This window comes from Microcoleus harperi Pol14_C6 (assembly GCF_036701295.1).
Lineage (GTDB): Bacteria > Cyanobacteriota > Cyanobacteriia > Cyanobacteriales > Microcoleaceae > Microcoleus.
Genome location: NZ_JAUBQN010000019.1, coordinates 1 through 57,671, shown reverse-complemented (window position 1 = coordinate 57,671; position 57,671 = coordinate 1). Strand labels below are relative to the sequence as shown.

At 45.4% G+C, this 57,671-nt stretch carries 41 protein-coding genes, 2 pseudogenes and 1 CRISPR repeat array (1 of these 44 running past the window's edge); of the genes and pseudogenes, 27 read left to right on the top strand and 16 right to left on the bottom strand.

The features are described 5' to 3' along the window. Both QUA27_RS14845 and QUA27_RS14840 read left to right on the top strand, forming a co-directional pair. A protein-coding gene (locus tag QUA27_RS14845) for an nSTAND1 domain-containing NTPase (RefSeq protein WP_333068793.1) crosses the window boundary here: on the top strand, positions 1 to 3,723 show its 3' portion. Its footprint begins 1,461 nt before the window's first position; the window shows 3,723 of its 5,184 coding nt (coding positions 1,462-5,184); the start codon falls outside the window, past its left edge; its stop codon occupies positions 3,721 to 3,723. A 215-nt stretch (positions 3,724 to 3,938) separates the two neighbouring features. Further along, positions 3,939 to 6,215 (top strand): FdhF/YdeP family oxidoreductase, encoded by a 2,277-nt coding sequence (locus QUA27_RS14840; RefSeq protein ID WP_333068792.1) that lies wholly within the window; start codon positions 3,939 to 3,941, stop codon positions 6,213 to 6,215. Between the two features lie 161 nt (positions 6,216 to 6,376). Here QUA27_RS14840 and QUA27_RS14835 read toward each other — a convergent pair whose 3' ends face one another. From QUA27_RS14835 to QUA27_RS14825, 3 genes and pseudogenes are all read right to left on the bottom strand, one after another. Further along, positions 6,377 to 6,541, bottom strand: a complete 165-nt coding sequence (locus QUA27_RS14835; RefSeq protein ID WP_333068791.1) for a hypothetical protein — start codon at positions 6,539 to 6,541, stop codon at positions 6,377 to 6,379. A 29-nt stretch (positions 6,542 to 6,570) separates the two neighbouring features. Further along, entirely contained in the window at positions 6,571 to 7,041 is a 471-nt protein-coding gene (locus QUA27_RS14830) for a glycosyltransferase family 2 protein (RefSeq protein WP_333068790.1), read from the bottom strand. A 67-nt stretch (positions 7,042 to 7,108) separates the two neighbouring features. After that, a pseudogene (locus tag QUA27_RS14825) lies at positions 7,109 to 7,396 on the bottom strand (glycosyltransferase family 2 protein). 535 nt (positions 7,397 to 7,931) lie between these two features. Between QUA27_RS14825 and QUA27_RS14820 the strand changes: the two are divergent. Together QUA27_RS14820 and QUA27_RS14815 are read left to right on the top strand one after the other, a co-directional pair. Next, positions 7,932 to 8,339 carry a hypothetical protein gene (locus QUA27_RS14820; RefSeq protein WP_333068789.1) on the top strand — a complete coding sequence of 136 codons (408 nt, stop codon included), beginning with the start codon at positions 7,932 to 7,934 and terminating at the stop codon, positions 8,337 to 8,339. Then, positions 8,333 to 10,876 (top strand): protein kinase domain-containing protein, encoded by a 2,544-nt coding sequence (locus tag QUA27_RS14815; protein ID WP_333068788.1) that lies wholly within the window; start codon positions 8,333 to 8,335, stop codon positions 10,874 to 10,876. The genes QUA27_RS14820 and QUA27_RS14815 overlap by 7 nt, the downstream gene beginning before the upstream one ends. Before the next feature lie 109 nt (positions 10,877 to 10,985). Here the strand turns inward: QUA27_RS14815 and QUA27_RS14810 are convergent, their stop codons facing one another. After that, the gene (locus tag QUA27_RS14810; RefSeq protein WP_333068786.1) at positions 10,986 to 12,398 is read right to left on the bottom strand and encodes a hypothetical protein; all 1,413 of its coding nucleotides are present in this window, start codon (positions 12,396 to 12,398) and stop codon (positions 10,986 to 10,988) included. A 77-nt stretch (positions 12,399 to 12,475) separates the two neighbouring features. Between QUA27_RS14810 and QUA27_RS14805 the strand changes: the two genes are divergently transcribed. Further along, positions 12,476 to 13,504: a hypothetical protein gene (locus QUA27_RS14805; protein WP_333068785.1), complete on the top strand. Its 1,029-nt coding sequence runs from the start codon at positions 12,476 to 12,478 to the stop codon at positions 13,502 to 13,504. A gap of 538 nt (positions 13,505 to 14,042) precedes the next feature. Here the strand turns inward: QUA27_RS14805 and QUA27_RS14800 are convergent. After that, on the bottom strand, positions 14,043 to 14,366 hold the full coding sequence (locus QUA27_RS14800) for a TMEM14 family protein (protein WP_333068784.1): 324 nt from the start codon (positions 14,364 to 14,366) through the stop codon (positions 14,043 to 14,045). Between the two features lie 126 nt (positions 14,367 to 14,492). Here QUA27_RS14800 and QUA27_RS14795 point away from each other — a divergent pair, with 126 nt between their 5' ends. The 4 genes from QUA27_RS14795 (at position 14,493) to QUA27_RS14780 (ending at position 18,108) form a co-directional block, all read left to right on the top strand. Then, a complete protein-coding gene (locus QUA27_RS14795; RefSeq protein ID WP_333068783.1) occupies positions 14,493 to 15,797 on the top strand; it encodes an ATP-binding protein in 1,305 nt (434 codons plus the stop codon). Between the two features lie 236 nt (positions 15,798 to 16,033). Then, positions 16,034 to 16,480, top strand: a complete 447-nt coding sequence (locus QUA27_RS14790; protein ID WP_172188498.1) for a tellurite resistance TerB family protein — start codon at positions 16,034 to 16,036, stop codon at positions 16,478 to 16,480. 154 nt (positions 16,481 to 16,634) lie between these two features. After that, a complete protein-coding gene (locus QUA27_RS14785) occupies positions 16,635 to 17,060 on the top strand; it encodes an acyl-CoA thioesterase (protein WP_333068782.1) in 426 nt (141 codons plus the stop codon). A gap of 76 nt (positions 17,061 to 17,136) precedes the next feature. After that, a complete protein-coding gene (locus QUA27_RS14780; RefSeq protein ID WP_333068781.1) occupies positions 17,137 to 18,108 on the top strand; it encodes a putative 2-dehydropantoate 2-reductase in 972 nt (323 codons plus the stop codon). A 37-nt stretch (positions 18,109 to 18,145) separates the two neighbouring features. Here QUA27_RS14780 and QUA27_RS14775 read toward each other — a convergent pair whose 3' ends face one another. From QUA27_RS14775 to menA, 4 genes are all read right to left on the bottom strand, one after another. Further along, positions 18,146 to 19,570 (bottom strand): 2-succinylbenzoate--CoA ligase, encoded by a 1,425-nt coding sequence (locus tag QUA27_RS14775; protein ID WP_333068780.1) that lies wholly within the window; start codon positions 19,568 to 19,570, stop codon positions 18,146 to 18,148. A gap of 69 nt (positions 19,571 to 19,639) precedes the next feature. Further along, on the bottom strand, positions 19,640 to 20,677 hold the full coding sequence (locus tag QUA27_RS14770; protein ID WP_333068779.1) for an o-succinylbenzoate synthase: 1,038 nt from the start codon (positions 20,675 to 20,677) through the stop codon (positions 19,640 to 19,642). Between the two features lie 12 nt (positions 20,678 to 20,689). Continuing rightward, positions 20,690 to 21,490 carry a 2-succinyl-6-hydroxy-2,4-cyclohexadiene-1-carboxylate synthase gene (menH, locus tag QUA27_RS14765; RefSeq protein WP_333068778.1) on the bottom strand — a complete coding sequence of 267 codons (801 nt, stop codon included), beginning with the start codon at positions 21,488 to 21,490 and terminating at the stop codon, positions 20,690 to 20,692. 142 nt (positions 21,491 to 21,632) lie between these two features. Continuing rightward, complete coding sequence (menA, locus tag QUA27_RS14760; RefSeq protein WP_333068777.1) at positions 21,633 to 22,529, bottom strand: 2-carboxy-1,4-naphthoquinone phytyltransferase; 897 nt, start codon at positions 22,527 to 22,529, stop codon at positions 21,633 to 21,635. 384 nt (positions 22,530 to 22,913) lie between these two features. Between menA and QUA27_RS14755 the strand changes: the two genes are divergently transcribed. Beyond that, positions 22,914 to 24,353, top strand: a complete 1,440-nt coding sequence (locus QUA27_RS14755; RefSeq protein WP_333068776.1) for an isochorismate synthase — start codon at positions 22,914 to 22,916, stop codon at positions 24,351 to 24,353. A gap of 52 nt (positions 24,354 to 24,405) precedes the next feature. Here QUA27_RS14755 and QUA27_RS14750 read toward each other — a convergent pair whose 3' ends face one another. Continuing rightward, complete coding sequence (locus QUA27_RS14750) at positions 24,406 to 24,705, bottom strand: antibiotic biosynthesis monooxygenase family protein (protein ID WP_333068775.1); 300 nt, start codon at positions 24,703 to 24,705, stop codon at positions 24,406 to 24,408. A 73-nt stretch (positions 24,706 to 24,778) separates the two neighbouring features. Here QUA27_RS14750 and menD point away from each other — a divergent pair, with 73 nt between their 5' ends. Next, positions 24,779 to 26,593 (top strand): 2-succinyl-5-enolpyruvyl-6-hydroxy-3-cyclohexene-1-carboxylic-acid synthase, encoded by a 1,815-nt coding sequence (gene menD, locus QUA27_RS14745; protein WP_333068774.1) that lies wholly within the window; start codon positions 24,779 to 24,781, stop codon positions 26,591 to 26,593. A gap of 44 nt (positions 26,594 to 26,637) precedes the next feature. Here the strand turns inward: menD and grxC are convergent, their stop codons facing one another. Next, positions 26,638 to 26,952 (bottom strand): glutaredoxin 3, encoded by a 315-nt coding sequence (gene grxC, locus QUA27_RS14740; protein WP_333068773.1) that lies wholly within the window; start codon positions 26,950 to 26,952, stop codon positions 26,638 to 26,640. Between the two features lie 264 nt (positions 26,953 to 27,216). Here grxC and QUA27_RS14735 point away from each other — a divergent pair, with 264 nt between their 5' ends. Then, the gene (locus QUA27_RS14735; RefSeq protein ID WP_333068772.1) at positions 27,217 to 27,432 is read left to right on the top strand and encodes a hypothetical protein; all 216 of its coding nucleotides are present in this window, start codon (positions 27,217 to 27,219) and stop codon (positions 27,430 to 27,432) included. A gap of 174 nt (positions 27,433 to 27,606) precedes the next feature. Here QUA27_RS14735 and QUA27_RS14730 read toward each other — a convergent pair whose 3' ends face one another. After that, complete coding sequence (locus QUA27_RS14730; protein ID WP_333068771.1) at positions 27,607 to 28,473, bottom strand: WYL domain-containing protein; 867 nt, start codon at positions 28,471 to 28,473, stop codon at positions 27,607 to 27,609. Positions 28,474 to 28,570: 97 nt separating this feature from the next. Here QUA27_RS14730 and cas3 point away from each other — a divergent pair, with 97 nt between their 5' ends. The 13 genes from cas3 (at position 28,571) to QUA27_RS14665 (ending at position 52,491) form a co-directional block, all read left to right on the top strand. Then, positions 28,571 to 30,751: a type I-D CRISPR-associated helicase Cas3' gene (gene cas3 / locus QUA27_RS14725; RefSeq protein ID WP_333068770.1), complete on the top strand. Its 2,181-nt coding sequence runs from the start codon at positions 28,571 to 28,573 to the stop codon at positions 30,749 to 30,751. A gap of 404 nt (positions 30,752 to 31,155) precedes the next feature. Next, complete coding sequence (locus QUA27_RS14720; protein WP_333068769.1) at positions 31,156 to 31,407, top strand: hypothetical protein; 252 nt, start codon at positions 31,156 to 31,158, stop codon at positions 31,405 to 31,407. Positions 31,408 to 31,536: 129 nt separating this feature from the next. Beyond that, positions 31,537 to 34,905 (top strand): type I-D CRISPR-associated protein Cas10d/Csc3, encoded by a 3,369-nt coding sequence (cas10d, locus tag QUA27_RS14715; protein WP_333068768.1) that lies wholly within the window; start codon positions 31,537 to 31,539, stop codon positions 34,903 to 34,905. A 69-nt stretch (positions 34,906 to 34,974) separates the two neighbouring features. Next, entirely contained in the window at positions 34,975 to 35,988 is a 1,014-nt protein-coding gene (cas7d, locus tag QUA27_RS14710) for a type I-D CRISPR-associated protein Cas7/Csc2 (protein WP_333068767.1), read from the top strand. Between the two features lie 5 nt (positions 35,989 to 35,993). After that, on the top strand, positions 35,994 to 36,701 hold the full coding sequence (gene cas5d / locus QUA27_RS14705) for a type I-D CRISPR-associated protein Cas5/Csc1 (RefSeq protein WP_333068766.1): 708 nt from the start codon (positions 35,994 to 35,996) through the stop codon (positions 36,699 to 36,701). 127 nt (positions 36,702 to 36,828) lie between these two features. Continuing rightward, complete coding sequence (gene cas6, locus QUA27_RS14700; RefSeq protein ID WP_333068765.1) at positions 36,829 to 37,662, top strand: CRISPR-associated endoribonuclease Cas6; 834 nt, start codon at positions 36,829 to 36,831, stop codon at positions 37,660 to 37,662. Between the two features lie 140 nt (positions 37,663 to 37,802). Beyond that, complete coding sequence (gene cas4 / locus QUA27_RS14695; RefSeq protein ID WP_333068764.1) at positions 37,803 to 38,396, top strand: CRISPR-associated protein Cas4; 594 nt, start codon at positions 37,803 to 37,805, stop codon at positions 38,394 to 38,396. A gap of 22 nt (positions 38,397 to 38,418) precedes the next feature. Further along, a complete protein-coding gene (gene cas1d, locus QUA27_RS14690) occupies positions 38,419 to 39,423 on the top strand; it encodes a type I-D CRISPR-associated endonuclease Cas1d (RefSeq protein ID WP_333068763.1) in 1,005 nt (334 codons plus the stop codon). A gap of 16 nt (positions 39,424 to 39,439) precedes the next feature. Further along, entirely contained in the window at positions 39,440 to 39,712 is a 273-nt protein-coding gene (gene cas2 / locus QUA27_RS14685; protein ID WP_333068762.1) for a CRISPR-associated endonuclease Cas2, read from the top strand. 254 nt (positions 39,713 to 39,966) lie between these two features. Further along, positions 39,967 to 46,904: a CRISPR direct-repeat array (repeat unit 37 nt; unit sequence GCCGGAAACAACCTAAAACCCTATCAGGGATTGAAAC). Positions 46,905 to 47,019: 115 nt separating this feature from the next. Continuing rightward, the gene (locus QUA27_RS14680) at positions 47,020 to 47,172 is read left to right on the top strand and encodes a transposase (protein WP_445251511.1); all 153 of its coding nucleotides are present in this window, start codon (positions 47,020 to 47,022) and stop codon (positions 47,170 to 47,172) included. Between the two features lie 124 nt (positions 47,173 to 47,296). Then, entirely contained in the window at positions 47,297 to 48,415 is a 1,119-nt protein-coding gene (locus QUA27_RS14675) for an alkene reductase (protein ID WP_333068760.1), read from the top strand. 370 nt (positions 48,416 to 48,785) lie between these two features. Beyond that, complete coding sequence (locus QUA27_RS14670; protein WP_333068759.1) at positions 48,786 to 49,793, top strand: protochlorophyllide reductase; 1,008 nt, start codon at positions 48,786 to 48,788, stop codon at positions 49,791 to 49,793. Positions 49,794 to 50,427: 634 nt separating this feature from the next. Further along, entirely contained in the window at positions 50,428 to 52,491 is a 2,064-nt protein-coding gene (locus tag QUA27_RS14665; RefSeq protein ID WP_333068758.1) for a ShlB/FhaC/HecB family hemolysin secretion/activation protein, read from the top strand. 289 nt (positions 52,492 to 52,780) lie between these two features. Here QUA27_RS14665 and QUA27_RS14660 read toward each other — a convergent pair whose 3' ends face one another. From QUA27_RS14660 to QUA27_RS14645, 4 genes and pseudogenes are all read right to left on the bottom strand, one after another. Next, complete coding sequence (locus QUA27_RS14660; RefSeq protein WP_333068757.1) at positions 52,781 to 53,224, bottom strand: hypothetical protein; 444 nt, start codon at positions 53,222 to 53,224, stop codon at positions 52,781 to 52,783. 46 nt (positions 53,225 to 53,270) lie between these two features. Continuing rightward, positions 53,271 to 53,502, bottom strand: a pseudogene (locus tag QUA27_RS14655) (DUF433 domain-containing protein). A gap of 107 nt (positions 53,503 to 53,609) precedes the next feature. Then, positions 53,610 to 54,026 (bottom strand): type II toxin-antitoxin system VapC family toxin, encoded by a 417-nt coding sequence (locus QUA27_RS14650; protein WP_333068756.1) that lies wholly within the window; start codon positions 54,024 to 54,026, stop codon positions 53,610 to 53,612. After that, entirely contained in the window at positions 54,026 to 54,253 is a 228-nt protein-coding gene (locus tag QUA27_RS14645) for a hypothetical protein (RefSeq protein WP_333068754.1), read from the bottom strand. The genes QUA27_RS14650 and QUA27_RS14645 overlap by 1 nt, the downstream gene beginning before the upstream one ends. 255 nt (positions 54,254 to 54,508) lie before the next feature. On the opposite strand from QUA27_RS14645, the gene QUA27_RS14640 reads away from it, so the two are divergent. Together QUA27_RS14640 and QUA27_RS14635 are read left to right on the top strand one after the other, a co-directional pair. After that, complete coding sequence (locus QUA27_RS14640) at positions 54,509 to 57,412, top strand: two-partner secretion domain-containing protein (RefSeq protein ID WP_333068753.1); 2,904 nt, start codon at positions 54,509 to 54,511, stop codon at positions 57,410 to 57,412. Between the two features lie 65 nt (positions 57,413 to 57,477). Beyond that, positions 57,478 to 57,671: hypothetical protein (locus QUA27_RS14635; protein ID WP_333068752.1), on the top strand; the 194-nt coding region annotated here is incomplete at its 3' end.

Below are 57,671 nucleotides of genomic sequence, written 5' to 3'. Positions count from 1 at the left end.
GCTTTTATTGGAGCCGGAAAATTGCAGCCGCACAGAGAAGCGGTTAATTCCGTCGCCGAAACTATTGCCGGCGCTGCTACTATTGCTGACGAAATTACAGCTTCCGGCAGAGAGCAAGACCTCAACCGCTTGATATATAGGATGAACAATACCCCCGACAAACTGACAGTAATTTACGGTCAGTCTGGAGTTGGCAAAAGTTCAATAGTCACGGGAGGATTAGTACCAGCTCTCAAACAAAAAAAAATAGAAATGCGGACTGTTTTGCCCGTAGTGTTGCAAGTTTACAACAACTGGCCGCGGGAATTGACCAGACAGCTATCTGCTGGGAAAGCTGAAATATTCGATCCGGAAATTTCCCAAGCAGTACCCGAAACTGCTCCGGTAGATTTGACCGTAGAAGCAGGTGCAGTCAAGGGAAATCTTATTTCGGGATTTCAGGGTGGTTCGACTGGGAATAATGAGGATCAAAGAGAGCAGTCACAGCCAGTAGAATTAATCATACAACAACAGGCGAGCGAATACGAAAATATTCTCAACGAGCTGCAAATAAATTCCGAGCATTTAGTGACTGTTCTGATATTTGACCAATTTGAAGAATTTTTTTTCGTGTGGAAAGAGCCAGCGGAAAGACAAATATTTTTTGATTTTTTGCGGGAATGCTTGAAAATAAAATATTTAAAAGTCGTCCTGTGTTTGCGTGAAGATTACCTGCACTATTTGCTGGAATTTTCCCGACCCAAAAACCAGACAGGATTCGTTAACAATGATATTTTGGAGGACATTCTCAGCAAAAACATTCTGTTTTATTTGGGAAATTTTTCCCTGGTCGATGCGCGATCGGTAATTCGCACTTTAACTGAACGAGCGCAGTTTTACTTAGAACCGGATCTGATCGAAGAGTTAGTCAAAGATCTAGCTGGAGAATTGGGAGAAGTCCGCCCGATCGAACTACAACTTGTCGGCGCTCAACTGCAACAAGAGGACATTAGAACTTTAACTCAATATCAGGAACTAGGCAACAATCCGCAACAAAAATTAGTCGAAAGGTTTCTTGAAGAGGTTATCAAAGATTGCGGTCCGGAAAATGAAGTGGCAGCGCGCCGAGTTTTGTATTTTCTAACAGATGAAGAGGAGATACGTCCACTAAAAACCCGCGCAGAATTAGCCTCCAATTTGGCGACTTTTGCCGAAGCTGATAAATTAGATTTAGTCTTAGAGCTGTTAGTAAGCTCTGGTTTAGTTTTCCGATGGACGGAACTGCCTGCTGAGCTTTATCAGCTCGTTCACGATTATTTAGTTAGCTTCATTCGCCAGCAGCAAGAATTAGATCAAAAGGCAGAATTTGAGGAACTGCGAAAGCAAAATCAAATTAACCGAGATGAAATTGAACAAATTCGCAAAGACAGAGAGCAAGATGCTTTGCTGTCGGAAGCTAGAGACAAACAGTACCGAGCGGAAGCTCAACTTTACCAAACTCGGAGATGGCAATTGCGGGTGGCGGTTCTAGGAGTGCTTGTACTCGGAGGTGTTTCGGCGATGGCATTCGAGCAAGCGAAACTAGCAGAAAGCGCGCGGCAAGAAGCCGAAAAAAGTCGGACTGATGCCCTAAATTCGGCGTCGGAAGCTTTAGTGCTTTCTAATGAAAAAAATCAATTAGGAGTGTTGGGAAATAGTATCAAAATCGGCCGTGATTCTCAGAAAAGTACAGCGCTGCCTGTGGACACTAAAAATCAAATTGCTGAAAGACTTAGACAAACAGTTTCCGGGGTGCAAGAACGCAACCGTTTCGAGCAGCACAGCAAATTTGTTTTGGATGTGAGTGTCAGCCCCGACGGCAATTCAGTAGCTTCGGCAAGTGCTGACAAAACTGTTAAATTGTGGACCAAAGAAGGTAAGTTATTAAAAACTTTCAATCACCCAGATAGCGTGACGAGTGTTAGTTTTAGTCCCGATGGGAAAACGATCGCTACTGGTTGTGCCGATCGCACAATTAGAATTTGGCAAGTAGATAACGACAAAAGTGCTAGTGGTATTTTATCCGGCCACCGCGATATCGTCACCAGCGTCAGTTTCAGTCCTGACGGCAAAACCCTAGCTTCTGCCAGTCACGACAACACCGTCAAAATCTGGAACCTGGCGAACAAAAAATTGCTGCAAACCTTAACCGGACACAAAGACTGGGTGCTGGGCGTCAGTTTCAGCCCCGACGGCCAAACAATTGCCTCAGCAAGTGTAGACAAAACTGTCAAACTTTGGAACCGAGAAACTAAAACCCAGAAATTTACAATTAACCCCAAAACATTAACCAAACATTCTGACATTGTTTACAGCGTTAAGTTCAGTCCAAACAGCCGAGAACTCGTCTCAGCAAGTGCCGACACCACAGCTAAAATTTGGAACCGAAACGGTGAGGAAATCAGAACTCTCAAAGGACATAACGATGAAGTTGTCAGCGCGAGTTTCAGTCGCGACGGCAAAAAAATTGTCACCGGCAGTGCAGACGATACGGTGAAAGTTTGGAGTCGCAGCGGCACTTTGCTCAATACTTTTCGAGGACATCAAGACGACGTAAGGGCCGTAACTTTCAGCGGGGACGGCACTATTGCTTCCGCAAGTAAAGACAAAATAGTGAAAATTTGGAAACCGGACAGCACTCCGCTGAATAAGATTTTATCGGGACACGGAGACTGGGTTTACAAAGTCAGTTTTAGCGCTGATAGCAAAATAATTGCTTCTGCTAGCGGGGACAAAACCGTGAGACTTTGGCGGGATGACGGCAGTTTATTCAAAATCTTAGAAGGTCACAAGGATTCTGTTACCTGGGTGAGCATTTCGCCTGATGATAAAACTGTGGCTTCGGCCAGCGATGACAAAACAGTGAAAGTCTGGAGTTTAAACGGCAAACTGTTAGATACTCTCAGCCACAGCGGTATTGTTAGAAGCGTGAGTTTTAGTCCAGACGGAAAGATAATTGCCGCCGCCAATGCCGATCGCAAATTGTACCTCTGGCGCTGGAACGGTTCTAAAGCAACTTTGTTTGCAAAACTCGATCACACCAATCCAGTAATTAGCGTTAGCTTCAGTCCCGACGGCAAAACTATTGCTACTGCTACCGCTGCTGAGGACAAGGCAAGCGGGAAGAAAAAGGCTTTTGAAATTACCGGAGAAAAGAGAGTTTACCTGTGGCAATTTAACGGTTCATCTGCGAAAATCATGCAAACTCTCGACCACCAGGACAGCGTTAAAAATGTTAGTTTCAGTCCCGACGGTAAGACTATTGCTGCTGCTTGCGCTGACAAAAAAGTTTACTTGTGGGGGTTTGACGGCAAGGCAGTTAATTTAACTGAAAAACTCGACCACAGCGATACTGTAGAAAGCGTGAGTTTTAGTCCAGACGGCAAATTGATTGCGGCGGCGAGTGGGGGAAATACTGTTAAGCTGTGGGATTTTGACGGCAAGAAGGCGCTGCTATCTAAGACGTTAGAATCGAGCGATCGGGTGTTGAGCGTTACTTTTAGTTCGGACAGCAAAACTCTGGCTTTTGCTAGTAGGGATAGGACTGTAATTCTGTTGCCTGTAGAGAATTTGGAACTAAATAATATCATTGCTCGCAGTTGCGAGTGGTTGGGAGATTATTTGCAGAATGACCCGAATGTTGCTGAGGGCGATCGGCTGCTGTGTCTGGGGTTTGGGAAGCAGGCGTTAAATAAGAGGAAGTAAACCTTGTTTGTAGTGAGGAATTCATTTCTCTCTCTGCCGATGAAGAAGGAATTCTCTTCATGACTGCTAACCTAGAGTTTAATTTAGATTAAAGTATCTATCTGTTGACTGGTGTTTTTGGCTTTAACTTTGCGCTAAAATTTCCGTAATAAACTTAACTCCTTTGGCGGTTCGCCCGCCGCATTAATCCGCAATTCCAACAAAAGGTAAACCGCATGGATGTCAACTCCCAAAATATCCAACCAATCCCGCCATTCAACGAGACAAACGAGGAAACACCAGAGATAGGTGGCGGTTTGCCCGTAATAGAATATTGGGCAGAACATACATTGTCCCCGGAAGGCCCGAAACTTTGGAAAACTTTGCTGCACAAAAGTGCTTGTTTGTCATGTTCTTGGGGCACTGGCGGGCAGAAAGGAGGTTTTACAAATGAAGAGGGCGAAAAACTTCAGCGCTGCATGAAAAGCGTCGAAGCAATCTCCGCTGAAATCAAGCCCGCTATCTCTACTGAATTTTTTGAAAAGAAGAGTATTGCACAACTTCAGCAATTAACTTCAATGGAAGCCGACAGGTTGGGAAGGCTGAGTTTTCCGATGATTTTGCGGGCTGGTTCATCTCATTACGATCGCATTTCTTGGGAAGAAGTTTATCAAATTGCCGAAGCAGCTTTTCGCAAAACCCCAGAACGAGTGGCATCTTACAGTTCCGGTCGCTCTTCCAACGAAGCGGCTTTTCTGTTGCAATTGATGATGCGGGCGATGGGTTCCAATAACTTAGCAGATTGTTCAGATCTCTGCCACGCTCCCTCGACAACTGGCTTAAGCGAAATGTTTGCCACACGCACCTCGGTAGTGAGTCTAGAAAACTTGAAGCAAGCAGATTGCGTCGTGCTCGCGGGTGCGAATTCTGCCTACAACCATCCCCGCTTCATGAACGAATTAATTAAAATTCGCGACAAAGGCGGTAAAATCATTGTAATCAATCCGGTGATGGAAATCGGGTTAGTCAAGTTTGGTTCTCCAGCATTTCCCGTCAAGTCGCTCATCCCCGGTTCCGATATTTCCTCCTTATACTTGCAACCAATTCCGGGCAGCGATACGGCGCTATTTGTCGGCATTCAAAAGTCTATAATCGAACAAGGATTGCTGGACGAAAAATACTTGCAAGCCTATACAGAAGGCTGGGAAGCAGTAGTCCAGCACGCCCGCGAAACGTCTTGGGAAACTATTACTAAAATCTGCGGAGTTTCCCGCGCCGAAATAGAGGCGGCCGCCAAAATTATCGGCACGTCTCAGCGGGTTGTATTCGGTTGGGCGATGGGAATTACCCAACACGATAACGGTGTAGATAACGTTTTCAGCATCGCCAATACGGCATTGATGACGGGAAATGTCGGCAAAGAAGGGGCGGGATTAATGCCAGTCAGAGGACACTCAAACGTCCAAGGGTTCGGCTCTATGGGCGTCACTGTCAAGCTGAAAAAAGAAATTCAACAAGCTTTAGAAAAACTGTTAGATCGTCCCCTCAGTTCTGTTAAGGGTTACGAAACTCGATCGCTCATTGAAGCAGCAGATGCAGGCAAAGTCGATACGCTGATTTGTCTGGGCGGTAATTTGTATGGGGCGAATCCAGATTCAACGCAGGTAAAACGCGCTTTAAGCAATGTTGAAACTGTTATTTACCTCGCAACCAAACCGAATATAGGGCATTTTCACGGATTGGCAAACCACAATACAATTGTGATTCCTGTACTGAATCGATTTGAAAATCCCCACAAAACAACGGTGGAATCGGGGAATAACTTTGTGCGTTTCAATGATGAGGGCGAAACTCATCTCAAGGATTCAGATTTGATTCCTGAAGTGTATTTTTTGACGGAATTAGCCAGCAGAATTCACGGCGATTTTCCTGTTGATTGGCGCAGACTTCAAGATACAAAATACGTTCGGCAATTGATTGCTAAAACCATTCCTGGTTATGAAAAGATGGCAACAATTGATGAAACAAAAGAGGAATTCACGATCGGCGGTCGCATTTTTACAGAACCTAAATTTCCTACAGAGTCTGGGAAAGCGAAGATGTTTGTCGCGCCTTTACCTAAGCTGAAATTACCGGAAGCGAAAGAGTTTGGAGGATCGGAATCAACACAGGGTATTGTTGTGGCATTGATGACGGGACGCAGCTATTCTCAGCACAATACTGTGGTTTACAAAATTGATGACAAGTACCGGGGAATGCCGCACCGCAACTGCATTTTGATGAATCGTGCGGATGCAGAAAGCACGGGTTTTCAAGAACATCAGCGGGTTACGGTGCAGGGAAATGTGGGGAAAATGGAAAATGTCGAGGTGATTTATGGGGCGGTTCGTGAGGGTGCTGCTTTGATGTTTTATCCTGAAGTGAATGTGATTTTTCACCCGGAGATTGAAAAGCGATCGGGCACGCCTGCTTACAAGCGCGTACCTGCTTTTGTATACGCGGAAGTTCGGTAACGGATTCTGTAACGGATGTAACGGATGTGATGATTAGCTCTGCCTTCTGTCTTCTATAACTCACATTTTAGATAATTTTTAAGAACAGGCAAGATGCCTGTTCCACAAGGAGTTAATTTTTGGTAGGGTGGGCATCTTGCCTGCCCATATCTAAGTCTTAATTAACTCTTAATTTGCAAAGTTCTACCGCGCCAAGTCCATCCCCAACCAGTTTCAGTTTTAATCGCAGAACCGATCGCCATCGCCGCCACTAACGCACCTCCGAAACCTCCCAACCACCAGTATTTCGTCGGACATTCAGAAATCTCGGCACCCAAGCGGCGCAAATTGTAATGCTGCCAAATTACGATTATTACTAAGAAGGAAGAAGGAAGAAGGAAGAAGGAAGAGAGAAGACGGAAGAAGAAAGAGGGAAGACGGCAATTAGTTGTTTCAGAATAATGAATAATCCTATCCACGGCATAGGATAAATAAAGAACATAATTGCAGCCATGTAAACCATCAACCCCCAACTGCGGTTAGCACCGAGATACAAATTCTTTGTCCAGCCTTCCCACAATGCCTTCCAAGACCGATACATCCGCACGGATGCCAAATTTGAGCCGGAATAAAGTCCCAGCTTTAAACCCGCACGTTTGATGCGTCTAGCTAGTTCCACATCTTCCACAATTTCGCCGGCAACTGCTTCGTGACCGCCAATTTTTTCGTAGCCCGATCGCCTAAATAACATGAACTGCCCGCCCGCAAAAGCACTGTCAGTTGTCGGATCGTTGACGGCGGTGAAGTTGTAGCAAACTGCTAGGTGATTGAATATTATCGGCTGCACTAACCACTCGGCAAAACACTCACTTTCCCAGCGCTGGCATACAGGTGAATAAGTCTATTTTCTCGGTTTATGCTGTTGCAATAGCGGTTTCGATCGCCCCTGGTTTGAGTCGCACGTCGGCATCGATAAATAATAAGAAGTCTCCGGTTGTTATTTGAATAGCTTGGGCGCAGGCCTAGTTTTGACCCGCCCAATATTGGTTGCTTGGTCGCGGCTGACCTGCTAATATTTTAAGCTGGGGGTCGTTGAGATGCTGTTGCAGGGTTTGCCGGATCGCCTTGGTGTCGTCTGTCGATCGATCGTCTACAATTAAAACTTCTAAGTTGTCCACAGACAGCGGTGTACTCTCCCTCACGGCGATCGCGCAATCCCGAATATTCTCTGCCTCGTTGTATGCTGGTACGATTACCGAAACTTTAGGGAACTGCACGGCCGGTTCCGGTGAGGGCCTGGCGGAACTTCTGTCGGTTCGAGGCGCATTTTTGACAGATCGGCGCAAATTCTTAGTGTAAGCTCTACTTACAATGAGAGAAAAAATTAGCAGGGTTAACAATATCAAAGCGAACAGACTTCAAGTTTTCGGTACACGATTTGTCTCTCTAAATATTAAAAAATATTAAAACAAAAAGCTAGTCGATCGCCCAAAAAGTTATTTTGACCGCCTCTTTTGCTATAATTTGTGAGCATCTTTCGGCTCGCCCGCATCGAGGGGTAAGACCCCTCACCCAGACAGCGACCGAAAAGCCGAGGATAGATATCAGTTGTCAGAGGAGATTGCAATGGGCGAATTTTTTACAGTCGATGTGTTTGCGAACACGATAGCGGTACTCGGCGCTTTGGGTTTTTTCTTTTTGGGATATCAAGCTTTGCAGATGTTGAAAAGATAAAGTATGTCAGAACTGAGATATTGCACAATTGTCAAGAACGGGCAAGATGCCCGTTCCACAAAGAATGAGTTTTATTGTGGAACAGGCATCTTGCCTGTTCCTAAACAAGTAATTGAGAATCGTGCAATATCTCAGTTAGAAGTCAGAAGTCAGAAGTCAGAAGGAAAGAAGTCAGAGGGAAGAAGTCCGATGGAAGTCGGAAGAAGGAAAGAAAGAAGAACAAAAGAAACAAGAACGAAAGAAACAACTATTCCCAATACCCAATGCCTTGTTAGGCTAATGCCCAATGCCCTGTTTGGTCAATGCCCAGGAACACCTAATTTACCGGAAAAAGGCTATACAACTGACTCAACAGTGCAACTGTTTCTTGCGAAAATCAACCAAAAAAAGGCTGCGTTATTATCATGGTGAGCCAACTTTTAGATGGACGCTATCAAATCATTGAAGTCATAGAAACAGGAGAATTTGGACAAACATATCTTGCCAAAGATATTCGCCGCCCGGGAGAACCGCAGTGCTTTGTCAAGCACCTGCGTCCCGGTACCACCGAACCGAAATTAATTAATACTACGCGCCGTCTTTTTCAAAAAGAAGCAGAAGTTCTAGAAAAGCTCGGTCAACACGACCAAATTCCTCAGCTATTCGCTTATTTTGAAGAAAATGAAGAATTTTTCTTAGTTGAATCTTTTGTTGCCGGTCACTCGCTATCAACTGAGATTGTACCGGGCAAACCTCTAAGCGAAGAAAAAATGATTGCTTTGCTGAAGGAACTGTTAGAAATTTTAGTGTTTGTACACGGACAGGGAGTAATTCACCGAGATATTAAACCTGCAAATTTAATCCGCCGCTATTCAGATAACAAGTTAGTTTTAATCGACTTTGGCTCGGTGAAAGAAATTCACATCGCTCAAAGACAAGCGCCGGTAACTGTGCGGATTGGCACTCTGGAATATATGCCGATCGAACAATTTCAATACAACCCGCAACTCAACAGCGATATCTACGCTTTGGGAATGATTGGCATCCAAGCAATGACGGGTTTGCCGGCTTACGATTTGCCGAAACTGCGGGATTTGAAAAATTCCAATAAAGGTGAAATTGTTTGGCGGCATTTAGCCACCTGCTCCCAAGCGCTGGCAGATGTTTTGGACAATATGGTGCGCTACGATTTTCGGGAGAGATACCAGTCGGCGGCGGAAGCTTTAGCAGATTTGAGGAAAATTGGCGATCGCTCGCGGGCGCGGATTCCCAAGCTAACAATATATCGCGAAGAAGTCGATCGGCGCAGCAGCAGCCGGGGTGACATTACAGTCGTCGGTCGTAGAATATTAGATGAACTGCGCGTCAGTTTGGAATTACTGCCAGAAGAAGCAGAGGCGATTGAAGATGAGGTATTGAACCCTTACCGCAAATACAGGCAAAAAGGCGAACGCTACGAACAATCACTGCAAGAAGCAATGCAGCAAGAATATCCCTTTTCTCAGGAAACTCGCGACGAATTAAAACGCTTGCAGCAAGTTTTAGGGCTTACCGACGAAGATGCCGCGAAAATCGAAGAATTAGTCGTTCCTAAATCTTTATTCGCTAAATTGTACAAGGCGATCTCCACAGTTTTGGAGGGACACCGCAACCCCAGTGGGCCACCAGCCAGCAGCGCCCCTCAACTCGAATTGCAGGCAAGTCCGGCGGTATCCTCCCAGGTAAATCTGAACGGAAAAACCGATTTCTCGTTAGCGCAGCCCGCCCCTACGGGGGCTACGCCAACTGAGAGGATCGCCAGCCCAGCAGCACTTGTCCCCAAAGAAACTCGCAAATTCAATCCTTATCTTGCCGGGGCAACAATTGCGGCTATCTTAGCTGCGATCGGCGGAATTTACGGATATCTCAAGTGGCAAGAATGGCAGCAGCGAGTCCAGCAAGAATCCCAACAGCTCAATCAAATTGAAAGTCTTTATAAAGCCAGCAATTATGAAGAGTGTATCAGCCAAATACCGACAATTGCCAGCACTTCCACCAGCTATGCGTCTGCTAAAAACTTACAGGAACAGTGCCAAGCAGGTCTGCGGTGGAAGAACGCCAAAGTCAAAAATTTCGCTCAGCATTCCGATGCCGTTGGGTCTGTTGCTTTCAGTCCAGACGGCTTAATGTTAGCCAGCGGTTCTAAAGACAAAACCATCCAAATTTGGGATTTAGCTACAGGCAAGTCGATCCGCACTTTTCCAGGAGATTCCTCCACTATTTGGTCGGTTGCTTTCGATTCAAACGGTACGAGACTCGCGACTGGAACAGGTTTTTGGCGAGTCATGCTGTGGGATTTAAAAACAGGGCAAGTGATTCGCAGTCTCGACCACACTGCTTCTGTTTGGTCTGTCGCTCTGAGCCCCGACGGACAGCTTGTAGCTAGCGGCAGCGGAGACAAAACCACGAAGATTTCGGATGCAGCAACTGGCAGTTTGATTCAGAATTTTCCAGACCATACAGATTTTGTTTATTCTGTTGCTTTCACTCCCGATGGAAAAAGTTTGGTTAGCGCTTCTAAGGATAAAAAAATTACAGTTGTGGATGTCGCAACAGGGGCGTTACTCAAAACTATTGAGGGACACGGCGACGCGGTGAGGTCGGTTGCGGTTAGCCCGGACGGCAAGACAATTGTTAGCGGTTCCTACGATGAAACTATAAAGATATGGAATATCGAAACAGGAGATTTAATTCGCTCTATTAAGGGACATTCTGACGATATAGTCTCGGTTGCTATCAGCCCGGACGGGAAGTTTATTGCGAGCGGGAGCAAGGATAAAACTATTAAAATTTGGGATTTTGCTACCGGAGAGTTGCTGAATACTTTGACAGGACATTCCGATGAGGTTTATGTGGTGACTTTTAGTCCCGATGGCAAAACTATTGCTAGCGGTTCTAAAGACAATACTATTAAGTTGTGGCTGAGGTGATACGATTTTAGATTTGAGATTTTAGATGGAATGACTTACTGCATAATGGTTGGGGACTTCCCTCCAGTTGCATCCTTTTCAGGAACTGGTATAATTAGCCATGGGTCATTTAATTGGTATAATTCAGCTCGTTTTTTAAGCTTGGGGGAAAGTACCAATAAGGCGTTTCTAATTCGTCCTCAATGGGATAATTTTCAGTTGAGCCCTCTCGGATTTGAAAAAAGTAGTAGAGGTTAGCCACAGTTAAATCGGATATTTCTTGCCAATTTGAGGCAGCTAAAGCTGGATAGCCAGTAGCGATCGCCTGCTGGCTGATATAAACTTCGTATCCCCGGCGGATTTCCGGCGACACAGCGAAGGTTAGCTGGTCGCGCAAAGAGAGAAAGTGAGACTTTTGCTTTAAAGTTTCATAAAGGGAAGCTTCCGCAGCTAATACCGCGAATGTAGTGTACACGCTGCTTTTTAAACTATCGCCGGTAAGTTTATCTAAACTAGCTAACTGGTGCTGCTCTTTTGCAGACAAAGTTTGCATCCAATCAACCTCATTTTGCCAAAATTCTATTACACTTAAATCATGACCGAGAATCCTAGTAACTTCAGGAAATAAAAAATCTAGTTCTGGTTCGGATTGACATCCTTTAACAACAGTTAGAAGATTTTGACGAATTTTTGATTGGAGTTCCAGCAGGCGATCGCTCACCATATCGTAGGCGCGCTGCAAGTGAAACGTAACGCCGATCGCCTGCTCTATCGCCCACACACATTCCATTTGCCTGAGCTGTCCGGCAGAAGACAGCCCCTCCAACAAACTATGATTATCATAAATTTTTAAAGCCTCAAACAGCATATCCCGCCCGCTATTAATTTCGTAATTCCGAAGTTTAATATCTGGCACTGTTAGGGCTGACTGACAGCGTTTAATAGCTTTAGAAAAAATCTCGTAACCGTTAACCAGTTTCTGGCGGTGCATTTCAAAACTAGAGTCGTGAGCCACCTTGAAAATCTGCTGGATCACCTCTACTCCCCTATCTTTGAGTATGTGCCTGAGATCGATAAACCCGTCTTTAATTTTTAGCTTCTGGTGCTTTGCCTCTTCTCGGATTTTTAATACTTGGTTGAGGTTTACTGCGGACAAAACTGTGTTCGATACAGTGCCAATACCCATGACAGCAGCAGTCGCTTGCATAACTGCCAAATTAATTTTCAGACAGTTAAGCATTCTGTATATTTTTTGAAACCCCTGGTGAGTGTGAGCCACCTGCAACGGCGCCAGTGTCACGTACACGGGAGCTACCAGCGGCTGTATGGGGCCACCTCCGGCTAACTGTGCGAGCAATCCTATAACTCCGCGATCGGATAGAGTTCCACTTGTTGATTGATAAAAAATTTTTGCGATCTCCACAAACTCCCCTGTCACCGGATCTCTAGCAGCAGGGAGCAATTTTCCTGTTTTGACAGCAGGCTGTACGAGGTTGCCACTATTGAGTCGAGCCTGAGTTGCAGGGGTAAATAGATAATCCATGTTGTGACTCAGTGTGCATTCAAAAAGGCAGATGTTCTGTATTGTATGCTGTTTAGGGAAACGAGGGATGAAAGGAAATGAATGAGTATCTCAAGGTATTCCAGGCTATTACCCAGTTTAGCGATCGATTGTTGGCAAACGAATATCAATCCGTGGAGATTAAACAGTCAGCTACCCAACTCAGCTTAGATGTGGAACCTTGTATTGAGGAAATTAAGCAATCTGCCCTCAGACTCAAGAGCTTACTTCAGGTATGTTTCAAAGATGTATCTCAGGCTGAGGATGTCTGGAATAGTAAGCCGAGAATTGCTGGAGCATCTGCTGTTGATGTCTGGGAGCAAATGGGCGAACTAAGCGGATGCGATGTGAGAATTCGCAGTTTAGGAAAACAAGGCAAATATGATGCTGTTGCTAAAGTTCGCAAATCTTGGAGCGACAAGGCGACCAAGTTAAAAAATCAGTGGTTTTTGTGGGATAAAAGCCCTCAAGTATTTCAAAGAGATACTATTGGTTTTTTTGAAAAAGATAATTTGCATAAAGAGTTGCGGAATGAGGTTGATTCCCAGATCGAGCGAGTGAGTTTAATTATGGAGCATGAACTAAGTTTAATTTTTAAAGAATTACAATCTATTGATATAGAAAAAATTGAAGTTTGTATTCAATGCTTCGACCTAAAAAGTCAGTTGAAATTTAGAGATCGTCTCCAATCAATAGGCGGGGAGATTCTATCGAAGTTTACGGAGCCACTGAAATACTTGCCGGGTTCTTATATGAAGAGTTTTAGAGAAATACTGAAAGATACTGTAGATACTTTGGTTCATAAAAGCAAGATGGAAATCAGTTTGGTAGATTTTGAAGAGTCTTGTAAAGTGCTTGGATCGATCATGGATAAGTTGATCTTAGAGATTTTTGAAGAGCGTATAAAACTGGCTATTGAAACAGTAGAAAAAGCGATAAAGTTCTACAATAATCTTTTAGAGAAGCAGGCGCGTTATCAGCAAGAGACAGCCCAACAGCGAGCGGCGGAAAAAGATTGGATCGAATGCCAGCGGCACCAACTCAGGGAAGTCCAGCAGTATATTGATGCAGTTATTAGTCATCAGTGATTAGTGATTCGTCATCAGTCATCAGTAGAGTTCTTGCAAAAGTCAAATTCACCCCCCGCAAGTCCCCCCTTCCCCTGATTAAGAAGGGAAACAAGAATAATCTTGCCCCCTCCCCTTAAATTAGGGGAGGGTTGGGGTGGGGTGCTTTGTATTTTTGCAAGAGTTCTAGTCGTTAGTCATTGGTAGTTGGTAATTGGTAATACAGGCTGATACCAAATCCAGGTTGAGCTTTAATACTTTTTTTATTCTTTAGTCTGCCTAGGAGGTTCCGACTTCGGCGATCGCTCAGTTGAGCAGTCGCTTCGCAGACGAAAGTTTGACTCTTGAGCGATTTCAACCGCCGAATCTTATAATTCTATCAATTATTAAAAGCCACATATCCCCGCACCGGACACGGCATTGCCGTGTCCCTACTGACTTTTCAGAATTGGTATAAGTCATGGAAATAAAAAAATTAGACTTTAGTTCAACCCCCACTCAAGGCTGGAGAGTCAATCTAAAATCTAACATCTAACATCTAACATTTAAAATCGAAGAACTATTGATATTGACCGCTGAGTTCGTAAACGATCGCGCCCAAAGACGCTAAGCTAGCTAAAATTAGCATTCCTGCCGGCATGAATTTTTGAGTTTTAACCAGGCGCACAATAAAGACTATTACTAAAACAGCGGAGATGGCTGCTGCTAATGTTAAACCCCAACTTTGTCCCATGAGTTGTGCGGTGCCAGCAAAAATTAGCAGCGAACCGCTAATCAGGCCGGAAATGAGCGAGGCTTGGCTTTTGGCCTTGATATAACCCATGATGCCGCCAACCAGTGTTAAAATGCCGTAGCCGATCGCCGCTGCTGTACCTAAATTCATTTTTAATCCTCCTGCATTGACTCTTTGCATCTAAATTTATACAGCGCGGCCTGCAATTAGTGTCACGAATTGTTAGAAAATTTATTAAACCCAGTCAGGATATCTAACTGTTATACAATTGCCATTATGTCAGCCCTAACTTCTGGTGCGATCGCCCAAATCCGTTACCTCCAGCGCCAAGCAGCATCCCTGCTGCTGTATCAGTCAGTTCTCAAAAGCCCCGCAGGTCAAGCTTTTCTGGATTTGCTGCAAGCCCTCCACCACAGCGAAGTCAGCGGTTTGGAATGTCAGGTAGCTTACGGGAACTGGTTCAAAGTTCAGGCTGCTAAAAATCTAAGCTGGAAAGATTCTCTGATTTCCGAAATTCTCAAAGACGAAAACCCCTTTTCACGACGAGCACAGCAAACAGATTTTGCAAGTTTGCCCCCCGCTTTGGTGGAGGCCGCCAGACATGATTTACAAGTGCTGCAAAATATTTACGAATGCAGCAGCGAACAGTTGAGCAAGTGGGTGCGGGTAGCGGGTCAACTTGACGCAGTGCCTCCGATTTGGCATTCAGAAACTGTAGCAGAACAGGGAGATTTGCCGCTGCACGGGAAACTAGAAAAATGGTCGAGCGCGGCGGAATCTTTGGCAGTTTATTACCGACAGTTTGGTACGGGTTTGTTTGCTGAATATCGCGCTTTTGCGTGGCGGCGAGGGCAGTTTGCGAGTATTTCGCATCCCGATCGCATAACTTTAAAAGAGTTGGTTTGCTGCGATTGGCAGCGGGATGCTCTGGTGAAAAATACGGAGTTTTTGTTGGCAGGTTATCCGGCTTTGCACGTCTTGCTGTACGGGAGCCGCGGTTCGGGCAAGTCTTCTTTGGTGAAGTCGCTGTTAAATGAATTTGGCTCTCGCAATCTGCGCTTGATTGAAGTATCTAAATCAGATTTGCAAGATTTACCGCTAATTGTCGAGCAGTTGCGAGGAGTTCCTCAAAAGTTTATTATTTTTGTAGACGACCTCTCCTTTGAAGAAGATGATGATGCTTTTAAAGCTCTGAAAGTTGTTTTGGAAGGAAATGTCACTGCTCGCTCTCAAAATGTGGTAGTTTACGCAACATCTAACCGCAGGCATTTAATTCGAGAGTTTTTTGACGACCGGCCTCGCCCCCGCGATGGAGACGAAGTTCACGCTTGGGATACGGTGCAGGAAAAACTTTCCTTTAGCGATCGATTTGGCTTAACTTTAACTTTTGAACCTGCAGATCAAAACACTTATTTAACAATTGTCCGACATCTGGCAGAACTTGCTGGCATCAAACTCGCTACTGAGGATTTGGATAACCGTGCTAAAGAATGGGCAACTCGTCGCAACGGGCGATCGGGGAGGACGGCGCGGCAGTTTGTTGATTTCCTGAAAGCAGATTTAGCCCTTTTGGACAAATAGATAGTCTGCGATATAGGGCGGGTTTTAGCCGATATATGGGAAGGCAATTCAGGATAGGAATTAACCCGCCCTTACAGCACACAAGGGCGAAATAAAAATCTTAAGTTTTTCATAACTTTATTGATAACAACTAACTAACAAGATTTGATATAATTGTCGAAATCTCCCAAGAAACTTCCCGAGCCAGAGCAAATCCTGACTCCATGAATCGACTACTAAATAATGAGGAAAATATCATGGGTTTATTTGATAAAGTATCGCAGACTCGTCAAGAAACGGACGTAAGGTTAGGGCCGGCCGAAGCATTTGCGGCGATCGCGCTAATTGCCGTAGCAGCCGACGGTTACATCAATGACAGCGAAAGTAAAGCGATTAGCATGACACTATCTCGGATGCAACTGTTCCGCAGTTATCCCGATGACGTGATGAGAAAAATGCTCGATCGCCTGCTGATGATTCTGCAACGGCAAGGAGTTGAGGTACTGTTTAATGCGGCTTTAGCAACGCTTCCCGACGAACTTAAAGAAACTGTTTTTGCTGTGACAACTGATATCGCTTTAGCCGATGGCGAGGTTTCAGAAGAAGAAGAACAACTTTTGAACGATCTTTACAGTGCGTTGGGGCTTTCCGAAGATATTGCCCTCAAGATTATAGACGTGATGTTGATTAAGAACAAAGGTTAAGAAAGAAGGAGAAGGAGTTAGGAGGGCGAATTTTACAATATATAAAAATTAGCGCCTACTTACTTAGCTGACAACTTCTCCCAAAGTGCGGGTTTACCGATATGATGGTTGGTAAAATTGCGATAGAAGTTGCGATCGCCCGTTACTACCTCAAATGCCTTTCACTTACACCCGCACTGTTCACTTTCAAGATACCGATGCTGCTGGAGTCGTTTACTTTGCTAACGTTTTGGCAATGTGCCACGAAGCTTACGAGGCATCTCTAGCAGCATCGGGAATCAATCTCAAAGCATTTTTCAGCAATCCCGATGTTGCCTTTCCCATAATTCATGCTAGTGTAGATTTTTATCGCCCAATGTTTGCGGGCGATGGGCTGACGATTCAATTGACCCCCAAACAAGTTGCGGGCGATGAATTTGAAATTGTCTATCAAGTATTTTCGGGCGAAGTTGCAGGAAGAAGCGCAGCAAAAGCTCTTACTAAGCACGTCTGCATCAATGTAGTTAGCCGAACTCGAAAACAGCTATCTGAAGACTTAATGCAGTGGATGAAGAAATTTGAGCTTGAGATTTCCGATTAGTTCTATCTTTAAATAATAGCAGGGTATGACAGTCAAATTTCTGTTTAGTTGATATTATTTCTGACTTTTTGATATTATGTCAAATCGCAATTATGCCATTGTGGGCACGGGAGCTTTAGGCGGATTCTACGGTGCTAGACTGCAACAAGCAGGTTTAGAAGTCAATTTTTTGCTGCGCAGCGATTACGATCGGGTCAAAAAACACGGTTTGATTGTCGATTCTCCCGAAGGCGACTTCACCCTACCCCACGTCCGCGCCTACCACGACGCGCACAAAATGCCTCAGTGCGACGTAGTAATTGTAGCGCTGAAAACAACTCAAAATCACTTGTTGCCAAAAATACTGCCTCCTTTATTAAAGGATAACGGCGCGGTTTTAGTATTGCAAAACGGATTGAATGCCGAACCGGAAGTAGCTAAAATTGTCGGTGCAGACCGAGTGCTTGGCGGGCTGTGTTTTCTCTGCTCTTATAAAGTTGGGCCAGGTCATATCTGCCACCTAGATTACGGCACTATCACACTCGGAGAATATGCCCAGGACTACAAAGCAATCGGTATTACTGATAGATTGCACAAAATTGCTGCGGACTTTAAACGTGCTCATATACCTATTAAAATGAGCGAAGATTTGCTATTATCCAGGTGGAAAAAGCTAGTTTGGAATATTCCTTATAACGGGCTGTCTGTAGTTTTGGATGCCAGAACAGATGAACTGATGGCTAATCCCGATACTCTGATTTTAGTCAAGGAAATGATGGGAGAAGTGGTAGCGGGAGCCAAAAGTTGCGATCGCATTATTCCCGATGACTTTATCCCACATATGCTCGAATACACTGAGAAAATGAAGCCTTACCGCACCAGCATGAAAATCGATTATGATGAATCGCGGCCCCTGGAAGTTGAGGCGATTTTTGGTAATCCGATACGGGTGGCGCAGCAAGCAGGTATTAAGTTGCCCCAAATAGAGGTACTTTACCGAATGTTGAAGTTTGTGGATTTTCAAAGACAAGAAGCAGAGAGGACGAGAAGGCTGTTAGGTTTGTCGTAATTTAGGTCAAATAGCGGTAAGGTGCGCAATGCGCACCCTACATAAATTGATATTCGATCGCAATTTCTTGCAATTGTTCTCGATTGACTTTGCCTTGAGAATTGCGGGGCAATTGTTCGACGATAACCCAATATTTCGGTCGCTTAAACTTGCTCAACTTATCTTCTATCGCCGCTTGCAGATTTTTCACAGTAACTTCGGACTTAGCGGGAACGTAGATAGCCGTAACCACTTGACCCCAATCTTTGTCTGGCAAGCCAATTACAGCAATATCCGCAACTAAATTAGTCGATCGCACAATGGCTTCAACTTCCGCCGGAAATACATTTTCTCCGCCTGTGATAATTTTGTCGCTGCTGCGTCCGACGATATTTAAGTAGTTATTTTTATCAAAAAATCCCAAATCGTCTAATTGGAAATATTCGCGATCGCCAAATTGTTCAGGATAATAACCCAACGCCAAAGATTTAGCATTAACCACAATATTTCCGATTTTATTATCGCACAAAATCTCGCCCTTGGCACTGCGAATAGTTATTTTAGCGTGCGGTAAAGTTTGACCGGAACTGTTATTGCCCGCGAGAAAATCTTCGGGTTTTAGTGTAGCAATTTGCGAGGCAGTTTCGGTCATGCCATAACTTGGCGCTAATTTGATTTGATAGTTTCTAGCTGTTTCTAAAAGTTCCGGCCAAGCGGGAGCACCGCCCAAAAGTACGGCCCGAAACCGTCCCAGCCAATTAGCTGTATCTGGGTTTTGCAGCATCCGTTGCAGTTGAGTAGGAACTAAAGAAATGAAAAATTCTTCTGGTTGGATGTCGCATATTTTACCATTTTCTAATTCTTTAAATGGCTGAATTGCCAGTTTCCCTCCGGTAGTAAAGGAACGCATAAACTGCATTAAACCGCTGACGTGGTATAATGGCAAAACGCAGAACGAGTTGATTTTGCCAACTTGAAAATATTGTTGGAAACCTTGTACTGATGCCGTTAGTGTTTCCCAAGTGTGGATAGCAAAACGGATTTTTCCTGAAGAACCGCCGGTGGGAATCATGATCGTATCAAAATCGTTTTTAGTCGGCGAATGGAATTCGTGGCTGTACAAACGAAGTTCGCCTTCGCGGACTGGGATAGGGGGATTTTTGGGAAGCGGGTATTGTCCTAAAAATATGTCTGGTTGGACTAAATCAAAGACTTGTTGCCATTCTTGTTTTACCCAGTTGGGATTGCAGAGAAAAATGGGGCATTTGGTGGCGCGGGCGGCGGTGAAACTGGCAAGAAATCGCACGGGTTCTGGTTCGGCGAGGCAAATTTTTGGGGGTGTTTTTTGTGCGGGATTTTGGGTAATTTCTTGAAATACTCGATCGACAATTCGGGCAAATTCGCGACTGTCACAACCGATAAGCCAATTATCCGGCAAGCCAGACGCGATATCGAGGATATTTACTGTTAGATTTGTTGCCATAGATGCTTTCACCAAGTTTCTCGATTCAAAACAATTACCTAAGCCGCGGGATTTAGTCGTGATACTAATCTAAAATCTAAAATCTAAAATCGAATGGTTGTCATCAAACCAGCAATCAGTGCCGAAGCCGAGTGCTCTCTTATTTAAAGACAATTGTGTTGCTAAATTTAATGCTGCTTGTCTGCCGATTTCGGTTTCAAATACTGATGAGAAAACAGCGTCTATATTGTGAGTTTGACAAAATTTTCGCAGTTGGGATGGGGAACCAGCAATCGCAGGTTTAATGACGAAAATGCCCCGCCAGCCTTGGCTGTAGCACTCTTGGATGCGATCGAGGTTGGCAGCAGATTCATCAAGGGCGATCGCAGTTGCATAAATAGCATTCAATTCTACCATTTCCTGAAACTGTGTTACGGGCAGCGGCTGTTCCAAAAATTCAATCTCTGGGGAAAAATCGGGAGTTGCTTTTACGTGGTCGCAAGCTTGCAGCCATGTTTTAGCCTGCGAGTAATTGAGTCCCCCATTGGCATCTAATCGCAAAAATGCCGATTGTCGATCGCACAAATTGTGCATTGCTTGGATTAGCTGCTGAAAAATCTTTAATTCTTCCTCAATTGCAGCAACGCCAATTTTCCATTTAAACGTGCGATATCCCTCTAACCAAAGCACTTGCAAAGCCTGCAAAGCTGTTTCACCTGCTGGCAATAAACCGCTTAACCGATTTTGCATTTTCTCCCCCTTTTGGGAAAGGTAAGTTAAATTTTCGCTTTTCTCCCCCCCTTGGCAAGGGGGGGCTGGGGGGGGTAAATTTTGCTCGTTTGATAGTGCTGACTCAAAGCCAAATTGACAAGCCGGCAATTCAGCGGAAATAGCAAAAATCATCTCTGATGAAATATTACCTGGCAACTGGTGACAAAAATTTAAAGCTTGCTCAAAACTTTCGGAGCCAAACCCACTCAAAGGAGCAATTTCTCCCCAACCAATTCGACCATTTTCGCCAACAATTCGTAGGATAATTCCTTCGCGAATATCCCAAATGCCGTGACTTGTTTGCAGTGGACGCTTAAACTTTCGCTGATAAGTGCGAAACTCGAATTGATGAAGCATTAGTTTCTTTAGTTAATCATAAAATTGTCTCACAACTGTGACAAAGTGATCGATATTCTCAAAATGGATATTGTGGCCAGCTTTTGGTACAATTTCCAGACGGGCGGCTGGACACAAGCTGGCAATTTCGGTATTTATAGTGCTAAATTTATCATCATATTCTCCCGCTAGCAAGAGGATGGGGATTTGATTTTGTGCGAGTTTTTCCCAGAGAGAGGGCTGGTTGCCGGTTCCCATGTTGCGGAGTGATTTGGCTAATTCTAAGGGATTATTTCCTAAGCGGGTTTCTATGAGTTTGTCGAAGTTGGGAGAGTTTTTTAAAGATTTGAATAAAGGGCGATCGTACCAGTTTAATAAAAAATCTTTAATGTTGCTATTTTCTAAGTTTTGTGCTATGTGTAAATCGGCTTGGATGCGGTGCGATCGCTCTTTTTCTGTCTTCAATCCTGGAGAAGCTGACTCTAACACTACTTTCTCGAATCTGTGAGGAAAATGTAATGTCATGTACAGTGCCAATCGCCCGCCCATCGAATAGCCCAACAACAAACATTTGTCTATTTGTAAATCATCTAATAACTCGATTAATGCTTGGGCAGTATTTGACATAGTGTAGCAACTTTCGTCGCCGTTGACTTGGGTTTTTCCGTGACCGGGAAGGTCAACTGCTAAGCAGCAATAACTGTTAGAAAGTAAGGAAATCACCCTGCTAAAGTCTTGACTGCTGCCAGTGAATCCATGCAAAAATAAAAGTGTCGGCTGATTCTTGTTGCCAGTTAAGGAATAGTGAAAGTTATAATTATTAAATGTGTCCATATACAATTATACGATTCAATATAAGGTACGGATTGCTGAATTAAAGAAGATTTTGAGAAGTCGCCCAACTCTGCCAACTCCACGAACTCCCTCAACTTAGCAAACCATACCTCCAATTTACCGGAATTCTCGATCGCCAGCTCTACAAAACAAACCCCAACGCCAGCAGCAATCCGCTCGAAAAATGCAGCGTAACTGCGATAAACTTAGAGTTGCTGACCTTTGCTGGTTGGTCGTGATAGTCTGTGACATGGTGGCAAAGGTCGATCGCAAATGGCAAACTCCCAAAAATTAACAGCGTCCAAATTGGAAACATTCCCAAAGCCACCAATAGCACAGTCAAAGCATAAACGCTGCCGCACAACCACTGCAACAACTGAGCACCTTTTTTCGTACCGAGTCGAACAATTGGGGATTTTTTACCCGCCGCCAAATCGTCCTCAACTTGGTGAAAATGGGAACAAAATAAAATGATACTCGTTGTAATTCCCACGATTGCCGAAGCCGCTAAATTAGTTGCAGACCAAGTTTGAGTTTGACTGTAATAAGCAGCGGCCAAGGCTAGCGGCCCGAAGGTGAAAAAGCAAATAATTTCTCCCAAACCCTGATAGCCAAGACGAAACGGAGGCCCTTGATAAGTGTAGCCGAGAGCACAGCACAAAACTACTAGCAAAATTACTGTTGGGTCTTTTTGCCACCAGCTTATGGCGCAAATTCCCGACACTCCAACTGCTAAAAACAGATTGGCTAGCCCGAAAATTAAAGTTTTATTTCCGGTTAAGTTAACTAGAGAATGTGCTTTGTTTTTATCGATGCCTGTTTCTGAGTCAAATACATCATTGCTGAGATTCAGCCATGCTATAATCAAAATGGCTGACATTAAAAATGTCGAAAAAATTGACGAATTAATCATTTGAGTTTCGGCAAAAGCAATTGCAGTTCCTACTGAAATAGGAATCACCGCAACGCTGTACATGGGCGGCTTGATTGCCGCCAGCCACAATTTACTATTTGAACGTTCAATTAATTTTGTTGTCATCACACAAACTTGATTCAATTGATAGCAGCGTAGTAATTTTACAATTTTATTGGTGAAGAAAGTCTACTCTGTATCGGGTTGAGTGCGCGGGGGGCATCCGTTGAGACGCTTTGCGGGCGATCGCACGCCCGGTAATGCCCGTCTGCAAACCTCTGCAGGGTCGATCGCATGAGAGTCGAGATTTAGGTGCTCAATCTTAAAGTTTTATGTATAAATGTTTCGCTCGATCGCGCGATAGTCTGTTTTCGCCCCCAAGCGAGCCCAAACTTTCCGGGAAACTCGAAAGGTCATGTTTTGCGATCGCCCTCCCGTGCTTAGATCGAAATAGGGGTTCTAGCGGGACAAAACCGCACTCTTTCTGACAAATCTGCTATTCTCGCTTTCATGACAGTAATACCGCACCGCGCTAATCTTTTACAAGACCGCAATCAACTGCATCAGTTTCTGTTAGATTGCCAGCAGTCTTTAACGGAAAAAGATCAAACCAAGATAGTTAGTATTTCTCAGGAGATTGCCCCCGTCGATCCGCTAGTTGTACTTCAAGATATTTCCGAACCTTGCCAGCGACACTTTTACTTTGAAAAAAGAGACCCTATTGCCGGCAACAGTTTTGCGATCGCCGCCCTAGATTCGGCCATCCATCTAACAGTAGCAGGAAGCGATCGATTTGCCCTCGCTCAAAATTTTATTCAATCTTGTCTTGCCCGAACAATTACCATCGGTACAGAACGCTTGCCCTTCAGCGGGCCGCACTTTTTGTGTAGCTTTGCTTTTTTCGATGAGAATGTCGCCACCAATTCTTACTTTCCCCCTGGCACCGTATTTTTACCAAAATGGCAGATTACTCGCCTGAAGGATAGCTGCACAATTGTTGCAAATGCCATCATAAACCGCGACCTGAATATTAAGATTATTACGGATAATATTTGGCAAAATTTTGATAAAATTGCGTCTCGCCCTTACAACAACAAAAAAATAATTTCTATTAGAAAAAGTTCCATCTTTTTAAAACAAATTCCTGTGAATGATGCCACTCAATTTAAAACATCCGTCAAGTCAGCTTTAGAATTGATCGAGTCTCAATATTTCAGTAAAATCGTTTTATCCCAAGCAATAAATGTCATTTCCCAAACCCCTTTTAGTTTAATAGACTCCTTAAATAACTTGCGCCTTACTTATCCCGGTTGCTACGTATTTTCCACCAGTAACGGCAAAGGCCAAAATTTTATCGGTGCCAGTCCAGAACGCTTAATCAGCATTCACAAAAATGAATTAGTAACAGATGCCTTAGCTGGTTCGGCACCGAGGGGGAAAAATGAAGCGGAAGATGCGAATTTAGGCAAAGGTTTACTCAACAGCGAAAAGGATATTCGAGAACATCAAGTAGTAATTGATTTTATAGTCGATCGCCTGTCGAGTCTCGGTATCACTCCCGAATTTTCCCCGGTTCCCAGGCTGCTGCAACTGTCAAACATTCAGCATTTGTGGACACCCATAAGGGCTAGAATTCCCCGTGATATTCATTTATTAAAGATTTTATCTCAACTGCATCCAACGCCAGCGGTGGCAGGCGTACCGAGAGATATTGCCCTACAGCAAATTCGCGGCTGCGAAAGCTGCGATCGCTCTTTGTATGCAGCACCCCTCGGCTGGATAGATCGCACCGGCAACGGCGAATTTGCCGTCGGAATTCGATCGGCTTTAATCGATGGCGATCGGGCTATACTTTATGCTGGTGCTGGTATTGTGGCGGGTTCCGAACCCGAAAAAGAACTAGCAGAAATTCAGCTCAAATTGCAGGCACTTTTAAATGCTTTAGTTTAATTCAGCTAATTGGCAGAATGTAGAGTTGTCTGGCTAATTAATTGAGTTTGTGTTAATCTTTAATTTTCACCTCCTCAAAATGTTCTACTATGGGAAAAGGATCGTAAAAATGGTGAAGCATTCTTTTCCACTCTTGATATTCAGCGGAATTCCTAAATCTAATGGTATGAGCTTCTAAATTTTCCCATCTCACCAATAATAGATACTTTCCTTGAACTTCTGTGCAGCGATGAAGTTCGTGAGATAAATATCCATCTATAGACGATATCAGACTGGAGGCTTCTCTAAAAGCTATCTCAAAATCACCCTCACAGCCAGATTTGACATTAAGCACAACCGCCTCAAGAATCATAAAAATGTATCCTGACAATTATTTGGGTATAATATCCTAGCACAATACAGAGTTGAGCTACTCAGATTTAGCAATGCCAATAGATTTTCGCAATACAAATACCGTCTGGGCTTCCGTATTAGCAGAAACTTTGCAGCGGTTGGGATTAACTACCGCCGTCATTTGTCCCGGTTCGCGATCGGCACCGCTAACAATAGCCTTTGCTCACAACAAAAAAATAGAAACTATTCCCATACTCGACGAACGTTCAGGCAGCTTTTTTGCATTAGGAATTGCCAAAAAATCCGGTTTGCCAACCGCACTAATTTGCACATCGGGAACCGCCGCTGCCAACTTTTATCCTGCAATAATAGAAGCGAGAGAAAGTCGAATTCCGCTGCTAATACTCACCGCAGATCGACCTCCGGAACTGCGGGACTGTCACGCCGGACAAGCGATCGACCAAGTGAAAATATACGGCAATTATCCCAACTGGCAAGCCGAATTAGCGATACCTTCTGCGTCCAGAGGAATGCTAGACTATCTGCGCCAGACGATCGTTTATGCTTGGGAGCGATCGCAATTTCCAACACCCGGCCCTGTCCACCTAAACCTCCCCTTTCGCGACCCGCTTGTACCCGTTCCAGACATAGCCGTAGAAGCTTTAGAAACAGAATTTAATCCCGAAGATTTCTTTGCAGGATTAGAACCCATTTTCGCAGGAGAAAGCTCTACCCTCCCCAGCCCCCCCTTGTTAAGGGGGGGAGAAGAAAGTACCATGCAACAGTGGCAAAAGTGCGATCGAGGGATTATTATTGCAGGCGTTGCACAGCCTCAATTGGCCGAAAAATACTGTAGTGCGATCGCCCAAATTTCCAAATCTTTAAACTGGCCAGTTTTAGCAGAAGGACTATCCCCAGTCAGAAACTACGCCCAACTAAACCCCCATCTAATTTCCACCTACGATTTAATCCTGCGAAACCGCGAACTAGCAGATAAATTAACCCCAGAAATCGCCATTCAAATCGGAGACTTACCCACTAGCAAAGAACTGCGAAACTGGCTAGACAAAACCCAACCAAAACGCTACATAATCGACCCCAGCCACCACAACTTCGATCCGCTACACGGCCAAACAATTCACCTGCGAACCTCCGTAGAAAATCTCGCAACTAATCTCGCAACTATATTAACTCTTGTCCCCCCCCTTATTAAGGGGGGGTTAGGGGGGGATCGATCCCCTGCTACCAACGAATACCTGCAACTTTGGCACAACACCGAAATCCAAGTCAGACAAACAATAGACCAAAAAATATCAACAATTAACAACATAATCGAGCCCAAAGTTTCCTGGCTGCTTTCCCAAATTTTGCCGCCCGCAACACCGATATTTATTGCCAACAGTATGCCCGTCAGAGATGTCGAGTTTTTCTGGAAGCCAAACCACTTAGAAATAAAAGCTTTTGTCAATCGCGGCGCTAACGGCATAGACGGCACATTATCAACAGCGTTGGGAGTTGCTCACCGCAATCAAAGCAGCATCATGCTAACAGGTGATTTAACACTTTTGCACGATACGAACGGTTTTTTAATTAAAAATAAATTGGTCGGTCATCTGACAATCATATTAATTAATAACAACGGCGGCGGAATTTTTGAAATGTTGCCAGTTTCCAAATTTGACCCGCCCTTTGAAGAGTTTTTTGCCACGCCGCAGCAGATAAATTTTGCTCAGTTGTGTGCAACTTACGGCGTGGAACACGAGATAATAGACCATTGGGAACAGTTCAAACAAAAATTAAGTTTTTTGCCAAATAGCGGGATTCGCGTCTTAGAATTGCCAACAGACAGGCGCGCCGATGCTAAATGGCGGCAAGATAATCTAAGTAAATTTGCCAAAGATTTGTAAATTGGTAGGTTGAGCAGGTGGAACGAAACCCAACCTACACTAATTTAAACTGCTGGTTGAGCTAGCAGCGGATCTAACTGTCCATCTGCATCGAGTTTGTGAATGTCATCGCAGCCGCCTACGTGTTGGTTATTAATGAAAATTTGGGGTACGCTGCGGCGTCCGTTAGCGCGCTCGGCCATTGCTTTTCTAGCGGCTTCGTCGCCATCAATTTTGTATTCCGTGAAATTTACGCCTTTCCACCACAGCAAAGTTTTGGCGCGGATGCAGTAGGGACAGGTTTGCCAAGTATAGATTTCCACATTGGCTTTGATGCGATCGGGCTTGCGGCCCAAGAGAGGATTGAGAAAATCAAGCATTTTCGGTACTGGGGTAAAAATTAAACTGGTTGGGGGATTAACGATCATTTTAGCGAAATGCCGTCAGCCCCACGTCCTACCCAAAAATCGGTGCGGGATGGAATTGCCTGCGCCAACCTGTGGCCCTGTGACCCAAGTCACAACTTTACTCTACTCGGATCACTTGCTTTCACCCTAGAGAATCACATTTGCGACCTTATTAATATCACCGATATTTAGAGGAAACCAGAAGATGATAGATATATCGAATTCAACCGCACTGCCATGCGCCCCGTACAACTCCTCCCCGGCGCTATCTCTGAAATCCTCGCTTCTGTAACCGATACAGGCGTTTTGACTCTGGCGGATCGCTACGGTTTGATGGCCGCCACCTTCGACGACTCTCTGAATGACGAAGACAGAGGCTGTGTCAACCGCTTGCTGCGCGCGGTGCTCAGAGGCCGAGTGAAAGTAGTCAACGAACTTTCAGCAGCATTCTAATCGGGATTTGAAGTTTTGTTCTGAAGACAAGGTGAGTCAGCGGTAGATGAAAATAGTGGAAACTCAGGCAGGAGTGGAAACAGCGGTAATTTGAATTCGATTTAAAAGTTTTCTCCTCTAACTCAACAACGGTTTATTTGTCAAAGCAGCCTTTACCGGCTGCTTTTTTTTGATTTAATCGCGGATTTCGATGTTGTACTGGCGACAGAGGTCGATCAGTTTTTGTTGGAAGCGATCGCGCACGCTGTCTGGAGAGGCGATCGCGCAATCTTCCCAATAGGGGGCAATTTCGCGGAAAAACCAGAAGGTATTAAAAATCGGACGGGTGACTCGTCTCATTGGCGGATCGCCTTCTAAGTCGCTGACTTCCACATCGCCTTGCTTTCGCCTGTAGTTAAAGGCAAGCCTGCCAAATAAGTGAAACTCTACGGAAATCCTGTCTAGATCCGGCAGCCAAGGTCGATCGACCGACATCACCGCAGCATCTTCAATGCGATCGAGCAGCAGCGTCCAGTTGTGTTCGAGTCCAGGTACGTCTTGATTTCCCTCAGATTCTTCGCAGCGGCACATTAAATACTGTCGTTTTTCAATAGGAACAATCCGAGCGTGTAAGACTGTGTAACTCCAAAGGCGATCGGCTGCATCTCGATAGGAAAGGCGAAATGGTTGGTGTCTGTGGATAAAATTATCGATTTTTTGCCGCCAAGTAGGTAATGGGTTGCTCAAAAACCGATCGATTTCAGCCCGGAAGGGGAGAGTTAGTTCGCTGCGATCGCTCAACAATTGGGCAATTGCCAGCGCTTCATCAATTTTACCCAAGTCAAGCAATTGCTGTCGGGCGAGGTCTAGGGCTTGGATGCGGGTTTGGGGCCAGTCGTGGTTGGGGGCGATCGTCAGTTGGCGGCGGGCGATCGCTTCTATCAGTTTGGATATGTTCGGGCGATCGCCCCACGTCTTCCCGAATTCTTCGGCCAAGGCTTCCAACTGGGCTTTATCTCGTTCAGAAACCGACAGGGTGATCGATTGACCTTTGCGACTCATAAATGTACGGACACTTTATCTTTGTACAGGGTTGATTATCTCTATTGTCGGTGTCAATATGGGGAATATCCACTTTCTACGGACACAGTTTCAGCATATGTCCGACTACCAGATTACCCTCAAATCCGTTTACTCCTGTCCCGCTGCGGAGATTCCCCAGGGAGTCAAATTACCGGAAGGTTGGACACTTTCCTGGCATCAACTCGAAACTTTAAAAGCAATTCGCGATCCGAATATTGATGTCATTATCAATACGGCGATGACTGGCGACGGTAAAAGTTTAGGCGCTGCTTTAGAAACATTGCAGATATTTTGTTGTGCAATCTGGCTGTATCCTACAAATGAACTGGCGCGAGATCAGGAGACTCAATTTAAGCACTATATCGAACAATTCCAGCCCAAACACGAACCCCGCGTGGTGCGACTCAGTGGCTCGGAATTAGAAATCTATGCAGAAAATGAAGGATTGAGAAAAGCAGCCGCTATCGCATCCCGCACAGGTCAATCAGAGATTTTATTAACTAACCCTGATATCTTGCACTATCTCCACCGAGGAGCCTATTTAAGCTCGGAAGATAGTCCCGATAAACTTTGGGGTCGCATCGACAAAGATTTTGACCTATACATTTTTGATGAATTTCAGGTTCTTGCGACTCCCCAGACTAACAGCGTCACCAATACCCTGTTATTAATTCGTCATACCAACCGCCGGAAAAAGTTTGTATTTTTGTCAGCAACTCCAGACGCTCAATTAATTAACAGACTAGAAACAGCAGGGTTTCGCTGTCAAACTATCGACCCTTTAAAAGCAGGCAAATATCGGTTTCCCGATCGCCCTGCTGAAATCGAACAGTTGCAAAGCGACGGCTGGCGACAGATATTGAGGGAAAGTAAGCTGACTTTTATTTCCCTAGAACCAACTTCAAAAGCTTCTGAAACTTGGCTGAAAGACAGTGCAAATCTCATCCTGAGTCACTTTACAAAGTATCCGGGGAGTAAAGGAGCTATTATCCTGAATTCAATTGCTGCCGTCAAGCGGCTGACACCATTTTTTCGGGAATTGTTCGAGCCTCACGGTTTAATTGTTGGCGAAAATACCGGGTTGTCGGGAAAGACGGAAAAAGAGCGATCGCTCTCGTCAGACTTAGTTCTCGGTACTAGCACCATTGATGTCGGGGTAGACTTCAAAATCAATTTGCTAATTTTTGAATCCGCCGATGCGGGCAACTTCATCCAAAGATTGGGAAGGTTGGGGCGACACGATGGCTCGGAGCGCAATGGAGAGTTTATTCAGTTTAACAATTTCACAGCCATAGCGCTCATCCCTAATTTCTTAGTTGAACGCTTGTTTGCAGGTAACGATCCGATTTTAGAATCGAACGGGATTTATGACCGTCATTTTTTCTATCAACAAATTCGCGAACAATATCGCCAAATCAACAATTTTGAGGGATATTACTCGCGGTGGGGTGCGGTGCAGTCAGTTCAAATTTGCTGGGAATTAGGGCACAAGACAATTAAACAGCAGTACGCAGAAAGTCAGAAGGCTTTTCAGGAATCTTGCCAAAAAGTATTTAAAACTAGCTTGGGGAAAGTAGCAGGTGATATTAAACGGTGGGGCAGAGAGTGGCAAGAGCGATCGGGAAATAAGACAGGAAATCCGATCGTTGAGGATGCTAGCAGTTTTCGAGGTTCTAGTCCCCTGCAATGCGGCATTTGCGATTTAACCGATTCCCATGAGGCAGATAGGTTTAAAACTTACGATTTACCAGGAATTTTGAGCAACTTGGAAATCGAACCGATGACGGAAGCTGCATTTATGCGAATGTTGAACGAGACATCTGAACGGATTGGGCAACCGATTGCCAAAGGTCGATTTAAGCACAGTCTTGCTTTTTTGAAGTTGTGTAGTTATCGGGAGGAAAGACTGAATTGGAAATTTACTTATTCGGGCATTTTAGAGGAGAAAGCTGCTGCTTGGAAGGTTCAGGTTTTAACGGGTATTGAGGTTTTGCAACCTGAGAATTATTGGATCGGGGAAATCAACAAGCGTTTGAAAAAGCAAGCATTGGTTTGTTATGTGCTGCGCTATCCGGTGGCTGAGATGCGATCACGCCTGCGACTGCCAGTGCATTTTCAGATTTATCCGATTTGCGATCGGTACAGTTTCCACGATACGACTGCACCTTATTCGATCGCCTTTGGGCAGTCGGCTTTGTTGGTGGATACGCTGGCCCACTGGCTCAAGAGCAAGGGGGATGAAATATGGATTGCGTAGAAAGTCAATCCCTAATAGGGAGGGTTAAGTCAGGTAGAAAGATAGAGGAACGAACGCCATTAGGAGCGCAGCCAATTTTTTCAATCCCTAATAGGGTGTTAAGCTCTCAATAAAAATTAATAAGCTTTTTCTACCTGTCCACACCATAGTACATAAATATAGCAACGATGACAACTATGTTTAGATCGCTTAGACTTAGACAATGGAAAGCTTCGCGGCTCTGTGAGCAACGATCGCGAGTAGGAACACAGATATGTAATCGCAGCCCTTCTTGTTCTCTAGACAGAACGGTTTTTAGCGTCACTTTATTTGGGTGGGGGTATAACGCCCCCCTTGTGCTGCTGTTAGCAGTCAGCAGCCGTGAGTCTTTCCAGTCTGTAAAAACTAAACAGGAGACATTAACAATGCCAAAGCCAAAACGCTCTGGTGAGGGAGGGCCTTTGCTATTTATTCCCTATTCCCGGAAACCTTTTTTGGAAAACAAAAAGAAAGTTCGAGGGAGAAATCGCCACCCCTTTGAGTTGCTGGAAAAAGTTCAGAGCTTATTAGAAACTGCATTGGACAGAAATGAGTTTGAGTCAGAGGAGGTCAAAGCAGAAGTCTATGACTTTTTAGTAATCCTCCGAGGCTCTAAAAAGGTATCTCAAAGGCGCTAGATAGTAGCACTTTGCGAATTTTCAATAGTTAGGCTCTACAGGATTAGTGTAACTACATCAGAGCCTGTAGAGCTTTTTTGTCAAAAAAAAGATACGTGAGTTCTTTCATAGACTCCTTAGAGGCAGAAAATGGCTAAAAAACGTCAAAAACCCGACGAAGAGTACCAACAACTCTCATTATTTGATATCCCAGTTAATTTAAACTCTGAACGATCGGATGATCCAGATGATGACTGGTTGCAAGATGAAGAATTAGGGTCAAACTTTGAAACGTCCGATCGCACAATCGAACCTCAAACTCGCGACTTACTAACCCTCAAACTCTTGCGAGAAGCCATTCAGAGCCAAAATCATGGCGATCGCGTCATGGCAGATTTTGCCGAGTACGTACTGCCAAATCTGCTGCGAGTGGCCATTGGTGTGACAGCCAAAGGCGGCAAATTTTTCGACGAACTCGATCGGCAAAAAGGCAAAGAGAATGTTAGGCGGGACAATGCAGGCGATCAGTCCCTAAATACTCACCTGTTAAATGGATTATTTCCCGCTAATTTAATTGAACAGCGGTTAGAAAAGCTCGACACCACCGTGCGGCGATGCGTGGGAGAACAAGAACGGCGGCTAGTAATTGCTGGATTCATTCTCCACGATTTTGAAAAATTCCCAGATGTCCCCAACGATTGTCGCAAGTTACCGCTAGAAGAACACCGTCAAATTATTGATGAAAAAGTGCGACAGCTAGGAATAGATAACTTCATCAATCCCGACAATCCAGATACTTATCGAGAATACATTGACGATTTGCTGTGCCTTGCTTACAACGCTCAGCGGCGTTGGGATACGAACTGGAATTTTTCCGAATTTGGGTTAAATCCAGTTTGGCGCGATCGCACACTCCGCAGTCTCTCAGACTTAACCTGTTTAGCAGATTCCCTAGCATCTATTATCAAACATCCCCAAGATGCAGAAAATACCAGGCTAAACGAATTAATCCACAGCCTCAGCGACGGACAATTAAAATTCACTCATCACAGCATCGCGGAAAATAGGGGCGTACTTACCAACGTTGTCAATAATGCTTTAATGGAAGTACATACGGCGCTGAATACCGACGTTCTCACCTACTACGAACCATTGCTTTACCTGCCAACAGGCGTAATTTACCTAGCACGATCGGATGCTCCTGCTATTTCAATTGCCGACTTGCCAGAACGGGTAGTTAGCAAGATTAAACAACTGTGCGCCGGACAACTGCGACTGCGACAAACAGGCTTTGGGAGAGATGGTAAAGGCATGAAATATGCCGAGTATTATAACCTGTTTTTTGATGCGTCCGATTTAATGCAAGTTGCCATAAATGCTACTTTACGCATTCTCAAAATAGGGAAAAATTCTGTTGCCAAAAGTCGCAGCGATAATCTGATAAAGTTTCAAAAACAGGATATTTTGTCTGCTGATTACAACTTCAATTTTGACGACGATATTCGGATTGACCAGATTGCTGAACTGGGCGACTTAGTGAGTCGCAAGATTTGGGAAGAACAGGTTAATACCATCGAAACTGCACGCAAGAAAGACAAAAAACTACCCGCACTACCTGATCTAGATATTGTCGATGAAATTGCTAAGTTTTGGAAACTGTCCGAGTATCTGCCCGCCCTGAGAGAAATTCAACGGATTAATGAACGCCTGAAAGAACTTAAACTAAAAGGTAATACAGGTGGCGTTCCTTACGAATGGTACTATTTAGCAGCAAAGTATTTAGAACATCACCCAGGCATTGAGGATGTGCGGGAGGTTTGCGAACAGGCGATCGCTCACATTTCCCAAATGATTAAACCCATTGTTTCACAGTACAAATTGCCCGACGGTTGGGACGATTTGCGGCTGTGGGTAACGCGGGTTGTCATGTTACCCGGAAATACACCATTAGACACAGCATCCGCTGACGTATTTTTAGATGAGTTGGAACGCTACCAACTCGCTAAGAAACAGGGTAGAGGAAGACAGTTAATCTGTTCAATTTCTCATTCAGCTTACACGGTGACAGAACAAATGGAATCAGCCGTTTTGTTCACGCCTCAAGTTTACACTAACAAACAAATGTTGGGAGGTTCTAACGCCAAACGCAATATTTCTAGTATTGCAGGTTTGGAAATGATGCTGAGGCAAATTTTAATGAATCAAACTCAAGCTGTGGGCAAAAAGTTTGAAGATGGCAAATATCGCTATCTCTATTTTTACCCCACATACTACTTCACCCCAGAGACAAATAAGTTTCTGCAAAAAGCCTACACTAGCATTTCCCAAACCCGCTTTGATACCAGCATTCGCAATCATTTTATCAGCAAGGATTTGCAAGCGAATTTTGGGCGCGATCGCTACCAAAGTATCGATGCTTTCCTAATCGATGAAAATATCGAACCAGGAAAAGACCGCACATTCAAACTTTCCTATCCTGAAGATCAGCCCCTAACATTTTACTTCATGGCGCTTCCCCCCGGCCGAGATGCCACTGATACTGAATCTTGGGTAATGTCAACTTGGTTAGCATTTGTCTTCCCAATGATTCTAGATGTCAAGACCGTAGTTTCCGAGTCGCCAATTCCGCCTTTTAACGACGGTGCGGAATTTGAAGAAAGCGTATTTTTGGACAGTGTACCCCAAGCTTTTAGGGTATTGACGAAGCGCGATCGCTTTCGCCTCGACTACATCCTAGAAGGTTGGGAAGAAAACGGCAAATCTTATCCTGCACCTTTGAATGTGTTAACCGCTGCTTATGCGATTCACCTTGATGTTAATGCGAAACAGGGGAAGTCCGGCTATGACTCAAACTGGGGTAAATTAACTGAGCTCGCCAAGGATTTTGAAACCAGCCCGCTTTATGTGTTTAGCTACCTAAATCAATGGGTTCGCAAACAGAAAAATGAAACGGCATCAATTCAAAAAATTAAGCTTTATGCTTATCATTTTTACCCTTGCTTTGACTCCTATGCCCACTATAATCATGAAGAGGAACGATTGACTGTGACAACCGCATCAAGTTTAAACCACCCGCAAAAATTGACGGAATTGTATCGCAGATTTTACCGTGCAAGTAAGCGATATAATCCCAAAGCAAATGCTGTGCTGAAACCGATTGATATTGCTTCTAAAACTATCCTGGAAGCCGATCGCAGTTTTCAAGATGAATCTTTAGTGTTAGCTGTTGCGGCTGAAGTTTCAAAGCTCATGGATCGCGTTCACGCTTCTACTGCTGAAGGGCGCTGGATTTTTAGCAAGCGGGAGGAAGAACGAGAGGCAATTTTAGAGTTTGCTCGCTACTTTGTTGAGGAGGTATTTGAAAAGTCTTTTGCGGGCGATCGGGCTCGTTTAGCCGGCCGCCAAATCAACCTAATCCGAGATACCTGCGAATTCCTTTACCGTTTAGAGAATGACAAGGAAAATCGCGCGCGAGATGACAAATCTCCTGACGGATCTCAGGAAGAAGGTGAGGATTAGAGCTGAAGCTCTTGTTCGATCAGCTACACGCAAACAACAAAACTAACATTTTTACATAGGAGACAAATCATGGCTTTCTTGAAAACAGTTAACTCTAAATTTTTTCACGGAGACATTCCCTACAAACCAATGGGGAAATATGCTCATTTTCTGACGGTGCGGGTGACGGAATCTTATCCCCTGTTTCAAACCGACGGAGAACTGAATAAAGCGCGGGTGAGGTCAGGAATTCAAGACCAAAAACCTATCAGTCGCCTTACCATGTTTAAGCGCAAGCAATCGACACCAGAACGTTTGGTCGGTCGCGAGTTGCTGCGTAACTACGGTTTTATGACGGCTGAAGATTGCGAATATAATGTCAAGTTTGCCATGAATAATCCTGATTGCATTATCTACGGATTTGCGATCGGTGACTCTGGTTCAGAGAAATCTAAAGTAGTAGTTGACACAGCATTTTCAATTACCGCTTTTGATGAATCTCACGAGACTTTTACCCTCAATGCTCCCTTTGAGAATGGCACCATGGCATCTAAGGGTGAAGCAGGTTCCAAACCTGGGGAAGTTACCAGCCGCATCAATCAGCAAGACCACATCAAACCCCAGATTTTCTTTCCTAGCATTGTCACCCTAAAAGACCCTACAGAAGCTAGTTTTTTGTATGTTTTTAACAACATCCTCAGAACGCGGCACTATGGCGCTCAAACCACCCGCACAGGTAGAGTCAGAAATGAGTTAATTGGCGTGGTATTTGCCGACGGCGAAATTACCAGTAACCTCCGCTGGACACAAGCAATTTACGACAAATTGCAGGGTGACGATAAACTTAATTCCAACAACCCTCTCAATGAAGATGATGTGATTGTGGCTGCTAGCGCTGCTATCCAAACGTTACTGTCTGAGGAATTTATCGTGCATGAAGACTTTATTGGGGATAAGTTTACACCATTAGTGACAGAGGTGAAAGCTGTTATTGGCAATGAAGATGAACTCAAAAAAATGTTGAAGAAAGCCGATGACGAGGCTAAAGCTTACGCGAAGAAGCATATCAAGGGTAAGGCAGGAGCTACAGCAGCAGCAGAGTAACAACCATGACTTTTATTTACCGCTGTCAAATCGAGTTGCACGATAGCCTTTATTTTGCAACTCGCGAGATAGGGAGACTTTACGAAACAGAACCGGTAATTCACAATTACGCGCTTTGTTACGCCCTCGGTTTGGTGGATAGCGAAATCTATTCCACCACCGTTGCAGAAGAAGATTCCTATCGCTATTTCTGTCCAGAACAAATCCCTAAATACGAGCAGCATTTAATGGCGCTCAACCGACAGGGTATTTATGTTACTCCGGCGCGATCGATCTCTCACTCCTCCACCCTCAACACGTGGAAATACGCCAATAACAACTATCACGTTGAGATGGAAAAAACCCAGAAAAATATCCCTAGTTTTGGGAGAACTAAAGAAATTGCACCAGAAAGCAAATTTGAGTTTTTCCTAATCTCACAGAAGTCTCTGAAACTAGCGAAATGGATTCGTCTGGGAAAGTGGATGAGCAAAGCAGCAGTCGAAATCGTAGAACAGAAGGAAGTGAAGCGATCGCCCTCAGAAACAGACTTCATCTTTCCCTATCTTCTCAACCCTTTAGACGTGATGTTTTCCCATCAAGTGATTAGCTATGATGTGGTTAATATGCCTCCGGTTAGCCTCATCCAAAATGTCAAAATGCTAGGGCGATATTACGACTTTGACAAACTCAAAATTCCGGCGTGTATGGAATACCGCTTTCGGGCTGATTAATAGGAGGAAGATTCCCTAGAAATGCGTTCCCAGGTTTTACCTGGGAACGAGAAATGAGAAATGAGAAAACGAGAAACCAGGGAAAACCTCTCGGCTAATTCAAACCTCTTTTAACCATTAACCAAATATGCCGCACAGCCTAGTCCTCAACATCCTCCCCCTGGCCCCAATTTCCCCCGGATACCTCACCGGAAGACACCTGCACGCCCTCTTCCTGACCCTCGTGAGCTCCGTTGACAAAAAACTCGGCGATCGCCTCCACGATGCCACCGCCCAAAAATCCTTCACCCTCAGCCCTTTGCAAACAAAAAAATGCCCATTCAAAAAACACCATTTCCTGCAATGGGAACACACACAATCGATTCCAGAACATACCCTCTGTTGGTGGCGGATTACTCTGCTTGATGACACTCTATTCGGCAAATTAACTAATCTTTGGCTGAATCTCAATCCCTCGAAGCCGTGGCATCTGGGGCCCGCCGATTTGATGATTACTAAGATTCTGGGAACGCCCCAAGTAGATCAGCCTTGGGCTAATGCTTGCGATTACTCTCAATTGTACGATCGCGCTTCCGAAACTAATCGCTTAATTGCCTTCAGTTTTGCGACTCCTACTACCTTTCGACAGGGAAAATTTGATTCGGTGATTCCTACTAGAGACTGCGTTTTTAATAGTCTCCTCAGTCGGTGGAATAAGTACAGCCCGATCGCAATTCCCGATCAGTCATTCGATGCACTTTTTTCGACATTTGTCAATATCCGAAGTGAAAGATTGACTAACTATCAAAGCGATTTTGTCGGCATGGTTGGGGAGGTTAGTTATCGGATTTTGGGAGAGGTGGAGCCTTTAGTGATTAAGCAAATTAACGCTTTGGCTGATTTTGCTGTTTACTGCGGGGTGGGGAGGAAAACTCCGATGGGGATGGGAATGACTCGGCGGATTGTTGTTAATAAGAATTAAACGGATTTTGAGGGCGGGCAAGATGCCGGATTTCCAGGGCGGGCAAGATGCCCACCCCACAATAACACTAAACTCTTGTGGAACAGGCATCTTGCCTGTTGCTAATTCCAATTACTAATCTCCTACAAATCCTCAAAATTATGAACGATTTTGATTACATTTCGATCGCATCTCTCAACCAGTATTCTTACTGTCCTCACCGCTGTTGGCGAATGTCTTGCGCGGGAGAATTCACCGATAATCAGTATACCATTGAAGGGACGAGTTTGCACGATCGCGTTCACACGATGGGCGAGATTAATCGCGATGAAACTTGGCAGGTTCGGGCGATTTGGCTGAAATCAGAACGCTACAAACTGATTGGGAAATCGGATTTGATTGAGTCGGCTGAGGGTGAGATTTATCCGGTGGAATACAAGCGCGGCCGGAAGGGGGAATGGGATAACGATGAGTTGCAGGTTTGCGCCCAAGCGCTTTGTTTAGAGGAGATGACTGGGAAAACTATTGCGACTGGATATGTGTATTACGCGCAGTCGCATCAGCGGCAATTAGTCGAGATTTCTGAGGGTTTGAGACAGGATGCGATCGCAACTATTGAAAAAGTCGGTGCTCTTTGGCGATCGGGAAATATCCCTTTACCAGTTTACACCTCTCGGTGTAAGGGATGCAGTCTTTTTCCCCAATGTCTGCCCCAAGCTGCGGCCAAAGTCAACCGCTATCAAGAAGCAAGTTAACCTGCAAATAGGAGAATTCACAATGGGAACAGTTTACATTACTCAAGAAGATGCTTTTATTGGCAAAGTGGATGAACGTCTGACGGTTAAAGCTGACAAAAAAAATCTCTTGGACGTGCCATTAATTAAGATTGATGGGGTTGTTGCATTGGGACGCGCTACAGTTTCGCCGGCTGTAGTTGTGGAACTGTTGGAACGTCACATTCCTTTGAGTTTTTTGACAGTAAACGGACGTTATTTGGGGAGGTTGGAACCGGAGATGACGAAAAATATCTTTGTGCGAAAAGCTCAGTGGCAAGCGGCTGGGGAATCGGAACAGGCGGTGCATTTAGTTAGGGGGTTTGTACGGGGAAAGCTCAAGAATTACCGCAATACTTTGTTAGAATGTCAGCGTAAATATTCTCCCCAGGATTTGGAAAAGCCCATCGCCCAATTGAAAAAAGTCATCGCGTCTATTGATAAAACTTCCAATATTAATTCTCTGCGAGGATTAGAGGGGGCGGGTAGTGCGACTTATTTTGGCTGCTTCAATCGGCTGATTCGCGTGCCGGATTTTAGCTTTGAAGTTCGCCGCCGCCGTCCGCCTACAGATCCGGTAAATTCTCTGTTAAGTTTGGGATATTCTCTGCTGCGGCACGATGTTCAAAGTGCAGTGAATATTGTGGGATTCGATCCGTATTTGGGATATTTGCATTTTGAGCGCTATGGGCGTCCTTCCTTAGCGCTGGATTTGATGGAAGAATTTCGACCTTTGGTAGTTGATGCTGTAGTGTTGACGGCGATCAATTTGCAGAAAGTTTCCCCTAATGATTTTACGGCAGAAGCGTTGAGCGGCGCGGTTTCTTTGACAAAAGAAGCGCTGCACAATTTTTTGCGACTTTACGAACAAAAGAAACAGTCAAAGTTCAAGCATCCAGTGATGGAAAAGTTGTGTACTTATCAAGAAGCTTTTGAAATTCAAGGGCGGCTGATGGCTAAGTATTTGATGGGTGAAGTTGATAAGTATCCGCCTTTGGTTCTGAAATAGGGAGGGCAATAAAGTTATGTTTGTTTTGGTTTGCTACGATATATCAGAGGACAAGCGCCGCACTAAGATTCACCAGATTCTCAAGTCTTATGGGGAATGGAAGCAGTATTCGGTGTTTCATTGCGAGGTGACGGATACTGAGTATGCCCGGATGCGCCAACGTCTGAATAGGGTGATTAAGTCAGAAGAAGACAGTATCCTGTTTCATTCTTTGTGTGCTTGCTGTCAGGGCAAGATCGAGCGGATTGGCGGCCGGGCACCGATCGATACTACGATCTTTATGGTCTGATTTTGCGTCTGGCTGTAGGTGTAGAACGGAGGGGGGGAATTTTAATAGCCCAGAGCTTTACCAGGACTGGGTTTGCGGTGGTTTGTACCTCATGCGGGTCAGACGCAAATGCTGAAAGCTTTACATGGAGAGAGTTTGAGGTCTATTTGAATTTTGTCCCCTTGACGGGGCGATCGCTGAAACGGTATATTGATCGCAGTCAGACGCAACTGAACCTTGAAAACCTTATATTTCAAGCCTCCCAGACCCCGGCGGCCGGAAACAACCTAAAACCCTATCAGGGATTGAAACGCCACATTTTGTCAGACCAGGACTGACCGGGAACGCCGCCGGAAACAACCTAAAACCCTATCAGGGATTGAAACTGGTTGCAAACTATGTGGGCGTCTCCTTCTGAATTTGGCCGGAAACAACCTAAAACCCTATCAGGGATTGAAACTACACTTAGTTACTGTTGAGCTATGATCCAATTTGCCGGAAACAACCTAAAACCCTATCAGGGATTGAAACAACTTGAAAAGGTATTTGAGAGTTTAAATTAACTGCAGCCGGAAACAACCTAAAACCCTATCAGGGATTGAAACATTGGAAATTGACTATTTGTATTGAAACCCGCAGGAGCCGGAAACAACCTAAAACCCTATCAGGGATTGAAACCCGGCAGCGCCTTTTTCTCCGTATTCTGCTGCTATTGCCGGAAACAACCTAAAACCCTATCAGGGATTGAAACACATAAAATAGTTGTTTCACCTGTGGCAAATCGCGCCGGAAACAACCTAAAACCCTATCAGGGATTGAAACTTCCTTAGAGAAGGCACAACCCCTACGGTTACAGCCGGAAACAACCTAAAACCCTATCAGGGATTGAAACAAACACCACCAAGGGAGTGCTCAAAATTAATTTTGGCCGGAAACAACCTAAAACCCTATCAGGGATTGAAACAAGCGCGACATACGTAGCTGCGAAGCTGAAAGAGATTTAGGCCGGAAACAACCTAAAACCCTATCAGGGATTGAAACTCTCCGGGGCCCATTGGTAGCATTGAAAGAATAGTCGAGCCGGAAACAACCTAAAACCCTATCAGGGATTGAAACGTGAGGATGGATTGGTAATGATGGGTGATGATTGGTTGCCGGAAACAACCTAAAACCCTATCAGGGATTGAAACCCTACTCAGGATGTCCCTTTTGACCCTATTCCATGCCGGAAACAACCTAAAACCCTATCAGGGATTGAAACTTCTCAATTTAATAATATTCCTGTTGTAGCCGCTTGCGCCGGAAACAACCTAAAACCCTATCAGGGATTGAAACAGCGAGGTTTAAACGATGGTTCAAAATGAAAAAAAGCCGGAAACAACCTAAAACCCTATCAGGGATTGAAACTGAGTGAAGTTCTGGCAACTAATTATTTGAAGAAAAGCCGGAAACAACCTAAAACCCTATCAGGGATTGAAACATCGGGCTTGACCGTATACTTGCAAGTTTCTAAAAGAGCCGGAAACAACCTAAAACCCTATCAGGGATTGAAACTTGATAGTCCCAGCCGTAAATTGCCAAGGCTAGCGCCGGAAACAACCTAAAACCCTATCAGGGATTGAAACCATATAAGAAAGCCTTATTATCTAAATCCCCCCGCCGCCGGAAACAACCTAAAACCCTATCAGGGATTGAAACTTCTGAGTGTTCGTGTTGGAATTGCTCCGGGGATATGGCCGGAAACAACCTAAAACCCTATCAGGGATTGAAACAAGCTCTCAGCTTCGACAACTCTTTCGGATATTGGGCCGGAAACAACCTAAAACCCTATCAGGGATTGAAACTTATAAGAAGATTTATTGTTCCAAACCTCAAAATTTGAGCCGGAAACAACCTAAAACCCTATCAGGGATTGAAACAAGAGCTGTAACGCCTTGCTGGTAAGGATTTTAGCCGGAAACAACCTAAAACCCTATCAGGGATTGAAACGAGTGACACCCGGTAAAACAACAAAAATAAATCGCCGGAAACAACCTAAAACCCTATCAGGGATTGAAACTAGTGGTCGCCCTGGGCGTCGGCAATATCTTTTGCCGGAAACAACCTAAAACCCTATCAGGGATTGAAACGTTAATTCTAACATAAACCCCGTATGGTCAATTATCATTAATGCCGGAAACAACCTAAAACCCTATCAGGGATTGAAACAGCACATTTCCCAAAAGCTTAAAAAATTAGGTGTGCGCCGGAAACAACCTAAAACCCTATCAGGGATTGAAACTTAGATGCTTATTATAAATCTGATAGTAGGAAAAAGCCGGAAACAACCTAAAACCCTATCAGGGATTGAAACAAGAAAAATCCTCGGAAGAACTGGCAGCGGAGGGGGCCGGAAACAACCTAAAACCCTATCAGGGATTGAAACTGCAATCTGGGTGGCCGTTACGCCATCGGGGAAGTCTGGCCGGAAACAACCTAAAACCCTATCAGGGATTGAAACACCGACAAATCATTTAGTCGGGTGATTCTTTTATTGCCGGAAACAACCTAAAACCCTATCAGGGATTGAAACTTGAGTATGACCGCGCACAGTTTCCCTGGCTATTCCATGGCCGGAAACAACCTAAAACCCTATCAGGGATTGAAACTGCATCAAAGTCGGGGAAAGGCCGTAAGTGGCTGGCCGGAAACAACCTAAAACCCTATCAGGGATTGAAACTTGAGCACGACATCGACGGACAATCTATTTGGGCCGGCCGGAAACAACCTAAAACCCTATCAGGGATTGAAACCTGTCCGTGGCCGCGCGTTGTCATGTCAAAGGCCGGAAACAACCTAAAACCCTATCAGGGATTGAAACAAGGGTGTTAACTACAATTTGAACGGCGCTCCTTTGCGCGCCGGAAACAACCTAAAACCCTATCAGGGATTGAAACTCCCGGTATGCCCGCCAAGTACCGCGTAAACATTCGCCGGAAACAACCTAAAACCCTATCAGGGATTGAAACCCAAAATCGGAGGAGCCGCCGACATTAGATAACGCCGGAAACAACCTAAAACCCTATCAGGGATTGAAACAATGAGCCGTTTTTGTGTAATTTGTTTCATTGTGCCGGAAACAACCTAAAACCCTATCAGGGATTGAAACAATTGCGGCACAAAGAAGTGATAGACACAAAAAGCCGGAAACAACCTAAAACCCTATCAGGGATTGAAACTTGGGCTTACTAATGCGGTTGCAGCCAATATTAGCCGGAAACAACCTAAAACCCTATCAGGGATTGAAACCAAAGATTTTTTAATAGGTTCTTCAAACGCTTGGCCGGAAACAACCTAAAACCCTATCAGGGATTGAAACTGCAAGTCCATCAGCATTTGGATGCCAGGGCACGTTAGCCGGAAACAACCTAAAACCCTATCAGGGATTGAAACACAGACAAATCGTTTAATCGAGTTATCCTCTTGTTCCGCCGGAAACAACCTAAAACCCTATCAGGGATTGAAACATACCCTGTATGTATCCATACTCTTTCGACAGCCGGAAACAACCTAAAACCCTATCAGGGATTGAAACAAAAAAACCGCCCAGCGGCAAACCGAGTTTGACCGCCAAACTCGTATTGTTCAAGCCGGAAACAACCTAAAACCCTATCAGGGATTGAAACAAAGGGATTGGGTAGGTTAATAATGAGATTGAGCCGGAAACAACCTAAAACCCTATCAGGGATTGAAACCACGCTCGAAAAGGCCGTATACGAGACTAGGACAAGCCGGAAACAACCTAAAACCCTATCAGGGATTGAAACTTGCAAGTGCTGGCCTGGGTGAATGGCAATCTCAGGCCGGAAACAACCTAAAACCCTATCAGGGATTGAAACCGACATGACGACGCGCGGTCACGGCCAGAATCCCGGCCGGAAACAACCTAAAACCCTATCAGGGATTGAAACAGGTCGTCGGGCCTGGCGATGGCGATGGCGATGGAGATGCCGGAAACAACCTAAAACCCTATCAGGGATTGAAACATCGGTAACACTAATTTTGCCCACCGAAAAGTGAGCCGGAAACAACCTAAAACCCTATCAGGGATTGAAACTTCTTCGGGCATATCGCACAGCCGCTCTTTATAGCCGGAAACAACCTAAAACCCTATCAGGGATTGAAACTTTCGGCACAAGCTTTACGCAAGATACCGAAAAGCCGGAAACAACCTAAAACCCTATCAGGGATTGAAACTTTAACCAAAATAAGCTGGTCAAAGCCTTTGCCGGAAACAACCTAAAACCCTATCAGGGATTGAAACCCAAGTGCCTGATTAACGGCGTACCGATTGAGTTTAAGCCGGAAACAACCTAAAACCCTATCAGGGATTGAAACGTGGACAGAGTTACTCGCTTTTCTTGGGTGCTTGGCCGGAAACAACCTAAAACCCTATCAGGGATTGAAACAAGAACAATTAAGGCAAAGCGAAACTGGTACTTTGAGCCGGAAACAACCTAAAACCCTATCAGGGATTGAAACCATAATTTCTATTTTATTAAGTACAATATTTTCTGCCGGAAACAACCTAAAACCCTATCAGGGATTGAAACGATAAGTTCTATCTTGCGAGGTAGGGAAAAGCAAGCCGGAAACAACCTAAAACCCTATCAGGGATTGAAACGTTTGATAAATTAGAGCCTAATATGCACATTCGACGCCGGAAACAACCTAAAACCCTATCAGGGATTGAAACTCCATCTAGCTTCCAAGATGAGATATCAAGGGCCGGAAACAACCTAAAACCCTATCAGGGATTGAAACTGAGGAGATGTACCACGAACCCGTAAAAATACGGCGCCGGAAACAACCTAAAACCCTATCAGGGATTGAAACCTGGCGATATGTATCTGCAACGGCAAACCAACGAAGGGCATGCCGGAAACAACCTAAAACCCTATCAGGGATTGAAACCTTGCCGATGCTCATGGACGCCTGCGAGAAGCATGGGCCGGAAACAACCTAAAACCCTATCAGGGATTGAAACTTTTGAGTTCTTTCTCGACTTTTTGGCAGCATATTGCCGGAAACAACCTAAAACCCTATCAGGGATTGAAACAGATTTGCTGGTATAAGAGACGGCGGTGCAGTAACTGCCGGAAACAACCTAAAACCCTATCAGGGATTGAAACCTCCGACGATCGCACTTTTGACAATCTGTTCTTTGCCGGAAACAACCTAAAACCCTATCAGGGATTGAAACTTCGCTTCTTTCCGAGTACCTCTTCCTCTTTCACGCCGGAAACAACCTAAAACCCTATCAGGGATTGAAACTAATGTCAATCAACAAAACCCTTGAAGAATTGTGCCGGAAACAACCTAAAACCCTATCAGGGATTGAAACGAATTATCGGAATTTCTACCTCAGTGTTTTGCAAGCCGGAAACAACCTAAAACCCTATCAGGGATTGAAACTTTAGATTATGACCCATTCTTCTTCTGTGAAAAGGAGCCGGAAACAACCTAAAACCCTATCAGGGATTGAAACAAAAATCGCCTCAAGCGGGTTAATCCGCCAACTGCCGGAAACAACCTAAAACCCTATCAGGGATTGAAACGTTGTTGGCAGATTCTAGTCCTTGGAAATATTCAATGCCGGAAACAACCTAAAACCCTATCAGGGATTGAAACTTCCGGCCTCCCGTCTCATCTTAGACCATACCCTGACTATGCCGGAAACAACCTAAAACCCTATCAGGGATTGAAACTAACGGATATGACTGGAATATCAACGGTGGGGACACCATGCCGGAAACAACCTAAAACCCTATCAGGGATTGAAACTTCATGTTGCCTCTTAACTAATTGTTGATGCGCGTATAAGGCCGGAAACAACCTAAAACCCTATCAGGGATTGAAACGAGTTAGGCGACAGGCTAATAAATTTTCTATAGCCTGGCCGGAAACAACCTAAAACCCTATCAGGGATTGAAACGGCGATGCCGATATTAACGGCATAATCGGCAGAGCCGGAAACAACCTAAAACCCTATCAGGGATTGAAACACACCCAACGAGCGGAAGTACAACGTCCGCACTCCGGCCGGAAACAACCTAAAACCCTATCAGGGATTGAAACCCGCCCTGCCGCCGAGTGTAGTTTCTGAGATTGCGCCGGAAACAACCTAAAACCCTATCAGGGATTGAAACCCGTTGCATCGGCGGGCATTGCCGCAACAGTAGCCGCCGGAAACAACCTAAAACCCTATCAGGGATTGAAACAAGAAGGCGATCGAGTATTGGCAGTGGCAGGGAATCAGCCGGAAACAACCTAAAACCCTATCAGGGATTGAAACGGATTACCCTACGGAATCGAAATCCCCACGGGAACACCTGCCGGAAACAACCTAAAAGCCTATCAGGGATTGAAACCAGTGTTGAAGTTGTAGCGGAGGCGATCGATGTTAGGCCGGAAACAACCTAAAACCCTATCAGGGATTGAAACGCGATAGCGAAATAAGCATTCTGCCCCAAGGCCATTTTTGCCGGAAACAACCTAAAACCCTATCAGGGATTGAAACGAAGGAGAGAAGCCTTTTTTCTCAATTGTCATGAGCCGGAAACAACCTAAAACCCTATCAGGGATTGAAACTTGTAGTTGACAACTCGGATCTAAAACAGTGGACGGGCCGGAAACAACCTAAAACCCTATCAGGGATTGAAACATTAATTGAAGCCTTAAAAGAAGCCGATCGAGTTGCCGGAAACAACCTAAAACCCTATCAGGGATTGAAACTTATTCCACCACTGCAACTCTACCCAGTCTCGCCGAGCCGGAAACAACCTAAAACCCTATCAGGGATTGAAACTTGAGAGCAGCGTAACTAGCGATCGGATCGTCAGGCCGGAAACAACCTAAAACCCTATCAGGGATTGAAACTGTGTTGTTCATGTTTGATATTGGTTGCTACACGCCGGAAACAACCTAAAACCCTATCAGGGATTGAAACAGTTCCAGTTCTTTAGTAAGGAGGTGGGAGTTTTGCTCCCCAACAGCCGGAAACAACATAAAACCCTATCAGGGATTGAAACAGCTTCTGCGATCGCCCAGCCTAGCTCTGCAACGCCGGAAACAACCTAAAACCCTATCAGGGATTGAAACGAATTGAATCGACCCGGCAACCGCGAACCCCCAACAGCCGGAAACAACCTAAAACCCTATCAGGGATTGAAACTTTCGGAAGTATTCACCAGAGGAGGAAACAGGGTATTCTTCTCCTGACGCCTGACTCCTGACTCCTTGGCTCGCCAGAAACAAGTTTACTTCCCACACTTGTCGCAGCACAGGTAGTGGTGATAGATAATCTCACATTTGATAAAAGTGGTCGGATTCAGGAATGGATTCAAACAGCAGGGTGTAGACTATTATATTTACCCCCATACTCTCCAGAGTTTAACAAAATTGAACAAAGAAGAGTCGTGGCTAAAAAGTCAAATTCGTAAACAGTTTGATGAGTTTGATTGCTTACGTTTTGGCGACCCTTGGATGTCTTGCGCCTTGCATCCTAACACGGGCAGTTGCTATATGTGATTTCCCAGATTATTCAGTTGAAAAAATACCAAAATTATGACCAATCAAACAACTTCTCCACTCCTACTGAGCCCCTTCAAAATCGGAGATTTACCCTTAAAAAATCGGGTTGTCATGGCACCCCTAACGAGAGCCAGAGCCGGTGAAGCCCGGATGCCCAACGCCTTGATGACAGAGTATTACACTCAGCGATCCTCCGCTGGTTTGATCGTTACAGAAGCCACAGTAGTTTCTACTCAAGGTAATGGTTGGCTCAATACGCCCGGTATTTATTCAGACGAGCAAGGCAAAGCTTGGAAACAAATTGTGACGGCGGTTCATGCCCGCGAAACACCGATTTTCATGCAGCTTTGGCACACCGGGCGGGCTTCCCACAGCAGTTTTCATGAAAACAATCAATTGCCAGTTGCAGCCTCTGCCATCAAAATAAACGGAGAAGGCATTCATACCCCTATAGGCAAACAACCCTACGAAACTCCCCGCGCTCTAGAAACCCATGAAATCTCCCTGGTTGTAGAAGATTATCGCAAGGCGGCCGAACGCGCAAAAATGGCGGGTTTTGACGGTGTAGAAATTCACGCAGCCAACGGCTATCTCATTGACACATTCCTGCAAACTAAAACCAATTACCGCACTGATTCCTATGGCGGCACAGTTGAAAATCGCTACCGTTTTCTTAAGGAAATTGTAGAGGCGATTATCACAGTATTTCCGGCAAACAGAGTGGGAGTTAGACTTTCTCCCAACGGTGTTTACAATGATATGGGTTCTCCAGAATATCGCGAAGATTTTCTGTATTTCGCAGGGCAGTTAAATGCCTATGATTTAGCTTACCTTCACTTGGTGGACGGTCTAGCATTTGGCTTTCACGAATTGGGAACGCCGATGATGATAGGAGAGTTTCGCGATGTGTTTGCAGGGCCCCTCGTCGGCAACTGCGGATATACTCAAGAACAGGCTGAAACGGCCCTGAGCAGCCAAGTTGCCGATTTAATAGCTTTTGGTCGGGATTTTATCAGCAATCCTGACTTGGTAGAGCGTTTTACTAATGGTTGGCCGCTCAATCCGCCTGCCGAAGTCGGCGTCTGGTATTCTTTTGGGCCTGAAGGTTATATCGATTTCCCTAGATATCAGGAACCAGCAACTATTTCTTAGTTGAGTTGGTTGGGGCGGGTTTATCAATAAATACCGAGTATGTGCATCATAGATAATGGTGAACCCGCCCCTAAAAAAATTATGGTTAATTTCTCAAAATAGGACTGGGAGTTGGAGCCATATTTAATTTTCATCGCCCGTTGAGAGCAAGCATCTCCTATTTGTAAAAACACTTCTTCTGCCTCCTGCCTCCTGCCTCCTGCCTCCTGCCTCCAATTTTGGGCTTGGCTGCAAAACTGAGAGGCTCCCAGTTGAGATCGAGAACGTTTCCCCATATCCTAATAACCATAGGGTACTTCCAAACATCCAAGCTGCTAGCTCAGCGTTTGAGTGCCTGAAAAAAATCAATAGCGGAAGCGCTTTTAACAAGATGGCACAAAATCACAAATCAACGGTTATCATTACCGGCGCTTCCTCCGGCGTCGGTTTGTACGGCGCGAAAGCTCTCGCAGACAAAGGATGGCACGTAGTCATGGCCTGTCGGGACGTGCGGAAAGCCGGAGACGCCGCCCGAGAGTTGGGCATACCTGAAGGCAATTTCTCCATCATGGAGATTGACTTGGGCGATTTGGAGAGCGTGCGCCGGTTTGCTCGGGCATTTAAGGCCAGCGGCAGGCCTCTGGACGCTTTAGTGTGCAACGCCGCCATTTATATGCCTTTGATTAAGGAACCGCTGCGGAGCCCGGAGGGTTATGAGTTAACGATGACTACCAATCACCTGGGTCATTTCCTGCTGTGCAACCTGATGATGGAAAATATGAAGCCTTCCTATTATTCCGATGCAAGAATCGTGATTTTGGGAACCGTGACTCACAATCCAGACGAGTTGGGCGGGAAGATTCCGCCGCGCCCGGATTTGGGCCAGTTTGAGGGTTTTGAAGCGGGTTTCAAAGACCCGATTTCGATGGTTGATGGCAAGAAGTTTGAACCGGTCAAGGCTTACAAAGATAGCAAAGTTTGCAACGTGCTGACGATGCGGGAATTGCACCGCCGCTTTCACGAATCCACGGGGATTACTTTCACTTCGCTGTATCCGGGATGCGTTGCGGATACGCCGCTGTTCCGCAACCACTATCCTTTGTTTCAGAAGCTGTTCCCGCTGTTTCAGAAGAATATCACCGGGGGTTACGTGTCGCAGGAGTTGGCGGGGGAAAGGCTGGCGATGGTGGTTGCCGATCCCGAATACAAGCAATCTGGGGCTTATTGGAGTTGGGGGAACCGCCAGAAAAAAGATGGCAAGTCTTTTGTGCAAAAGGTTTCTCCGCAGGCCCGCGATGATGAAAAAGGCGAGCGGATGTGGGAGTTGAGCGCTAAGTTGGTGGGATTGACTGACGGCGCTCAAATGGGTGCTGCGGCTGGTGCAGGCCGCTCTGCATAATTCAAAGTTACAATCCCCCTTTATCAGGCTTGGCGGTTGAAACGGCGTCTACGCACAGGAGGTGGGTAGACGCGGACTCAATAATCAAGGGGGTATTAAAGTCGGATTTGGTATGATGCACCAAAATCAAAGAAACTGGGTTTTTTAGTGGCTCTGCGGGTTGTAACTCACATCTTGCACTATTATTAAGAACAGGCAAGATGCCTGTTTCACAATAAAATTTATCTCTTGTGGAACAGGCATCTTGCCTGTTCATAAAAAGATTATTGAGAAGGGTGCCCTATCTCAGTTGTAGCGCGTCTTTTTGGACACAACCCGGTTTCTGGTTTACCCTGGCGTGCAGGAATGTTCTGGTCGCTGCGTTAGCATGAAAGCGTAGGTTTTGCAACAAAAAAAATTTGTTTTTTTTACCGTTTACGAGAGACTTACACGATATTTTTTCGGATAAGAATCCGGTTGGTGCGTAAGTGTTGGGAAATGAACAGCCGTCGATCGACCTTTTGGTTTGTAGCGTCGCCGAAACTGTTGGCTGCGTCGGCTGTTTCCTTTTTGCTGTTAAGATTGATTTTTACTTGAGGGTGCTCACTTCCTGAAAATATTTTCCCCCACTTAAGCGAGATAATAATTATATCCTATGGCTTGTCGCTCACAAAAACTATTTTTCCTCGCTGGAATTTTTGGGTTAGTTTGGCTGGGAAAACCAGCGAAAACATCCGCTAGCACCGTTGAAATTTTGACCTCAAATGTTAAGGATTTGGCAGCAGTCAGCAGCGGAGGCGATCGAGCTTTAGCCCCTAACGACACCGAGATCGGCCTCCGTGAAGGCTTACCAGCTTCTTACGAGGAAACGCAGTTACCCGCTGAGTCAGAACGATCGGCTTTGGGGGCAACTCAACCCTTATCCCCACCTGCGGAAATCCCCAACTTAGAGTCGGAAGCGGCCAATTCTGCCGATCGCACTTTCAGCACAAAAACTCAAGAAACCGAGCTTTTTAACTCCGATCAAAAACTAGAAGAAAATATTGACCGAGAAAAAATTGATTTAGGTATCGATCGACCCTCGCATCTGGTCCAACTGCCCAACCCAATTTTGCCGCGAGAACCCGAATTACCAGCTCCTGAACCGCCGCAACCGCCTGCGCCGTCTCCCCTCCAACCCACCCAGCCAACACCCGTTGAAAGCGAAATTAGACCGGGGATTCCGGGTACAATTAAGGTCGCTGGCTTTGAGTTTGAGGGCAACACGGCTTTTAGCGATCGCGAACTCGCAGAAGTTACGCAACAGTTTGCGGGGCGCGAAATCACCTTTGCGGAACTGATCGCAGCCGAAGCAGCCGTCACTCAAAAATATGTAGCCGCAGGATACATCAATTCTGGCGCTGTAATTCTCGCCAACCAAAGCTTTCCGAGAGACGGAGGAGTGGTGAAAATTCGGATTGTAGAAGGCGGATTAGATGAAATTGTGATTACTGGAAACAGGCGCTTAAATTCAAATTACGTGCGATCGCGCCTTGAGCGCGCTACCAGACGGCCCCTCAATCGATCTCGCCTGCTGGAAGCCTTGCAACTACTGCAACTCGACCCCTTAATTGCCAATATTTCCGCCGAACTTCAAGCCGGAAGCCGCCCGGAAAACAGCCGTTTGGAAGTGCGGGTAAAAGAAGCAGACAGCTTTAACGGTGAAGTGTTCGCAGACAACAACCGATCGCCCAGCGTCGGCAGTTTTCGGCGCGGTGTTCGCATCAATCAAGCAAATTTGCTCGGTTTGGGCGACGGATTAGAGGTATCTTATGCTAACACCAACGGCAGCAACGAATTCAACGGCAGCTACACAGTCCCCGTCAACGCGCGCAACGGCACGATTGGGTTCGCTGCGAGTGCTGCTAGCACCAACATCATCGAGGAACCGTTTGATGCTGCCAACATCGAAGGGAAATCGCGGACTTACGAGTTAACTTACCGCCAGCCGATTGTCGAAAAGCCCGATCGCACTTTGGCTTTGGGACTGAGTTTTTCGCGGCAAGAAAGCGATACATTCCTGTCAGGGGAAAGATTTGCGCTGTCGGCGGGAGCAAACGATCGCGGCGAAACCCGGGTTTCGGCCGTGCGCTTTTTTCAAGAATACGTGCAGCGGAGTTCCAGCCAAGTGTTCGCGGCGCGATCGCAATTCTCCCTCGGCACTAATCTGTTCGGCGCTACTGCGAACGATAGCGGACCCGACAGCCGCTTTCTGGCGTGGCGCGGACAAGCCCAGTACGTGCGCCTCCTAGCGCCAGAAACTTTGCTGATTGTGCGTTCTGACATTCAATTAGCCGATCGCCCCCTGCTTTCCCTCGAACAAATCGGGATCGGTGGCGTTCAAAGCGTGCGCGGATACCGCCAAGATTTGCTGTTAACTGATAGCGGTGCGATCGCATCTGCTGAAGTGCGAATTCCGGTTTGGCGTGTCCCGGAAGTCCAAGGATTGTTGCAAGTCGCTCCGTTTATCGATTTTGGGCTAGGGTGGAACCAGTCGGAGGAAAAGGCGAATCCTGAGTCGGACAAACTGCTGGGTGCGGGTTTGGGCCTGGTTTGGCAGATGGGCGATCGGTTGAATGTGCGTTTAGACTACGGCATTCCTTTGATAAATGCTCGATCGGGCGATCGAACTTTGCAGGAAAAAGGCCTATACTTTCGGATTAATTACTTCGCTTTCTAAATTTTAGGTTGGATTGAGCGCGATCGAACCCTACGCTTCGCTTCGCCCAACACTTTTACTATTCCGATGCTAACGGATTTGATATCAGTCATGTTTTGTATGAAGGCATGAATATTCGAGGCGCAACGGGATTGACGAATGCTCAAAAAGCGACATTGAAAGCGTTAGGGGCTTTGATTTGACACTCGATAGAGCTTCCGAATCATCTCCAAGGTCAGGCAGTGTTTACCAGATAACGCCTGAGTTAAGCGACCGCGCTGCGGGGTCGGCTTGAACGAATTGTTAGCCGTCAAGGCCGCGACTGGCTAATTTCTTCAAGCACTCCGGTTTGACCGTTGTTACATTTTCCAACTAGCAGCGAAATTGTGCTTGAGTAATTTTTCAGAACAGAGTAGCGTGTAGCAGTAATGCGTACACTCTTGCCTTCAAGTGAATAAACAATTTTAGAGTAGGTGCTGTAGTCACCACGGGCCTTTGCAACGGGCATGGCTGCACGAATTAGGTCTTTATATTTCGGTGCTGGAAACTCCAGGGTTCGCTGCCTCCCACCTGGGTAAGTCCGCACATTGCGAATCAGTGCTGTGTCGCAGTAAAGATCAGCTACGGCTGGATCAAATGCGCGCTCAAGCGATTGATAGTTAGCAAACACTTTTTCAGCTTTGTTTAGCTCGTTAGCTAGCACCGGATTTGTAAATAGCAAAATGAAGAGAATAGATTTCGTTAAGATTTTCATGAAGAGTCCAAAGATTAAAATTAACGCCTAATATATAAAAGTAATTTCATGCGGATAAGGTCGGGTTCATAAACCGACGCTCACGGTCAGCAGCATAAGCTATGCAGGCTTTTAAATATTCTCGCGTCAGATCGGGGAAATCGCTCTTGAATTTCTGCTTCTGTCATCTCGGAAGCTAGGTACTCCAGCACTTCATAAACCGTAATTCGCAAGTCGCGTACACAAGGTTTACCACCGCGTTTATTTGATTCGATCGTGATGTGATTTCGGTAGTTCATAGTTGGAATTATCGTCATTGTGTTCTCAACCTTTGCCAAATCTTAGCCTATGGCTGCAGATCTGGCAAGGTTGTCAATCTTGTTTTTAATACGATTTAACCCTTATTCTACGTCCCTAACTGCTGCAACAACTCTTGAATGGATAAAACAGGTATAGGCGAACTCAAGAAACCTTTATTATCACGGGTCAGAATCGGATCTAACCCTTGAGCAACTGCACCAAAAATTTGAACAGCATCTTCAAAATCAACCAAACCAGAGTTGAAAGCTGATTCCAAAACCGCTCGATCAATAGGACAAATGACCATAGCAGTCAGCGTTTCTAAAACCGCTTGCCGTGCTTGCTCAACGCTGCGAGTATGTTTGCGAGAAATGTAGAAAATATCCGTGAGCGTTGTCGCTGTAACATAACCGATTATTTGCCCAGCATCGATCGCTTGAAACAACAACTCCGCATCTTGAAAAAATGGCTCTCGCTGCAACAGAAAATCTAGGACAATGTTGGTATCAATTAAAACTCTCACTAAAGATACTTCTCCACCCGCCGCGCTTCCAACATTGCAGCCACGTCCTCATCTGTCGGTGCGGGTTGGTCTGTCTTTAGCAAGCCTCGCATCCGCTCAATCGCACCAGAACGATCGGCCCTGGCAACTGGCTGATCTTGTAAGGACTCAATGATGGCGCTGAGTAACGCAAGGCGATCGCTCGGTGGCAGTTGGAAAACCAGCTCCTTGACTTCTTGTAGTAACATAGACGGCTCCTAAGATTGAAGGTGTCTACCATCTAGTATGAATGAGCGGACGCATATTCTACACACATATTTAAACACAAACAGATTTCCTCAGCCGTCACACTGAAAAAAGCTATCTTTATTATATTGGGGAAAAGTCCCCTTTAGGGGTAAAAGAGAGTCAATCGAACACGGGGGCGATCGCACTGATATAATCCAAATATATAATTCTGATGGAACCGGAAACGATATTATTTATATAACAGGATTTAAGCTATGTCTCGCCTGTCTTCCGGCCTACTTTTTGTTTTCTTATTGCTATTTCCCTCGAAAACCTTCGCCCAAATCATTCCCGATAATACCCTGGGCCCGGAAAGTTCGCGGACAGTTCCCGATACTATCAACAACTTACCCTCAGATAGAATCACTGGCGGTGCAACTCGTGGCGTTAACCTATTTCACAGCTTGCGCGAATTTAACATCCGTGAAGGGCGGGGAGCTTATTTTGAAAATCCCAGCGGAATTACCAACATATTCACCCGCGTTACGGGCGGCAACCCTTCAAATATTTTAGGAACTCTGGGAGTTTTAGGCAACGGCAACTTATTTTTAATTAATCCGAAAGGAATTATATTCGGTCCGAATGCGCGGTTAGATTTGCGCGGCTCCTTTATCGGTTCAACTGCTGACAGTATTGCGTTTAATAACGGCTTTGAATTCAGCAGCACCAACCCGCAAACATCCCCGCTGTTAACAGTTAATATTCCCGTTGGTTTAAGATTTAGAGACAATCCGGGTGCAATTGTCAATCAATCGACGGCTGTAGGCAAGGTAAATCTCCCAGCCTCTGCTGTGCCAATCCCGATTAGCGATCGAGTTGGTTTAGCAGTAGATCACGGTCAAACTTTAGCACTGATTGGTGGCGACATCCAACTGCAAGGCGGCAATTTAACCGCCAGCGGCGGACAAATTTTACTGGGTAGCGCCACCAGTCCCGGTTTAGTTAATTTTGCACTGACTCCTCCTGTGGCTCAGCAGGGGAATTTAGCTTTAAATTATGACAATATTCAAAACTTCGGCAATATTCAAATATCCGATGGAACGCTTATCAACACCAGCGGAATTGGTGGCGGCAGAATAGAGTTAAAAGGTGGAAATGTCGCCCTCAGCGGGGCGCGAATTTATGCGCTGACGCTGGGAAAAATTGATGGTAGAGGTATCGAGATCAGCGCTCAAAAGTTGCGGGTGGAAAACGGCACGCAATTTTCTACCCTGACTCTAGGAGATGGTGCAGGAGGTAATATCAACTTCCGCGCTGCTGATTCAGTAGAAATGAGCGGGCTGGGAGTTGAGGGATATCAACAGCTTGCAATTAAATATTTGGTATCGGGAACCACAGACCCGTTTGACCCGCTGTTCGTCCTGTTTAATGCTAGTGCTGGTGCTGGTTCGGGGGGGAATATTACGATCGACACCGGCCGCCTGCTCTTCAACAATGGGGTAGTAGGTAGCGGTATCACTTTTGGCGGTGGAAATGGCGGAAATTTAATCATTCGTGCCAATACTTTTGAGATGGTGGGTTCTGGAATTAACAACGGGACAGCTAAAGAAAGTAGCGGTGCGGGAGGAAGTATTAGTGTTGATGTGGGGAAATTAATTATGCGCGACGGTTCTATTCTGGGTAGCACAAGCTACAGCAGCGGCCCGTCGGGGAATATCAACATTAAAGCTGCTGAATCAGTAGAATTGTCTAACACCGGCCCGACAACAGTTGTGTCAACCGGAATTAGCACCCTGAGTATCGGCTCTAACGGAAGGGCGGGGAATATTAACGTCGATACCAAGCGGTTGACTCTCTCTGGAGGTTCTGCGTTTACAGTAGGAACGGGTGTGTTAATTGGCAGGTTTTTGTTTTCTCAGGATGGGGGGCCTGCTGGAAATTTAACAGTTACGGCTACTGAATCAGTAGAAATTTCAGGTATTTCTCAACTTTTGAGCAGCGGAATTCAGAGTGCTAGTGCGCTGAGTTCTGGAACTTTGAGCTCTAGTCCGGGCGGGGAAATTCGCATTGATACGCCAAGCCTAACCGTGCGGGATGGGGCGGTAGTTTCTACGAGCTCTTTGGGGGTAGGAGATGGGGGGAATATTACTGTTAATGCCGATCGCATCGAGGTCGGCGGCAGCGGAAATAACGGTCTGTTTGTCAGTACAATTGATGCTTCGGTGGGCAAGATATTTGGTACTAATTCCCAGGCGACGGCAAATGCCGGTTCGTTGAATCTAAATGCCGATCGACTAATTGTCCGAGATGGCGCTACAGTGACAGTGCAGGCTACCGGAACCGGACGCGCTGGTAATATCAATATTGTCGCAAATTCGATCGCTCTTGATAACAAAGCGATGATTGACGGTACGACTGTATCCGGTACAGGAGCAAATATTAACCTGCAAGCGCGAGACATCCAGTTGCGCCGCAACAGCCGAATTACCACCGATGCAGGCACTTCAGACGGCGGCAATATCAACATCAACAGTGAGATTCTTGTCGCCATCCCGCAAGAAAACAGCGACATCACAGCCAACGCCCGCACAGCAGGCGGCGGCCGCGTAAATATCGATGTCCCCAATGTCTTCGGTTTTACAGCAGCAAGCCGCGAACAAGTCAGAAACAGGTTGGGGCTCAGTGACGCCGAATTTGCAGCGTTGCAAGTAAGTCCTACTTCTCTAATTCCTAGCAGCGACATCGCGGCGATTTCCCAAAGTGGTGGCCCGGCTTTGCAAGGGGCAGTAACATTTAGTTCTGTTGGAGTGAATCCCGTTCAAGGTTTAGTTGAACTGCCCCAAAATGTGGTCAATCCGGCTGCGTTAATTGCGACAAATCCCTGCATCCAAGGGGCCGAGAACGAGTTTATTGTGACTGGGCGGGGGGGATTGCCACCGAGTCCTCACGATGTTCTCAGCAGCGCAGATGAACCGTTGTCGTGGGTGGAACCCGCCGTAGGTGAAAGTCAGCAAGTAGAAGGCGAAAGAGTATCCATAGAAATTCCGCCAACAGAAATTATTCCCGCTCAAGGTTGGGTAATGGACGATCGAGGACAAGTAACCCTGGTAGCCTATAATTCACATGGTGGTGCATCTCTTCTCCGTCCGAAATCGACGGGTGTTTGCGTACCTCGATAGGTACTCTTCAAGTTTTAGCTAATCCCTCGCTATTTTTCTAATATTAAATTAACCAGACTTCAAAGATGCAGCGCCCATCTTCCGCCCTATTTTTTGCATTCTTACTGCTGTGTCCTTTCCCTGCGATCGCCCAAATCATCCCAGACAGCAGCTTGGGTGCAGAAAGTTCGCGGACAGTTCCCGATACTATCAACAACTTACCATCGGAAAGAATAGAAGGCGGTGCAACTCGCGGAGTTAACCTCTTTCACAGCTTGCG

Excerpts from the sequence above, each read along its gene's own strand:
- QUA27_RS14795 (WP_333068783.1), top strand. The coding sequence starts at position 14,493 with ATGTCAGCCCTAACTTCTGGTGCGATCGCCCAAATCCGTTACCTCCAG.
- QUA27_RS14665 (WP_333068758.1), top strand. The coding sequence starts at position 50,428 with ATGGCTTGTCGCTCACAAAAACTATTTTTCCTCGCTGGAATTTTTGGG.
- QUA27_RS14840 (WP_333068792.1), top strand. The coding sequence starts at position 3,939 with ATGGATGTCAACTCCCAAAATATCCAACCAATCCCGCCATTCAACGAG.
- QUA27_RS14770 (WP_333068779.1), bottom strand. The coding sequence starts at position 20,677 with ATGCTTCATCAATTCGAGTTTCGCACTTATCAGCGAAAGTTTAAGCGT.
- QUA27_RS14755 (WP_333068776.1), top strand. The coding sequence starts at position 22,914 with ATGACAGTAATACCGCACCGCGCTAATCTTTTACAAGACCGCAATCAA.
- QUA27_RS14790 (WP_172188498.1), top strand. The coding sequence starts at position 16,034 with ATGGGTTTATTTGATAAAGTATCGCAGACTCGTCAAGAAACGGACGTA.
- QUA27_RS14660 (WP_333068757.1), bottom strand. The coding sequence starts at position 53,224 with ATGAAAATCTTAACGAAATCTATTCTCTTCATTTTGCTATTTACAAAT.
- QUA27_RS14730 (WP_333068771.1), bottom strand. The coding sequence starts at position 28,473 with ATGAGTCGCAAAGGTCAATCGATCACCCTGTCGGTTTCTGAACGAGAT.
- menD (WP_333068774.1), top strand. The coding sequence starts at position 24,779 with ATGCCAATAGATTTTCGCAATACAAATACCGTCTGGGCTTCCGTATTA.
- QUA27_RS14810 (WP_333068786.1), bottom strand. The coding sequence starts at position 12,398 with ATGGATTATCTATTTACCCCTGCAACTCAGGCTCGACTCAATAGTGGC.
- cas10d (WP_333068768.1), top strand. The coding sequence starts at position 31,537 with ATGGCTAAAAAACGTCAAAAACCCGACGAAGAGTACCAACAACTCTCA.
- cas4 (WP_333068764.1), top strand. The coding sequence starts at position 37,803 with ATGAACGATTTTGATTACATTTCGATCGCATCTCTCAACCAGTATTCT.
- QUA27_RS14775 (WP_333068780.1), bottom strand. The coding sequence starts at position 19,570 with ATGGCAACAAATCTAACAGTAAATATCCTCGATATCGCGTCTGGCTTG.
- QUA27_RS14675 (WP_333068760.1), top strand. The coding sequence starts at position 47,297 with ATGACCAATCAAACAACTTCTCCACTCCTACTGAGCCCCTTCAAAATC.
- QUA27_RS14735 (WP_333068772.1), top strand. The coding sequence starts at position 27,217 with ATGCGCCCCGTACAACTCCTCCCCGGCGCTATCTCTGAAATCCTCGCT.
- menA (WP_333068777.1), bottom strand. The coding sequence starts at position 22,529 with ATGACAACAAAATTAATTGAACGTTCAAATAGTAAATTGTGGCTGGCG.
- cas5d (WP_333068766.1), top strand. The coding sequence starts at position 35,994 with ATGACTTTTATTTACCGCTGTCAAATCGAGTTGCACGATAGCCTTTAT.
- grxC (WP_333068773.1), bottom strand. The coding sequence starts at position 26,952 with ATGCTTGATTTTCTCAATCCTCTCTTGGGCCGCAAGCCCGATCGCATC.
- cas2 (WP_333068762.1), top strand. The coding sequence starts at position 39,440 with ATGTTTGTTTTGGTTTGCTACGATATATCAGAGGACAAGCGCCGCACT.
- QUA27_RS14800 (WP_333068784.1), bottom strand. The coding sequence starts at position 14,366 with ATGAATTTAGGTACAGCAGCGGCGATCGGCTACGGCATTTTAACACTG.
- cas6 (WP_333068765.1), top strand. The coding sequence starts at position 36,829 with ATGCCGCACAGCCTAGTCCTCAACATCCTCCCCCTGGCCCCAATTTCC.
- QUA27_RS14820 (WP_333068789.1), top strand. The coding sequence starts at position 7,932 with ATGTCAGAACTGAGATATTGCACAATTGTCAAGAACGGGCAAGATGCC.
- QUA27_RS14785 (WP_333068782.1), top strand. The coding sequence starts at position 16,635 with ATGCCTTTCACTTACACCCGCACTGTTCACTTTCAAGATACCGATGCT.
- QUA27_RS14720 (WP_333068769.1), top strand. The coding sequence starts at position 31,156 with ATGCCAAAGCCAAAACGCTCTGGTGAGGGAGGGCCTTTGCTATTTATT.
- cas3 (WP_333068770.1), top strand. The coding sequence starts at position 28,571 with ATGTCCGACTACCAGATTACCCTCAAATCCGTTTACTCCTGTCCCGCT.
- cas1d (WP_333068763.1), top strand. The coding sequence starts at position 38,419 with ATGGGAACAGTTTACATTACTCAAGAAGATGCTTTTATTGGCAAAGTG.
- QUA27_RS14815 (WP_333068788.1), top strand. The coding sequence starts at position 8,333 with ATGGTGAGCCAACTTTTAGATGGACGCTATCAAATCATTGAAGTCATA.
- QUA27_RS14780 (WP_333068781.1), top strand. The coding sequence starts at position 17,137 with ATGTCAAATCGCAATTATGCCATTGTGGGCACGGGAGCTTTAGGCGGA.
- QUA27_RS14750 (WP_333068775.1), bottom strand. The coding sequence starts at position 24,705 with ATGATTCTTGAGGCGGTTGTGCTTAATGTCAAATCTGGCTGTGAGGGT.
- QUA27_RS14640 (WP_333068753.1), top strand. The coding sequence starts at position 54,509 with ATGTCTCGCCTGTCTTCCGGCCTACTTTTTGTTTTCTTATTGCTATTT.
- QUA27_RS14670 (WP_333068759.1), top strand. The coding sequence starts at position 48,786 with ATGGCACAAAATCACAAATCAACGGTTATCATTACCGGCGCTTCCTCC.
- QUA27_RS14805 (WP_333068785.1), top strand. The coding sequence starts at position 12,476 with ATGAATGAGTATCTCAAGGTATTCCAGGCTATTACCCAGTTTAGCGAT.
- menH (WP_333068778.1), bottom strand. The coding sequence starts at position 21,490 with ATGGACACATTTAATAATTATAACTTTCACTATTCCTTAACTGGCAAC.
- QUA27_RS14645 (WP_333068754.1), bottom strand. The coding sequence starts at position 54,253 with ATGTTACTACAAGAAGTCAAGGAGCTGGTTTTCCAACTGCCACCGAGC.
- cas7d (WP_333068767.1), top strand. The coding sequence starts at position 34,975 with ATGGCTTTCTTGAAAACAGTTAACTCTAAATTTTTTCACGGAGACATT.